Annotated in this window: 53 protein-coding genes and 1 pseudogene (1 of these 54 running past the window's edge); 33 read left to right on the forward strand and 21 right to left on the reverse strand. The window is 59.9% G+C overall.

Annotated features, from left to right (window positions below; genetic code table 11):
• Positions 1-117: 117 nt before the first annotated feature.
• On the forward strand, positions 118-1,959 hold the full coding sequence (locus KGB25_RS17915) for a sigma-54-dependent Fis family transcriptional regulator (protein ID WP_223436091.1): 1,842 nt from the start codon (positions 118-120) through the stop codon (positions 1,957-1,959).
• A gap of 191 nt (positions 1,960-2,150) precedes the next feature.
• Here the strand turns inward: KGB25_RS17915 and cysS are convergent, their stop codons facing one another.
• Entirely contained in the window at positions 2,151-3,533 is a 1,383-nt protein-coding gene (cysS, locus tag KGB25_RS17920) for a cysteine--tRNA ligase (RefSeq protein ID WP_008032770.1), read from the reverse strand.
• Between the two features lie 17 nt (positions 3,534-3,550).
• A complete protein-coding gene (locus tag KGB25_RS17925) occupies positions 3,551-5,251 on the reverse strand; it encodes a glutamine--tRNA ligase/YqeY domain fusion protein (protein ID WP_192227324.1) in 1,701 nt (566 codons plus the stop codon).
• 267 nt (positions 5,252-5,518) lie between these two features.
• Between KGB25_RS17925 and KGB25_RS17930 the strand changes: the two genes are divergently transcribed.
• Both KGB25_RS17930 and lpxH read left to right on the forward strand, forming a co-directional pair.
• Positions 5,519-6,022 (forward strand): peptidylprolyl isomerase, encoded by a 504-nt coding sequence (locus KGB25_RS17930; RefSeq protein ID WP_223436093.1) that lies wholly within the window; start codon positions 5,519-5,521, stop codon positions 6,020-6,022.
• Positions 6,019-6,771 (forward strand): UDP-2,3-diacylglucosamine diphosphatase, encoded by a 753-nt coding sequence (gene lpxH, locus KGB25_RS17935; protein ID WP_223436095.1) that lies wholly within the window; start codon positions 6,019-6,021, stop codon positions 6,769-6,771. Before KGB25_RS17930 ends, lpxH begins: the two co-directional genes overlap by 4 nt.
• A gap of 119 nt (positions 6,772-6,890) precedes the next feature.
• Here lpxH and KGB25_RS17940 read toward each other — a convergent pair whose 3' ends face one another.
• The 7 genes from KGB25_RS17940 to KGB25_RS17970 all read right to left on the reverse strand — a co-directional run bounded on the left by KGB25_RS17940 (position 6,891) and on the right by KGB25_RS17970 (position 18,094).
• Positions 6,891-8,420 carry a DHA2 family efflux MFS transporter permease subunit gene (locus tag KGB25_RS17940; RefSeq protein WP_008032779.1) on the reverse strand — a complete coding sequence of 510 codons (1,530 nt, stop codon included), beginning with the start codon at positions 8,418-8,420 and terminating at the stop codon, positions 6,891-6,893.
• Positions 8,421-8,579: 159 nt separating this feature from the next.
• Positions 8,580-9,782: an efflux RND transporter periplasmic adaptor subunit gene (locus KGB25_RS17945; protein WP_008045127.1), complete on the reverse strand. Its 1,203-nt coding sequence runs from the start codon at positions 9,780-9,782 to the stop codon at positions 8,580-8,582.
• Between the two features lie 15 nt (positions 9,783-9,797).
• Complete coding sequence (locus tag KGB25_RS17950) at positions 9,798-11,267, reverse strand: efflux transporter outer membrane subunit (protein WP_223436097.1); 1,470 nt, start codon at positions 11,265-11,267, stop codon at positions 9,798-9,800.
• Positions 11,264-11,737 carry a MarR family winged helix-turn-helix transcriptional regulator gene (locus KGB25_RS17955; protein ID WP_008032787.1) on the reverse strand — a complete coding sequence of 158 codons (474 nt, stop codon included), beginning with the start codon at positions 11,735-11,737 and terminating at the stop codon, positions 11,264-11,266. Before KGB25_RS17955 ends, KGB25_RS17950 begins: the two co-directional genes overlap by 4 nt.
• 246 nt (positions 11,738-11,983) lie before the next feature.
• A complete protein-coding gene (locus KGB25_RS17960) occupies positions 11,984-15,652 on the reverse strand; it encodes a translocation/assembly module TamB domain-containing protein (RefSeq protein WP_223436099.1) in 3,669 nt (1,222 codons plus the stop codon).
• Entirely contained in the window at positions 15,649-17,376 is a 1,728-nt protein-coding gene (locus tag KGB25_RS17965) for an autotransporter assembly complex protein TamA (protein WP_008032789.1), read from the reverse strand. The genes KGB25_RS17960 and KGB25_RS17965 overlap by 4 nt, the downstream gene beginning before the upstream one ends.
• Before the next feature lie 67 nt (positions 17,377-17,443).
• The gene (locus KGB25_RS17970; RefSeq protein ID WP_008032790.1) at positions 17,444-18,094 is read right to left on the reverse strand and encodes a GNAT family N-acetyltransferase; all 651 of its coding nucleotides are present in this window, start codon (positions 18,092-18,094) and stop codon (positions 17,444-17,446) included.
• A gap of 319 nt (positions 18,095-18,413) precedes the next feature.
• Here KGB25_RS17970 and xthA point away from each other — a divergent pair, with 319 nt between their 5' ends.
• Positions 18,414-19,226 carry an exodeoxyribonuclease III gene (xthA, locus tag KGB25_RS17975; protein ID WP_008032791.1) on the forward strand — a complete coding sequence of 271 codons (813 nt, stop codon included), beginning with the start codon at positions 18,414-18,416 and terminating at the stop codon, positions 19,224-19,226.
• Between the two features lie 202 nt (positions 19,227-19,428).
• Positions 19,429-20,769 carry a substrate-binding domain-containing protein gene (locus KGB25_RS17980; protein ID WP_223436102.1) on the forward strand — a complete coding sequence of 447 codons (1,341 nt, stop codon included), beginning with the start codon at positions 19,429-19,431 and terminating at the stop codon, positions 20,767-20,769.
• 1,146 nt (positions 20,770-21,915) lie between these two features.
• Here KGB25_RS17980 and KGB25_RS17985 read toward each other — a convergent pair.
• Both KGB25_RS17985 and KGB25_RS17990 read right to left on the reverse strand, forming a co-directional pair.
• Entirely contained in the window at positions 21,916-22,434 is a 519-nt protein-coding gene (locus KGB25_RS17985) for an ankyrin repeat domain-containing protein (protein ID WP_008031507.1), read from the reverse strand.
• A 96-nt stretch (positions 22,435-22,530) separates the two neighbouring features.
• Entirely contained in the window at positions 22,531-24,369 is a 1,839-nt protein-coding gene (locus KGB25_RS17990) for a long-chain-acyl-CoA synthetase (RefSeq protein ID WP_223436104.1), read from the reverse strand.
• Between the two features lie 331 nt (positions 24,370-24,700).
• On the opposite strand from KGB25_RS17990, the gene KGB25_RS17995 reads away from it, so the two are divergent.
• Positions 24,701-24,979 carry a DUF3509 domain-containing protein gene (locus tag KGB25_RS17995; RefSeq protein ID WP_008031503.1) on the forward strand — a complete coding sequence of 93 codons (279 nt, stop codon included), beginning with the start codon at positions 24,701-24,703 and terminating at the stop codon, positions 24,977-24,979.
• Positions 24,980-25,113: 134 nt separating this feature from the next.
• Here KGB25_RS17995 and mtnC read toward each other — a convergent pair whose 3' ends face one another.
• From mtnC to aroC, 5 genes are read right to left on the reverse strand one after another with little or no spacing between them, the layout of a single operon-like run.
• The gene (gene mtnC, locus KGB25_RS18000) at positions 25,114-25,797 is read right to left on the reverse strand and encodes an acireductone synthase (RefSeq protein WP_223436105.1); all 684 of its coding nucleotides are present in this window, start codon (positions 25,795-25,797) and stop codon (positions 25,114-25,116) included.
• A 4-nt stretch (positions 25,798-25,801) separates the two neighbouring features.
• Complete coding sequence (locus KGB25_RS18005) at positions 25,802-26,347, reverse strand: 1,2-dihydroxy-3-keto-5-methylthiopentene dioxygenase (RefSeq protein WP_008031498.1); 546 nt, start codon at positions 26,345-26,347, stop codon at positions 25,802-25,804.
• A gap of 12 nt (positions 26,348-26,359) precedes the next feature.
• Positions 26,360-26,980 carry a methylthioribulose 1-phosphate dehydratase gene (locus tag KGB25_RS18010; protein ID WP_223436108.1) on the reverse strand — a complete coding sequence of 207 codons (621 nt, stop codon included), beginning with the start codon at positions 26,978-26,980 and terminating at the stop codon, positions 26,360-26,362.
• Positions 26,977-28,128, reverse strand: coding sequence for an MFS transporter (locus tag KGB25_RS18015; RefSeq protein WP_008042787.1), 1,152 nt, complete (start codon positions 28,126-28,128; stop codon positions 26,977-26,979). The genes KGB25_RS18010 and KGB25_RS18015 overlap by 4 nt, the downstream gene beginning before the upstream one ends.
• Before the next feature lie 28 nt (positions 28,129-28,156).
• Positions 28,157-29,248 carry a chorismate synthase gene (gene aroC, locus KGB25_RS18020; protein WP_008031492.1) on the reverse strand — a complete coding sequence of 364 codons (1,092 nt, stop codon included), beginning with the start codon at positions 29,246-29,248 and terminating at the stop codon, positions 28,157-28,159.
• A gap of 83 nt (positions 29,249-29,331) precedes the next feature.
• Between aroC and KGB25_RS18025 the strand changes: the two genes are divergently transcribed.
• A complete protein-coding gene (locus KGB25_RS18025) occupies positions 29,332-30,330 on the forward strand; it encodes an alpha/beta hydrolase (RefSeq protein ID WP_008042789.1) in 999 nt (332 codons plus the stop codon).
• Positions 30,331-30,440: 110 nt separating this feature from the next.
• Complete coding sequence (locus tag KGB25_RS18030) at positions 30,441-31,232, forward strand: hypothetical protein (RefSeq protein WP_192419063.1); 792 nt, start codon at positions 30,441-30,443, stop codon at positions 31,230-31,232.
• A gap of 93 nt (positions 31,233-31,325) precedes the next feature.
• On the opposite strand, the gene prmB is transcribed toward KGB25_RS18030, so the two are convergent.
• Positions 31,326-32,234 (reverse strand): 50S ribosomal protein L3 N(5)-glutamine methyltransferase, encoded by a 909-nt coding sequence (prmB, locus tag KGB25_RS18035; protein ID WP_192227315.1) that lies wholly within the window; start codon positions 32,232-32,234, stop codon positions 31,326-31,328.
• Between the two features lie 238 nt (positions 32,235-32,472).
• Here prmB and KGB25_RS18040 point away from each other — a divergent pair, with 238 nt between their 5' ends.
• The 8 genes and pseudogenes from KGB25_RS18040 (at position 32,473) to KGB25_RS18075 (ending at position 37,392) form a co-directional block, all read left to right on the forward strand.
• Complete coding sequence (locus KGB25_RS18040; protein WP_008031485.1) at positions 32,473-33,063, forward strand: cysteine hydrolase family protein; 591 nt, start codon at positions 32,473-32,475, stop codon at positions 33,061-33,063.
• 131 nt (positions 33,064-33,194) lie between these two features.
• Positions 33,195-33,515 (forward strand): hypothetical protein, encoded by a 321-nt coding sequence (locus KGB25_RS18045; RefSeq protein ID WP_008031483.1) that lies wholly within the window; start codon positions 33,195-33,197, stop codon positions 33,513-33,515.
• A gap of 86 nt (positions 33,516-33,601) precedes the next feature.
• Positions 33,602-34,159, forward strand: a complete 558-nt coding sequence (locus KGB25_RS18050) for a Smr/MutS family protein (RefSeq protein WP_008031481.1) — start codon at positions 33,602-33,604, stop codon at positions 34,157-34,159.
• 117 nt (positions 34,160-34,276) lie between these two features.
• Positions 34,277-34,990, forward strand: a complete 714-nt coding sequence (locus KGB25_RS18055; RefSeq protein WP_008042796.1) for an XRE family transcriptional regulator — start codon at positions 34,277-34,279, stop codon at positions 34,988-34,990.
• A gap of 314 nt (positions 34,991-35,304) precedes the next feature.
• Positions 35,305-35,979, forward strand: a complete 675-nt coding sequence (locus KGB25_RS18060) for a polysaccharide lyase family 7 protein (protein ID WP_008042798.1) — start codon at positions 35,305-35,307, stop codon at positions 35,977-35,979.
• A gap of 143 nt (positions 35,980-36,122) precedes the next feature.
• Positions 36,123-36,351: pseudogene (locus tag KGB25_RS30620) on the forward strand (site-specific integrase); the annotation flags it as partial.
• Positions 36,352-36,373: 22 nt separating this feature from the next.
• Positions 36,374-36,919, forward strand: a complete 546-nt coding sequence (folE, locus tag KGB25_RS18070; protein ID WP_032832746.1) for a GTP cyclohydrolase I FolE — start codon at positions 36,374-36,376, stop codon at positions 36,917-36,919.
• 101 nt (positions 36,920-37,020) lie between these two features.
• Complete coding sequence (locus KGB25_RS18075) at positions 37,021-37,392, forward strand: glutathione S-transferase N-terminal domain-containing protein (RefSeq protein WP_008042800.1); 372 nt, start codon at positions 37,021-37,023, stop codon at positions 37,390-37,392.
• A gap of 177 nt (positions 37,393-37,569) precedes the next feature.
• Here KGB25_RS18075 and KGB25_RS18080 read toward each other — a convergent pair whose 3' ends face one another.
• Entirely contained in the window at positions 37,570-38,736 is a 1,167-nt protein-coding gene (locus KGB25_RS18080; protein ID WP_223436110.1) for a PLP-dependent aminotransferase family protein, read from the reverse strand.
• Positions 38,737-38,819: 83 nt separating this feature from the next.
• Here KGB25_RS18080 and KGB25_RS18085 point away from each other — a divergent pair, with 83 nt between their 5' ends.
• The 3 genes from KGB25_RS18085 to KGB25_RS18095 all read left to right on the forward strand — a co-directional run bounded on the left by KGB25_RS18085 (position 38,820) and on the right by KGB25_RS18095 (position 41,616).
• Positions 38,820-39,263: a MarR family winged helix-turn-helix transcriptional regulator gene (locus KGB25_RS18085; protein ID WP_223436112.1), complete on the forward strand. Its 444-nt coding sequence runs from the start codon at positions 38,820-38,822 to the stop codon at positions 39,261-39,263.
• 308 nt (positions 39,264-39,571) lie between these two features.
• Complete coding sequence (locus KGB25_RS18090; RefSeq protein WP_008031464.1) at positions 39,572-40,921, forward strand: NCS2 family permease; 1,350 nt, start codon at positions 39,572-39,574, stop codon at positions 40,919-40,921.
• A 68-nt stretch (positions 40,922-40,989) separates the two neighbouring features.
• Complete coding sequence (locus tag KGB25_RS18095; RefSeq protein WP_008031463.1) at positions 40,990-41,616, forward strand: LysE family translocator; 627 nt, start codon at positions 40,990-40,992, stop codon at positions 41,614-41,616.
• A 213-nt stretch (positions 41,617-41,829) separates the two neighbouring features.
• Here KGB25_RS18095 and uraH read toward each other — a convergent pair whose 3' ends face one another.
• A complete protein-coding gene (uraH, locus tag KGB25_RS18100; RefSeq protein ID WP_008031462.1) occupies positions 41,830-42,183 on the reverse strand; it encodes a hydroxyisourate hydrolase in 354 nt (117 codons plus the stop codon).
• Between the two features lie 419 nt (positions 42,184-42,602).
• On the opposite strand from uraH, the gene puuE reads away from it, so the two are divergent.
• From puuE to KGB25_RS18140, 8 genes are all read left to right on the forward strand, one after another.
• A complete protein-coding gene (gene puuE / locus KGB25_RS18105) occupies positions 42,603-43,529 on the forward strand; it encodes an allantoinase PuuE (protein ID WP_223436114.1) in 927 nt (308 codons plus the stop codon).
• Entirely contained in the window at positions 43,526-44,041 is a 516-nt protein-coding gene (gene uraD, locus KGB25_RS18110; protein ID WP_008042802.1) for a 2-oxo-4-hydroxy-4-carboxy-5-ureidoimidazoline decarboxylase, read from the forward strand. The genes puuE and uraD overlap by 4 nt, the downstream gene beginning before the upstream one ends.
• Before the next feature lie 88 nt (positions 44,042-44,129).
• The gene (alc, locus tag KGB25_RS18115; protein WP_008031459.1) at positions 44,130-45,125 is read left to right on the forward strand and encodes an allantoicase; all 996 of its coding nucleotides are present in this window, start codon (positions 44,130-44,132) and stop codon (positions 45,123-45,125) included.
• 116 nt (positions 45,126-45,241) lie between these two features.
• Positions 45,242-45,745: an ureidoglycolate lyase gene (locus KGB25_RS18120; RefSeq protein ID WP_007960046.1), complete on the forward strand. Its 504-nt coding sequence runs from the start codon at positions 45,242-45,244 to the stop codon at positions 45,743-45,745.
• Between the two features lie 50 nt (positions 45,746-45,795).
• Positions 45,796-47,088 (forward strand): urate hydroxylase PuuD, encoded by a 1,293-nt coding sequence (locus tag KGB25_RS18125; RefSeq protein WP_223436116.1) that lies wholly within the window; start codon positions 45,796-45,798, stop codon positions 47,086-47,088.
• 168 nt (positions 47,089-47,256) lie between these two features.
• The gene (locus KGB25_RS18130; protein WP_192227309.1) at positions 47,257-48,615 is read left to right on the forward strand and encodes a nucleobase:cation symporter-2 family protein; all 1,359 of its coding nucleotides are present in this window, start codon (positions 47,257-47,259) and stop codon (positions 48,613-48,615) included.
• 153 nt (positions 48,616-48,768) lie between these two features.
• Positions 48,769-49,554 carry an outer membrane protein OmpK gene (locus KGB25_RS18135; protein ID WP_223436118.1) on the forward strand — a complete coding sequence of 262 codons (786 nt, stop codon included), beginning with the start codon at positions 48,769-48,771 and terminating at the stop codon, positions 49,552-49,554.
• A 375-nt stretch (positions 49,555-49,929) separates the two neighbouring features.
• A complete protein-coding gene (locus KGB25_RS18140) occupies positions 49,930-50,715 on the forward strand; it encodes an outer membrane protein OmpK (protein WP_207286354.1) in 786 nt (261 codons plus the stop codon).
• A gap of 131 nt (positions 50,716-50,846) precedes the next feature.
• Here KGB25_RS18140 and KGB25_RS18145 read toward each other — a convergent pair whose 3' ends face one another.
• Together KGB25_RS18145 and KGB25_RS18155 are read right to left on the reverse strand one after the other, a co-directional pair.
• The gene (locus tag KGB25_RS18145) at positions 50,847-52,019 is read right to left on the reverse strand and encodes a patatin-like phospholipase family protein (protein WP_008040549.1); all 1,173 of its coding nucleotides are present in this window, start codon (positions 52,017-52,019) and stop codon (positions 50,847-50,849) included.
• A 158-nt stretch (positions 52,020-52,177) separates the two neighbouring features.
• Complete coding sequence (locus KGB25_RS18155; RefSeq protein ID WP_008031451.1) at positions 52,178-53,110, reverse strand: lipid A biosynthesis lauroyl acyltransferase; 933 nt, start codon at positions 53,108-53,110, stop codon at positions 52,178-52,180.
• Between the two features lie 118 nt (positions 53,111-53,228).
• Here KGB25_RS18155 and minC point away from each other — a divergent pair, with 118 nt between their 5' ends.
• The 6 genes from minC to KGB25_RS18185 all read left to right on the forward strand — a co-directional run.
• Positions 53,229-53,966, forward strand: coding sequence for a septum site-determining protein MinC (gene minC, locus KGB25_RS18160; RefSeq protein ID WP_032828916.1), 738 nt, complete (start codon positions 53,229-53,231; stop codon positions 53,964-53,966).
• A gap of 200 nt (positions 53,967-54,166) precedes the next feature.
• Positions 54,167-54,979, forward strand: coding sequence for a septum site-determining protein MinD (minD, locus tag KGB25_RS18165; protein ID WP_008040547.1), 813 nt, complete (start codon positions 54,167-54,169; stop codon positions 54,977-54,979).
• Positions 54,979-55,233: a cell division topological specificity factor MinE gene (gene minE / locus KGB25_RS18170; protein WP_007944431.1), complete on the forward strand. Its 255-nt coding sequence runs from the start codon at positions 54,979-54,981 to the stop codon at positions 55,231-55,233. The genes minD and minE overlap by 1 nt, the downstream gene beginning before the upstream one ends.
• 180 nt (positions 55,234-55,413) lie before the next feature.
• On the forward strand, positions 55,414-56,049 hold the full coding sequence (locus KGB25_RS18175) for an RluA family pseudouridine synthase (protein WP_008031443.1): 636 nt from the start codon (positions 55,414-55,416) through the stop codon (positions 56,047-56,049).
• Positions 56,050-56,201: 152 nt separating this feature from the next.
• Positions 56,202-57,044 carry a hypothetical protein gene (locus KGB25_RS18180; protein ID WP_223436121.1) on the forward strand — a complete coding sequence of 281 codons (843 nt, stop codon included), beginning with the start codon at positions 56,202-56,204 and terminating at the stop codon, positions 57,042-57,044.
• Positions 57,045-57,150: 106 nt separating this feature from the next.
• Positions 57,151-57,671 carry the start of a M18 family aminopeptidase gene (locus KGB25_RS18185; RefSeq protein WP_008040545.1) on the forward strand. 769 nt of this gene lie beyond the right edge of the window, so only the first 521 of its 1,290 coding nucleotides appear in the window; its start codon is at positions 57,151-57,153; the stop codon falls past the right edge of the window.

Here is a 57,671-nt window from a genome sequence, read left to right on the forward strand (position 1 = left end):
ATTACGGTGGGTCAGTCAATTTGATTTCGACTGACCCACCGTAATCGCGAGCAGGCTCGCTCCCACAGGGGGAATACCTATAACAACAATAAAAGCGTTATTCAGAGGCTGACTGTAATGGCCGCACCTGCCCCCGTTTTGTCCCACGACGCCATCATCCAGGACTCCTGGTCCCGTTGCCGCGCGTTCGGGCTCGATCATCAGAGTGCCCCGGCATTCGACCAGCTACCGGCGGCGGACATCGCGCAGTTGCTGGAAAGCCAGCATTCATTGGTGCAGACCACCCATCAGGAAGTCCTGCCCTACTACGAAAACATCCTCAGCAACTCCAATTGCCTGATCATGCTCGCCGACAATCAGGGCCAGGTCCTGACCTCCTGGGGCACCCAGCGCTTCATCGAGCCGAGCCTGACTCGCGGCTTCAGCGCCGGCGCCAGCTGGATGGAGCGTTGCAGCGGCACCAATGCCATCGGCACCGCCCTGGCCTGTGAGCAGGCGGTGCACATCGAGCACGATGAACACTTCCTCAAGGCCAACCGCTTCATGACCGGTTCCGCCGCGCCGATTTTCGATGCCGAACGCAAGGTCATCGCGGTGCTGGATGTGTCCAGTGACAGTTACCTGCCGCCGTCCCACACCCTCGGCATGGTCAAGATGATGAGCCAGACCGTGGAAAACCGGCTGATCCTCAACCTGTTCCACGGCCAGCACTTTCAACTGACGTTCAACACCGGGTTGAACAATCTCGACAGCCAATGGGCGGGATTGTTGATTTTCGATGAGACCGGCCAGGTGCTCTCAGCCAATCGCCGCGCCGACAATCTGCTGGGCATCAGCCTGTCGCGGGTCAGTGTCGAAAGCCTGTTCAAGGTCTCGTTGCTGGAACTGCTGAATCAGCCGGACGGCCTGCCCTTCTCCCTCCAGGCGTCCGGGCGCAACCGCTTCCAGTGCCTGTTGAAGCGGCCGAAACAGGCGCCGATCCAGGCAAGAATGTTCGCCGAGCCCGCCGTGGCGACACCCGCACCCGCCGCCATCAGCCTCAATACCCTGCATTTCGGCGACAGCCGAGTGGAAAAAGCCGTGCGCCAGGCCGAGCGCCTGCTGGAGAAAGACATTCCGCTGTTGATCCACGGCGAAACCGGGGTCGGCAAGGAAGTGTTCGTCAAAGCGCTGCATCAGGCCAGTTCTCGCAGCAAACAACCATTCATTGCCGTCAACTGTGCAGCGATCCCCGCCGAACTGGTGGAGTCCGAGCTGTTTGGCTACGAGAAAGGCGCGTTTACGGGTGCCAATCAGAAAGGCAGCATCGGGCTGATTCGCAAGGCCGACAAAGGCACGCTGTTTCTCGATGAAATCGGTGACATGCCATTGCCAACCCAAGCCCGGCTATTAAGGGTGTTGCAGGAGCGCTGCGTGCAGCCGGTGGGCAGCAGCGAGCTGTTCCCGGTGGACATCCGCATTATCTCGGCGACTAACCGCTCGTTGCGCGAGCAGGTTCAGTTGGGACGGTTTCGCGAAGACCTGTATTACCGGATCGGCGGCTTGACCCTGGAATTGCCGCCGCTCAGGGAACGCAGCGACAAGCAGGCGCTGTTCAAACGCTTGTGGGAACAACACCGTGAACCGTCGCAGTGGGCCGGGCTGAGCCGTGAGGTGATGGAATTGTTCGGCCGTCATCCGTGGCCGGGGAATTTAAGGCAGGTCAGCAGCGTGATGCAGGTGGCGCTGGCCATGGCGGAAGAGCAACCGGTGCGGCCGGAGCATTTGCCGGATGATTTTTTTGTCGATCTGGAGATGGAGCCGGTCGAGGTGGATGAACCGCTGGCGGTTGATTTGAATGATGTGGAGGATTTGAATCGGCAGTTGCAGGCGGCTGGGGGGAATATTTCCCATCTGGCGCGGCGGCTGGGGGTCAGTCGCAACACCCTCTATAAAAGGTTGCGTCAATCAGACAGCTGACCGCTGCGCGGTCAATCGCCGGCAAGCCGGCTCCTACAGGGGTCGAGTCGTTCGCGAATGTTGTGTACGACTCGCCCCCTGTAGGAGCCAGCTTGCTGGCGATGACGTCAGCCGCAACTCCACATCCCTGATGCCCATACGAAAAACAAAAACCCGCACAAGGCGGGTTTTGTTTGTAACGAACGCAGCAATCAGTCAGCCAGACGCCAGGTCGTACCACCCTTGCCGTCTTCCAGCACCACACCCATCGCGGTCAGTTGATCGCGAATACGGTCGGATTCCGCCCAGTCCTTACCGGCGCGAGCCGCCAGACGCGCAGCAATCAGCGCATCAACCTCAGCCGCATCAACCCGCCCTTCGGCACCGGCCTGCAGGAAGTCATCGGCCTCAAGCTGCAACACACCCAGCACGCTCGCCAGTTCTTTCAGACGCGCCGCCAGACCCGCCGCCGCATCCAGATCGCTCTCGCGCAGACGGTTGATCTCGCGAACCATCTCGAACAGCACCGCGCAGGCTTCCGGCGTGCCGAAGTCGTCGTTCATCACCTGGGTGAAGCGCTCGACGAACGCTTCGCCACCAGCAGGCGCGACAGTCGGCAGGCCTTTCAACGCATGGTAGAAACGCTCGAGTGCGCCTTTGGCGTCCTTGAGGTTGTCTTCCGAATAGTTGATCGCGCTGCGGTAGTGGCTCGACACCAGCAGGTAACGCACGACTTCCGGATGGTACTTTTCCAGCACGTCGCGAATGGTGAAGAAGTTGTTCAAGGACTTGGACATCTTCTCGCCATTGATGCGAATCATGCCGCAATGCATCCACGCGTTGGCGTAGGTCTTGCCGGTGGCCGCTTCGCTCTGGGCGATTTCGTTTTCATGGTGCGGGAACTCAAGGTCGCTGCCGCCGCCATGAATGTCGAAGGTCTCGCCCAGGCAGCAGGTCGACATCACGGAGCACTCGATGTGCCAGCCCGGACGACCGTCGCCCCACGGCGATGGCCAGCTCGGTTCACCCGGCTTGGCGCCTTTCCACAGCACGAAGTCCAGCGGGTCCTGCTTGGACTCGTCGACTTCGATCCGCGCGCCGATGCGCAGGTCTTCGATCTTCTTGCGCGACAGCTTGCCGTAGCCCATGAACTTGGCGACGCGGTAGTACACGTCGCCATTGCCCGGTGCGTAGGCGTAACCCTTGTCGATCAGGGTCTGGATCATGGTCTGCATACCAGCGATGTGATCGGTGGCCCGCGGTTCCATGTCCGGCTTGAGGATGTTGAGGCGCGCCTCGTCCTCGTGCATCGCGGTGATCATGCGCTCGGTCAGCACGTCGAACGGCTCACCGTTCTCCTTGGCCCGATTGATGATCTTGTCTTCAATGTCGGTGATATTGCGCACATACGTCAGGTTATAACCGCTGAACCGCAACCAGCGGGTCACCAGGTCAAACGCGACCATGCTGCGGCCGTGGCCAATGTGGCAGTAGTCGTACACGGTCATCCCGCAGACGTACATGCGCACATTGTTGCCATCCAGCGGTTTGAATACTTCTTTGCTCTTGGTGAGCGTGTTGTAGATCGAAAGCACGTTAGAGGTTCCTTGAATCACTGGCCCCACGAATCACGCAAGGTCACGGTACGGTTGAATACCGGAGCACCTGGTTTCGAGTCCTTGATATCCGCGCAGAAGTAACCTTCGCGCTCGAACTGGAAACGGTCTTCCGGCTGTGCATTGCCCAGCGAGGGTTCAGCACGACAACCAGTGAGTACTTGCAGCGAATCAGGGTTGATGTTGTCCAGGAAACTGGCGCTGTCTTCGGCCTTTTCAGGGTTCGGCGAGCGGAACAGGCGATCGTACAGACGCACTTCGCACTCGACGCTGGCCGCGGCCGGCACCCAGTGAATCACGCCTTTGACCTTGCGGCCTTCAGGGTTCTTGCCCAAGGTTTCCGGGTCGTACGAGCAACGCAGTTCGACGATGTTGCCATCGGCGTCCTTGATCGCTTCGTCGGCACGGATCACATAGCTGCCACGCAGACGCACTTCGCCGGCCGGTTCCAGGCGCTTGTAGCCTTTTGGCGGCTCTTCCATGAAGTCATCGCGGTCGATGTAGATTTCACGGGCGAACGGCAGCTTGCGCACGCCGAGTTCTTCTTTCTGCGGGTGACGAGGCAGTTCGAGGTGGTCGACCTTGTCTTCCGGGTAATTGGTGATCACGACCTTCAGCGGACGTAGGACGCACATGGCGCGCGGGGCGTTCGCGTCGAGGTCCTGACGGATGCTGAACTCAAGCATGCCGAAGTCAACCACGCCGTCGGAACGGTTGGTGCCGATCATGTCGCAGAAATTGCGGATCGACGCCGGGGTGTAGCCGCGGCGGCGGAAGCCGGACAGCGTGGACATGCGCGGATCGTCCCAGCCATTGACGTGCTTCTCGTCCACAAGCTGCTTGAGCTTGCGCTTGCTGGTGATGGTGTAGTTCAGGTTCAGGCGGCTGAACTCGTACTGGCGCGGGTTCGCCGGCACCGGCAGGTTCTCGAGGAACCACTCGTACAGCGGACGGTGGCTTTCGAATTCCAGGGTGCAGATCGAGTGAGTGATGCCTTCGATGGCGTCCGACTGACCGTGGGTGAAGTCGTAGTTCGGGTAGATGCACCACTTGTCACCGGTCTGGTGGTGATGCGCATGGCGGATGCGATACATGATCGGATCGCGCAGGTTCATGTTCGGCGAAGCCATGTCGATCTTGGCCCGCAGCACACGTGCGCCGTCCGGGAACTCGCCGGCGCGCATGCGAGCGAACCAGTCGAGGTTTTCTTCGACGCTGCGATCACGGAACGGGCTGTTGCGGCCCGGCTCGGTCAGAGTGCCACGGTATTCCTTGGCCTGTTCAGGGCTCAGGTCGTCAACATAGGCCTTGCCGGCCTTGATCAGTTCAACGGCCCAGTCGTGCAACTGGTCGAAATACTGCGAGGCATAGCGCACTTCGCCGGACCATTCGAAACCCAGCCATTTGACGTCGCTTTCGATGGCGTCGATGTATTCCTGGTCTTCCTTGGCCGGGTTGGTGTCGTCGAAACGCAGGTGGGTGACGCCGCCAAACTCCTGGGCCAGACCGAAGTTCACACAGATCGACTTGGCGTGACCGATGTGCAGGTAGCCGTTGGGCTCAGGCGGGAAACGGGTGACGATCTGCGTGTGCTTACCCGAGTCCAGGTCCGCCTGGATGATCGGGCGCAGGAAATTGACCGGCACGGCAGGGCCGGTCTTGGAATTCGAGGTAGGGTCGACAGTGGGCTTGCTCATAGGATCCTTGAACGTACAAGTGCGCGGCCGGAACACGGGCCTGATAAAACAAAGCCGCTATCATAGCCGAAGCCGTCAAGTCGCTGACAGTACAGGCCCGAAAACGGCTGCATTTAATCGGATGCAAATGAAAAACAGCCTCGAAATTGGCGTCTGTCGCGCTAAACTGCGCACCTTGGCCGACATCGGCCGGACCGGTTGAGGGCTCGACAGCCCTGAAACCCACGAATTCCCAGAAAACGCATTTCCAAAAAAGAGTCTCTGATCATGACCCAAGTCAAACTGACCACCAACCACGGCGACATCGTCCTGGAACTGAACGCCGAGAAAGCCCCGATCACCGTGGCCAACTTCATCGAGTACGTTAAAGCCGGTCACTACGAAAACACTGTTTTCCACCGCGTCATCGGTAACTTCATGATCCAGGGCGGCGGTTTCGAGCCAGGCATGAAAGAAAAGAAAGACAAGCGCCCAAGCATCCAGAACGAAGCCGACAACGGTCTTTCCAACGACAAGTACACCGTCGCCATGGCCCGCACCATGGAGCCGCATTCGGCTTCCGCCCAGTTCTTCATCAACGTCGCTGACAACAGCTTCCTGAACCACAGCGGCAAGAACGTTCAGGGCTGGGGCTACGCAGTGTTCGGCAAAGTGACCGCCGGTACCGAAGTTGTCGACAAGATCAAAGGCGTGTCCACCACCTCCAAGGCCGGCCACCAGGACGTACCAGCAGACGACGTGATCATCGAGAAAGCCGAGATCATTGAGTGATATTGCTGATTTCAGACTTGCATCTGGAAGAGGAGCGCCCGGACATCACCCGGGCGTTTCTGGATTTGCTCGCCGGACGCGCCCGCTCGGCGAGTGCGTTGTACATCCTCGGCGACTTTTTCGAAGCGTGGATTGGCGACGATGCCATGACGCCCTTCCAGCGTTCCATCTGCCAGGCCCTGCGCGACCTCAGCGACAGCGGCACGGCGATTTTTCTGATGCACGGCAATCGTGACTTCATGCTCGGCCAGGCCTTTTGCAAACAGGCCGGTTGTACGCTGTTGAAGGACCCGAGTGTCGTGCAGTTCAACGGTGAGCCGGTGCTCTTGATGCACGGCGACAGCCTCTGCACCCGCGACGAGGCATATATGAAGCTGCGTCGTTACCTGCGCAACCCGATCACCCTGTTCATCCTGCGCCACTTGCCGTTGCGCACCCGCCATAAACTGGCGCGCAAACTGCGCAGCGAAAGCCGTGCGCAGACGCGGATGAAGGCCAATGACATTGTCGATGTCACGCCGGACGAAGTGCCACGGGTGATGCAGGCCTATGGCGTGAAAACCCTGATCCACGGGCACACCCATCGCCCGGCCATCCACAAGTTGCAGATTGGCGAGCAAGCGGCCAAGCGCATTGTGCTGGGGGATTGGGATCGCCAAGGGTGGGCGTTGCAGGTGGATGAGAGCGGGTTTGCGTTGGCGCCGTTTGACTTCACCCCGCCGCCACAACTCGCATCCCCCACGAGCTAACGCCAAACACTGGAACCTTGTAGGAGCGAGGCTTGCCCGCGAAGGCATCGTGTCAGTCAACATCAATGCTGAATGATCCGACGCCTTCGCGGGCAAGCCTCGCTCCTACAGGGATTCGCTCAATGGCCGGAGGCCGCGGGCCCGGCCTTTGCCGCAAACGGCGGTTTCGCCAGCCACACCAGCACGATCAACCCCATGAACGCCCACCCCAACAACGTAAAGTAATCCACGGTGGAGAGCATGTACGCCTGACTGGTCAGCACATGATCGAGCTGCGCATACGCCGGGTTGTTCGCGCCGCCCAGCGCATTCAGGGCCTCGCGGGTCGCCGGTTCGTAGGTGCTGATGCTCTCGCTCATGTACGCATGATGCTGATCCGCCCGGCGAATCCAGATCCACGTGGTCAACGACGCCGCAAAACTGCCGCCCAGGGTCCGCAGGAACGTCGCGAGGCCGGCGCCATCGGCGATCTGGCTCGGTGGCAGGTCCGACATCAAAATGCTCAGGGTTGGCATGAAGAACAGCGCCACGCCAATGCCCATGAACAACTGCACCAGGGCGATGTGCTGGAAGTCCACTTCGTTGGTGAACCCGGCGCGCATGAAGCAGCTGAGGCCAATCGCCAGGAACGCCAGGCCCGCCAATAACCGCAGGTCGAACTTGTGCGCGTACTTGCCGACAAACGGCGACAGGATCACCGGCAGAATCCCGATTGGCGCAACCGCCAGCCCGGCCCACGTTGCCGTGTAGCCCATCTGCGTTTGCAGCCATTGCGGCAGAATCAGGTTGATGCCGAAGAACCCGGCGTAACCCAACACCAGCACAATCGTGCCGATGCGGAAGTTGCGATACGCGAACAAGCGCAGGTTGACCACCGGGTGTTTGTCGGTCATTTCCCAGATCACGAACACCGCCAGCGCAATCGCGGAAATGGCCGCGCCGATGAGGATGAAATTCGATTCGAACCAGTCGAGGTCGTTGCCCTTGTCGAGGATCACCTGCAATGCGCCGACACCGATGATCAACGTGATCAGGCCGACGTAATCCATCGGCTGATAACTGGTCACCACCGGCCGCGCCTTGAGCTGCGAACGCACCACCATCACCGCGAAAACCCCGATTGGCACGTTGATGAAGAAAATCCACGGCCAGCTATAACTGTCGGTAATCCAGCCACCCAGAATCGGCCCGGCAATCGGCGCCACCACCGTGACCATCGCCAGCAACGCCAGGGCCATGCCGCGCCTGGCGGGGGGATAGACCGCGATCAGCAGCGTCTGGGTCATCGGGTACAACGGCCCGGCCACCAGACCTTGCAACACCCGAAAGCCAATCAGCTCCGGCATCGAGGTAGAGATACCGCAGAGAAACGAAGCCAGCACAAACAGGATCGTCGCCCACAGAAACAGTTTCACTTCGCCAAATCGCCGACTGAGCCAGCCAGTCAGCGGCAGCGCAATCGCATTGCTCACCGCAAACGAGGTGATCACCCAAGTGCCCTGCTCCGAACTCACGCCCAGGTTGCCGGAAATCGTCGGCAACGCCACGTTGGCGATGGTGGTGTCGAGCACTTGCATGAAAGTCGCCAGCGACAGGCCGATGGTGCTGAGCAGCAGGCTGGGCGGGGTGAAAGACGCGTTATTGCTCATCGCGGATCCTTTGAAACCTGATGGGCGCTGCGCCCATTAAAGACGCAGCTGACCTTGTAGGAGTGAGCCTGCTCGCGATAACGGTGGCTCATTCAACAATGATGTTGAATGTTAATCCGCCATCGCCGGCAAGCCGGTCTCGCTCCCACAGGGTCGGTGTCAGCGTTGCGCGGTTTTGCTGACCGCTGCGCTGTTGTCGTGAATCAACTGCGTGATCATCGCGTCGGCCTCGGCCAACTGACGGTCGTAGACGCTGGTGCTGAACGACGCCTTTTGCGGCGGCTGTTGCGCCAGCACCGGGCCGCTCTGGTCGCGCAGGTTCACATCGACCTGAGTCGACAGGCCCACGCGCAACGGGTGCTTGGCCAGTTCTTCGGCGTTGATGTGAATCCGCACCGGCACACGTTGCACGATCTTGATCCAGTTCCCGGTGGCGTTCTGCGCCGGCAGCAGGGCAAACGCGCTGCCGGTGCCAGCGCCGAGGCTGTCGATGGTGCCGCTGAATTTCACGTCGCTGCCGTACAGGTCAGCCTGGATATCCACCGGTTGGCCAATGCGCATGTCGCGCAGTTGGGTTTCCTTGAAGTTGGCGTCGATCCACAACTGATCCAGCGGAATCACCGCCATCAGCGCGGTGCCCGGCTGAACCCGCTGACCGAGTTGTACCGAGCGCTTGGCGACGTAACCGGTCACCGGTGCAATCAGAGTGCTGCGGGAATGGTTCAGGTACGCCTGGCGCAATTGCGCGGCGGCCGACATCACGTCCGGGTGCGACGACACCACGGTGTCATCCACCAGGGCGCTGGTGGTTTTCAGTTGCTGTTTGGCGTTGGCCAGGGCGTTTTGCGCCGAGGTCAGGTCATCGCGAGCGTGGGACAGTTCTTCCTGGGAAATCGCCCCGCCCGCCGCGAGATTTTTCCGGCGATTGAAGTTGTCCTGGGCCTTCTGCACTTCCGCCTGCTGGGCATTGACCTGGGCTTTCATGCCGTCGACATTGCTGTACAAGCCGCGCACCTGACGCACGGTGCGAGCGAGGTTGGCCTGGGCACTTTGCAGACCGACTTCGGCGTCGTTCGGGTCGAAATTCACCAGCACCTGGCCTTCATGAACCAGGTCGCCGTCATCTGCGCCGATGCTGACCACGGTGCCGGTGACCAGCGGCGTGATTTCCACCACGTTGCCGTTCACATAGGCGTCGTCGGTGCTTTCGTTCCAGCGCCCGAAGAATTCGTGATAACCCCAGACGCCGACACCGGCAAGGACCACCACGATGGCCAGGACCACCAGCATGACTTTGCGTTTGCGCGGGTTGCTGGTGTCCTGCGGGTTGCCGGAGGTTTGTGTGTTTTGTGCAGTGGCCATGACCATTACCTTGAATTAGTTGTGCTGCGTGGCTGGGGTTGCGTTGGCCGCGGTCAGGGTTTCGCCCTGAAAACCGCCGCCCAGCGCCTGCATCAGTTGGATCGACAGGTCGATCTGCTCGGCATTCAGGTTGGCCAGCTGACGCTGGGCCTGGAGCAATTGCTGCTCGATGCTGAGCACGTCCAGGTAGTTGCCGATGCCGGAACCGTACCGCTGGACCACGGTGTTGTAAGAATCCTGGGCAATGTCGGTGGCGTGCTGCTGAGCGCCGATCTGCCGGCCGATGTCACGCAACTGGTTGATGGTGTCGCTGACATCACCGAGGGCTTTCACCAGGCTTTTGTTGTACTGCGCAACGGCGAGGTCGTAATCGGCGTCGCGGGCATCGAGGTCGGCGCGCAGGCGGCCGCCGTCGAAAATCGGCAGGGAAATGGTCGGTGCGATGTTGAAGAAACGACTGGCCGAACCGAACATCGCGTCACCCAGCAACGATTCGGCACCGGCCGCCGCGCTGAGGTTCAGGTTGGGATAGAACCGGGTCTTGCCGGCGTCGATGTTCTTGCTGGCCGCCTCGACCCGCCAGCGCGCGGCCACCAGGTCGGGACGACGACCGAGCAACTCGGCGGGCAGGACCGACGGCAAAGCCACGGCGCTGGCCTGAAGAATCTTCGGCCGGGCGATTTCGTTGCCGCGATCCGGTCCTTTGCCGAGCAAGACTGCCAAGGCGATTTTCGCGCTTTGCAGGCGTTTCTCGGCGTCGATCAGGCTGGCTTCAGACGTGGCTTCCAGGCTTTCGGTTTGCTGGAACTGGTACTGGCTGTCGATCCCGGAGCTCAGGCGACGCTGGCTCAGTTCGAGCATTTGCCGGGTGCGCTTGAGGTCTTCGTTGGCCAGGTCATAAACGATGTGCGCCTGCCCCAGATCGCTGTAGGCGCGGGCGACGTCGGCAGACAGCGTCAACTGCGCGGCCTGCTGATCGACTTCGGCAGCGCGGGCCTGGCCCAACGCGGCTTCCCAGGCGTCGCGCTGACCGCCCCAGAGGTCGAAGTTGTAATTGAAACTGGCGCCGATGTTGCGCACGGTGGAGTAGGCATCGCCCTCGCCCCTCGGGTCTTGATCCCGGGCCAGACGCGAACGGCTGACGCCGGCGCTGGCATCGAGGGTCGGCATCCGCGCGGCGTCGGCGGCATACGCGGCGGCGCTGGCCTGATGGGCGCGGGCGTCGGCGATCTGCATGTCGGGGCTGTCGTGCAGGGCTTCGCGGATCAGACCGTCGAGCTGCGGGTCGCCGAGGCTTTTCCACCAGTCGCTTTTCGGCCAGGCCGCAGGCGACAGGGTCACGCCGCTGAGTGATTGCCCGGCCTTGAGGTCTTTCGCATCGAGGCTTTTGCCTTCGGTGGTCAGGCCGCTGTAGCTGGCGCAACCGGCCAGGGTCATGGCCGCGAGCACCAGGCTCAGGCCGGCGCGCAAGGTTTTGCTGCTCATTTGTCACCTACCCGCAGCAGCGTGATCGAGTCACCGGCTGCCACCAAAATTTTCTTCAGGATCTGTTCCAGGGTTTTCAGCTCATCCGGAGTGATCGCACCGGCCAGTTCGTTCATCGCGTCGGCGCCGATCACCGGCAAGCGGTCAGCCAACTGCTGGCCTTGCTCAGTCAACACAAGCTGCACCTGACGGCGGTCCGCTTCGGAGCGTTGGCGGGCGAGGAAACCTTTCTGTTCCAGACGATCGAGCATGCGGGTCATCGAGCCACTGTCGAGCGACAGGTGCCGGCACAGTTCGGCCGGGGTATCGACGCCGTATTGGGCGATGATGATCAGCACTTTGAACTGCGCGGCGGTGATGCCGTGGGGTTCCATGTGCGTGTCGATGATCCGGTCCTTGAGCAGCGCGGCGCGCCCGAGCAGGAGACCGAGATGGCAGTTCTTGAATTCGTCCGGGGTGAAATGTTTCATCTGACCACCAATTAGCTGCCTAGGCAGAGAATGTATGTCGAGATGTTACTGCCTAGGCAGCCAATGTCAACGTAATAGTTAGGTTGCTTTGTATTTGATGGATAAATGGTGCGGATTTTTGTGGTGAACACACTGACGCCATCGCGAGCAGGCTCGCTCCCACATTGGTTCTGCGGTGTACACAAATCCACTGTGGGAGCGAGCCTGCTCGCGATGGCAGCAACTCGGTTTCGGAAAGGACGGGACCTAGAAATCCCGCTTGTAGAAGATATCCAGCGAACTGGCCACGCCACCCGCCGCTTCGAGGTACACCTTCTTGCTCAGCTTGTAGCGCAGGGCAATGGTGTTGGCCGGTTCAAACACGCCAACGCCATAACGCAGGCTGAGCTTCTCGGAGATATTGCCGCTGGCGACCACACTCGTCGTATTGCCGCTGCCCTCGGTATCGAGCTGGAAATCCTGAATCCCCAGATCGCTGGCCAGTTTGCCGGTCACCCCGGCACTGCCCATCAGGCCCAACCCCAGCGCGGCCTGCGCCAGCATGTTGTTGTCTTCACCGGTGGTGCTCAGCGGACGCCCGAGCACCAGATAGGACAAGGCCTGTTCCTGGCTCATCGCCGGTTCGGAGAAGATCTGCGTGGTCGGCTGCTCGGCGCTGCCGCTCAGGCGAATACCGGCGATGACGTCGTCGGTCTGGCGAATCGCCTCGATGTCCAGGTACGGCTGATCGATCGGGCCGGCAAACAGCAAACGCGCCCGACGCACTGTCAGCCGCTGGCCGTAGGCCCGGTAACGCCCGTCGTTGAGCCACAGCTCGCCGCGGGTGTCCATGTTGTCGCCGATGTGCACGTGCCCTTGCAGGTTGGCGGTCAGGCCAAACCCGGCGAAGCTGAGTTTGTCTTCGCCGACCGCCACGTCGATGTCCATTTTCATCGCCAGCGGCGGTTTGCCCTCTTCGGTCTGCGTGCCAATGATCACCGTGTCATCGGAGACCTTGACCGTCGACGGCGGCAACTCGCGAACGGTGATTTCGCCTTTTGGCACCAGCACTTTGCCAGCGATGGCCAGCTCGTCGCCCTTCATCGAAATCTTCAAGTCCGGCGCCACTTCGAGCTTGGCGTACGGTTCGACAGTGACCGGCAACTGCGTGCCTTTGAGCGCCAGGTCCACCACCAGCGCCTGACCCCAAGCGATGTTGCCGGTCAAGCTGCCCTGCCCGCTCTTGCCGCTTTTCCAGCCACCGTTCAACTGCACGGTTTCGCCGGCGATCAGCGCTTGAAGCTGCAATGCTTCAAGGTCCATCGGCAATTCAGGACCGGAAATCTCGCCGTCGCTGAGCAACAGGTTGCCGTTGACCAAAGGCGCCAGCAGCCCACCAGAAATCGTGCCGCTGCCATTCAGGCGTCCGGTGAGCTTCTCGACCATCGGCACAAACGGTCGCGCCACGGACAGGTCGAGGCCATTGAGGCGGAACGCGCCGGTCAGCGGTTTGTTCTTCGGCAATGGATTGATCTGCGCCTGCACACTCAATTCGCCGAGCTTGCCGCCGACGAAGTTGAGGTCGGTGTCGATGCGCTTGGGCGTGAGTTTGCTGGTGAGTTTCAGGGCCTGGTAGGGGAAGTCCAGCCACTGATCCTTTTCCTTGATGCGCAGGGTGCCGCCGCTGGCATCAAGGCTGATCTGGCCGTTCGGGCCGCTGGCCGGAAGGTCCAGTTGCAGATCGGCGTTGAGCCGGCCCTTCCAGGCGAAATCCTTCGGCAGCCATTGCGCAAGGCTTTCAATCGGGAATTGCTTGAGGTGATAACGCAACTTCGGTTCCGGCATCAGGCGCTGGTCTTCACCGCACAAACTGGCCGGGCCGGACATCCAGCAATGGGCGCCGAAGTTGATTTTGCCGTCCGCCAGCCGTTCGAGTTTCGCCGGGTTTTGCAGCTTCCAGTCCTGGCCACCGGCCTGAATGTCTCCGCTGGCCAAACGTCCGCGCCAGTTGCCTTTGTCCAGATTGCCGTCGAGGCCCAGGGCCAGTTTCAGTTGCGGGCCTTGCAGGTCGAGCGTCAGTTTCTGGTTTTTGATATCGCCCTGACCGCTGGCCGTCAGCGTGCCCAGCGACGTGTCGCCGGCCTGGATGCCCGAGCCCTTGAAATCGATTTTCGCCCGTTGCGCGCTGTCGAGCGTGGCGTCGAGATTCAGGCTTTGCAGGCGATTATCTTCGAACACCAGTTGCGTGCCTTGCAGCCCGAGCTTGCCTTGCGGTGCCTTGAGCGTGCCGGCGACATCGACGCGACCATTGAGCTGGCCGCGCAGTTGCGGCCACAGCTGCGCCAGGCGCGACAGCTTGATGTCGATCTGGCCGGCGAGTTTCTGTTGCAGGCTGCCTTTGCCGGTGATGCTGTTGTCACCGAGGCGGATTTGCAGCGCGCTGAGGTTCCATTGCTCGCCGCTACCATCGGCCTTGGCTTGCAGGATGGCCGGCTGGCCACGCAGTTTGCCCTTCAGATCGAGGTCCGCGTTCAGGCTGAGTTGTTCATTCTTCATCTCGCCTTTGCTGCGCAGCGGTCCGGCCAGGGTGCCCGGCAATTCCGCGACCCAATACGCCGGGTTGATCGCCGACAGGTCCAGCGCGGTGTCCCAGGCAATGCCATCGGCAAATTGCAGGTTCAGGTGGCCTTCGGCCTTGCCCTGCCCGGCTTCGAGCTGGATTTGTTGCAGGTAGATTTTCGTCAGGTCGCCGGCGAACGGGCTGCTCAGGCTGAACGCCCCGGCCGGGCCATCCAGTGCAGCCTTGAAGTTGCCGAGGTATTTGCCGTCGGTGTAAGAGACTTCGCCGTTGAAGCTACGCAACGCCACTTCAGGTTCGTCGATCAGCGGATAGAGCCGGTGCCAGGGGAAATCCAGCCAGTCGATTTTCGCCGTGGCGTTCAGGCCTTTACTCCAGTCCAGAACACCCGTGAGTTTGAGACTTTGCTTGTCGTTGGCGGTCAGGTCCAGCGCGGCGATCTGTGCGCCGTTGGCGTCGACTTTGCCTTGCAGCATCAGTGCAACCGGGCCTTGCTCAGCGGGCAGCGTGGCGTTGCCGCGCAACTGGTAGCCGTTTTTCAGGTCGCCGTCGCCGGTCAGTTCAAGCTGATTGAGTTGCAGGGTGTCCGGCAGGTCCGCACTGGGTTTGAAGCCGTCGGCGACGATCCGCACCTTGGCCGGCAGGTTGTCCACCAGCGGCTGCAACTCGCCGGTCAGTTGGCCGTTCAGGTAACCGCTGCTGTCGGCGGTGAGCTTCAGGGTTTTCAGCAGGTCGCCGTTGATTTTCAGCGTCAGCGCCCAGGGCTCGGGCGCCGGCAGGGTCAGTTTGCCTTCAGCCTTGAGCGGCCAGTTGCCGTTGGGTTGCAGGAGGCCGGACAGATTCAGGCTGAGGTCGTCGCGTTGCAGTTGCACCGAGTCGATCTGCATCCCCTGCTCGGTCCAGTGCGCCGCCAGTTGCAGGCCTTTGAGTTCTTCGCTGCCGTTGAACAGCAAGCTGCCGACCTGCACGTCGCCCAGCTCGATGGCCAGTGGCAATTTCAGGTCCGGCAAGGTGATCGGTCCGCTGCTCTGCTCTTCAGGACCCGGTGGAAATTGCAGGCTGACCTGATCGGTTTTCAGTTGCTCGATGCACAGGGCCATGCGCGTCAGGCACAACGGCGACCAGGCGAAAATCACTTTGCTCAGTTCAACCCGGCTGGTGTCCTGCTGCCAGACCAGATGATCGGCGCTCCACTGGCCGCCCAGACGGCCCTGGAAATTCTCGACCGTCAAACCCGGCACAAAACCGAGCGCCCAGCGGCTGCCCGTCGCGGTGCCCAGCACCGTGGTCACGGCCAGCAGCACCAGCATCAGCAGCGCCAGAATCGTCAGCAGCGTTACTTTCAAACCACGCTTCACAGCTCAGGCCCCATGGAAAAGTGCAGTCGTATGCCGCCGTCGTCGTCCATCGCGTGGGCCAGGTCGAGGCGAATCGGCCCCACCGGCGACACCCAGCGCACGCCGATACCGACGCCGGTCTTGAGGTCGGGCAGTTCGAGTTTGTTGAAGGAATTGCCCTGGTCGACGAACGTTGCGACCCGCCATTTTTCGGCGATGGAATATTGATACTCGACGCTGCCGGCAATCATGTAGCGGCCACCGATGCGGTCGCCGTCGGAGTTTTCCGGGGACAGGCTCTGGTAGTCGTAACCGCGAACGCTCTGATCGCCACCGGCGAAGAAGCGCAGCGACGGCGGCACCGATTTGTAGCCATTGGTGGCACTGCCACCCACCTGCACCCGACCGAGGAAACGGTGTTTATCGAACACCGTGGTCAGGCCTTTGACCAGCGCGGTGCCGTAAAGCAGGTTGTTGTCGGAACCCAAGCCTTCCTTGGCCACTTTGCTTTCGAACTGCAGGCGATAGCCGTTGTGCGGGTCGATGCGGTTGTCGCTTTTCAGGTAGGAATAGCTGACGCCGGGCATCAGCAGATTGCTCAGCCCCGAGTCATCGCCGAGTCGATATTCTTCGCGCTGCCATTTCAGCGACACCACCCGCTGCCAGCCGCTGGGCAACTTGCTGTGCCATTCGGGGCCGAGGGTCAGCAGTTTGCTCAGGCTGTCCTTGTCGGCGATTTCTTCGCTCTGATAACCACCGGCGAAACGCAGTTTGTCGGTCAGCGGCGGGTCCAGCGGAATGTCGTAGAACAGCCCGACGTTTTGCCGTGGTGCCGAGACTTCGGTTTCCCAGCCATAGCTGTGGCCTTGAGGGTTGACCCAGTGCCGGGTCCAGTTGGCCTTGACCCGAGGGCCAACGTCTGTGGAATAGCCCAGGCCGAGGCCCATGGTTCGCGGCTTGCGGGTGTCGAGCTTGACGTCCACCGGGATCACATCGTTCTTGGACGCCGTCGGCGCGGCGTCGACGCGCACGCCTTCGAAGTACCCGCTTGCCTGCAGGTTCTGATTCAGTTCGGCGATCAGTTCGGAGTCATAGGGCTCACCCGCCTTGAACGGCACCATGCGTTGCAGCAACTCTTCGTCGAACGGCGTATCGCCTTCGAAACTGACTTTACCCAAGGTGTAACGCGGGCCGCTTTCGTAGATCAGTTCGATGTCGGCAACGCCGGCTCGCGGGTCGACCGCCAGTTTCTGCCGGGTGAAATAACCGCTGAAGAAACCGTAACGCGAAGCCTGGTTCTGGATCAGCCGCTTGGCGTCTTCGTAGCGGCCATGATTGAGCACCGCGCCGGTTTTCAGCGCATTGCTTTTCGGCACACGAAAGGTTTTGAGGGAGGCCGCAGGGCCGTCGATGCGAATAGTGACATTGCGCAAATGCACAGGCTCGCCGGGATCGATGTTCATGACCAGGCGCGGTGTCTTGCCGCCCTTCACGTCCGTGTCGATCTGTGGCTGGTAATAACCCAAGGCCTGGGCGGCCTTGCGCGCCTGTTCTTCGGCGCCACGACTGAAGCGCAACAAGGCCTCCTCGTCACGATCGCCGAGGCTGCCGATATAGCCCTCTATATTGGCCTTCAGTTCATCGTTGGACGGTTTGATCCGCACATCCAATTCACTTTGCGCCAGCGCCGCGCAGCTGGTGATCAGCATCAGCACGCCGCTGGTAATTCTTCCTGGAAACTTCATAGGCGCGGATGCTATCACGAGCGTGGGAGCGTGATAGAGCCTCGCGCCCCGCGAAAGTTCTACCGTTTTATGCCGTGGCGGTTTGCAGCACCTGTGGGTTGGCGTGGAAAAACACGTGCTCGCGGATCGGTCCTACCGCCACTTCACCGATTTCCTCGTAGCCCTGACGTTTATAGAACTCCAGATAACGCGGGTTCCCGGTATCGAGGACTACACCCTGGGAATGCTCATCGACCGCGCACCAGTTATGGACCGCCTGCAGCAGTTGTTCGCCGAAGTGCTTGCCCTGAAATTGCGGGTGAACCCCCAGCAAGGGCAGCAGGTGCACCGAATCGGACGGCACGCAGGCCATCACCGCGTCGTGGTATTCGAGGTAGCGGCGGGTGCAGCGAAACCCGGTGCTGAGCACCATCCGCAGGCGCCACGCCCAGCTTTCGGTGATGCCCAGGCGTCGTTGCGGCGGCGCGATCAGCGCGATACCGATCAAGCGGTCGTTGACCAGCAGGCCGATGGCCGGCAAATCCTGCAAAAAATGTTGTTTGACCAGTTCCCGCACGGTGGCGCGCACCCGCTGTTCATAACCGGGACGTTCGGCTTCGAAGAGGTAGCCGAAGGTCGGCTCGTGGCGGTAGGCCTGGTACAACAGGGAACGGGCTTCGCGGGAATAGCCGCTGTCGAGCATGTGGATATCGGCGATGACGGTCGAGGTTTCGGGCATAACGGTCATTCTCCCCGGCGCGGCTCGGGTGGCTGCGCTCTTATTGGTACGAGCGTTTGGGTGGCTTTACAGTTCCCCAGACAGGTATAGACCAAAGTCAGGATCTTCATCGACTGAACTGGCCTCTTCGCGGGCAAGCCTCGCTCCTACAGGACCGGTGCGCTACACAAAATATGTGAACCCGTAGGAGCGAGGCTTGCCCGCGAAGAGGCCGGTACTGCCAATGAAGATCTGACAGAACACAGCGAATCCCCTCACCCCACACTGGCCCCAATCCCACAGGTCAGCTAGCATCGCCCTTTTGCCAGGACTGCCGACCATGAAGATCGTCTCCTTCAACATCAACGGGCTGCGCGCTCGTCCTCATCAGCTGGCGGCGCTGATCGAAAAGCATCAGCCGGACGTGATCGGCCTGCAGGAAACCAAGGTCCACGACGATCAATTCCCGCTGGCCGAGATCCAGGCGCTGGGCTATCACGTGTATTTCCATGGGCAAAAAGGTCACTACGGCGTTGCCCTGCTCTCGCGCAAGGAACCGCTGGAACTGCACAAAGGTTTCGTCACCGATGAAGAAGACGCCCAGCGCCGCTTCATCTGGGGCACCTTCGCCGACGCCAATGGCGTGCCGGTGACCATCATGAACGGCTATTTCCCACAAGGTGAAAGCCGCGACCATCCGACCAAATTCCCGGCCAAGGAACGTTTCTACAACGATCTGCAGCACCTGCTGGAAAGCCAGTTCAACAACGAACAGCCGCTGGTGGTGATGGGCGATGTGAACATTTCCCCGGAAGACTGCGACATCGGCATCGGCCCGGACAACATGAAGCGCTGGCTGAAAACCGGCAAATGCAGCTTCCTGCCGGAAGAACGCGAGTGGATGGCCCGCCTGAAGAACTGGGGCCTGGTGGACAGCTTCCGCCACCTGAACCCGGACGTGGCCGACCGATTCAGCTGGTTCGACTACCGCAGCCGTGGCTTTGAGGATGAACCGAAGCGCGGGCTGCGGATTGACGTGATCATGGCGTCCCACGGCTTGTTGCCGCGAGTGAAGGATGCCGGCGTGGATTACGAACTGCGCGGGATGGAAAAACCGTCGGACCACGCGCCGATCTGGCTTGAGTTGAGCTGATCCCCCGGCTCAACGCAGCTCAACTGTAGGAGCAAGCTTGCTCGCGATAGCGGTTTGTCAGTCAACTTAAATGTTGAATGTCAAACCCACATCGCTGGCAATCGAGCGTCGACCGGCCGCTCCTACAAGGTTAACTGTCATCTTTCAGAAACCTTACTGACTTAATCTCCCGACACTTTCTTTGTTCTTTAAAGGTGCCGGCATGACGCTGCGCGTTTTCTTCCTGTTAATGCTGTGCGCCGGGTTGCCCATCACCGCGTCGGCCGCTGACTTGCCGACGCCCAAACAGGGACCGGCGCTGCGCATCCAGGGTTCCAACACCATTGGCGCGGCATTGGGCCCGGCGCTGGTCGAGGGCTTGATGCGCGAGCAAGGCTTGCTCAAGGTCCACAGCGAAACCCCGGACAAAGCCAACGAATTGCGCGTGGTCGGCGAAACCGCCCAGGGCCGCCGGGTTATAGTGGACATCGCGGCCCACGGTTCCAGCACCGGTTTCACCGCCCTGAAAAACGCCACGGCGGACCTCGCCGCCTCTTCGCGCCCGATCAAGGACAGCGAACTGCTGGCCCTGCAATCCCTCGGCGACCTGAAGAGCCCCGGCGCCGAGCAGGTGATCGCCATCGACGGCCTGGCAATCATCCTTCATCCGCAAAACCCGCTTAATCAACTGAACACCGAACAACTGGCGCAAATCTTCAGCGGCGAAGTGAAAACCTGGGAAGAACTCGGCGGCAGCGGCGGAGCCATTCACCTGTATGCGCGGGATGACCAATCGGGCACGTACGACACGTTTAAGGAAGTGGTGCTCAGTCGTCGTGGGAAAACGCTGAACAGCGCAGCGAAACGTTTCGAATCCAGCGAGCAGTTGTCCGACGCGGTCAGCCTCGATCCGCAAGGCATCGGTTTTATCGGCCTGCCCTACGTGCGTCAGGCCAAAGCCGTGGCGATCGTCGATGGCCAGTCCCAGGCGATGCCGCCGCTTAACAGCCTGATCGCCACGGAAGACTATCCATTGTCGCGGCGGTTGTTCTTTTACCTGCCGCCCAACGGCAAAAATCCCTGGGCTGAAGCGTTGGTGGCGTTTGCACAAAGCAGCAACGGCCAGGCCATCGTCGCGGCCAACGGGTTTATTGCCCAGACCGTCCAGGCGATGGCCGTTACGCCCAATGCATTGATGCCCGAGGGTTATCAGGCGCTCAGCCGCCACGCCCAGCGCTTGACTGTGAATTTCCGTTTCGAGGAAGGCAGCGCAACGCTGGACAACAAGGCCCGACAGGATCTGACGCGGGTGCTTGATTACCTTCAGCAGAACCAGAAAACCAACCGGCAGGTGACGTTGGTGGGGTTTGGCGATGCCAAGAGCGATCCGGCGCGGGCTGACCTGCTGTCGAAATTGCGGGCCATGGCGGTGCGGCGGGAGTTGGTGAAAAGCGGCGTGGTGTTTCGCGAGATTCGCGGTTTTGGCGCCGAGATGCCGGTGGCGGCCAATAGTGCGGATGAGGGGCGGATCAAGAATCGGCGGGTTGAGGTTTGGGTGTATTGATTGGGTTTTGTGTGTATATCCGTTGCTGCGGTAACGGCTTCTATTGGTTTCGCCCTTACGGCGAGTCACTTGGAGAAGCGCCAAGTAACCAAGCGCTCTTGCCCCTTTCGTTCGGTGGCTCGCTAATGCTCGCCATGCCCTCGCTCCGGTCCTGCTCCGTGGGCCCGCCGCCATCGGCCATCCATGGCCGGGGGCGGCTAACCCGGCATCCATGCCGGGTTGCCCACTGCGCAGAACCTGCGCTCGGCCTCTCGAGGGGGCGCTCAGATCAAAAGCTGAAGGCGAGCTAACGCTCGGCCTGATGAGTGGTGGGAATCAAAAGCAAACGCGATTCCCTGTAGGAGCCGGCTTGCTGGCGAAAATCGTCTGGGCAACGCGTTCATTCAGACAGCCCGCGTTATCGTTGACGTCCATCGCCAGCAAGCTGGCTCCTACAGGGGAAATGCATATGCATTTGGATAAATACGATCAACTGTAGGAGCCGGCTTGCTGCGGGCGGCGCTCCGACGATGGCGGTGGGTCAGTCACCCTCCTTTTCGACTGGACGGACGCCATCGCCAGCAAGCTGGCTCCTACGGGGAAATGCATATGTGTTCGGAATGTACACGATCAACTGTAGGAGCCGGCTTGCCGGCGATGGCGGTGGATCAGTCGACGCATTTATTGACTGGACGGACGCCATCGCCAGCAAGCCGGCTCCTACAGGGGAGCGGTGTACATGTAGGGAATGAGTGAACACATCAAAGAAGGACAACGCGTACAACTGAAGAGCCAGGTCGGCTTTCAGGCCGCCTCGGCGGCCGTGGCGGTAGTCGCCCCCTCGAGAGGCCGAGCGCAGGTTCTGCGCAGTGGGCAACCCGGCATGGATGCCGGGTTAGCCGCGCACGGCCAAGGATGGCCGATCGCGGCGGGCCCACGGAGCAGGACCGGAGCGAGGGCATGCCGAGCCTAAGCGAGGCACCGAACGAAAGGGGCAAAAGCGCTTGGTTACTTGGCGCTTTTCCAAGTGACCCGCTGTAAGAGCGGAACCAATAGCCGCCGCTACCGCAGAAATGGATATGTACTCCGACAAAAAAAATGATCGACTATCAGGCCGCCATCGCCAGCAAGCCGGCTCCTACAGGGGTTCCGGGGCCAGATGCTCAATCAGCCCAGCAGTTTCTCCAATTGCGCAACGGTATCCACCGCACCCAGCGTTTTCGCAGCATCCAACGCCGAAACCCCATTGGCATCCTTGGCCTTCGGATCCGCCCCTTTGCTGATCAGGTAATCAACGATTTCCACGCGATTGAACATCGCCGCCATCATCAACGCCGTGCGACCGTCAAACGATGCACCTTCCACCAGCGCACCGCCCTCGACCAACGCCTTGACCACCGCCAGGTCCCCTTTGAACGCCGCGCCAGCAATCGGGCTCTGGCCATTGTCGTTGCGGATTTCCGGATCAGCCTTGTGCTCAAGCAGCACTTTCACCGTGTCCACATGGCCGTGGTAAGCGGCCAGCATCAGCAACGTGTCACCCTTGTGGTTGCGCAGGTTCGGCGGCAGGCCTTTGGTCAGCAGCGCAGCCATCATCGCCGCATCACCCTCGCGCGCCTTGTTGAAAACCTGTTCGGCAAATTCGGCGGCTTCTTCGGGGGTCATCTGGCGGCTTTGATCGGACATTGGAAACTCCACTTACAGTTATTCGCAAAGCCGACAGTTTCCCGAGCGCCCCCGACACTGTCACTTGTTTTTTCTCAAGGCACGCCATAGCCACAATCAATAGCGGTACTTGCCGCCGTGAATATCCGCCAGCAATTGTTCGTCGACCTGCACGTAAGTGTCGGTTCCCGGCAACCAGGCATAGATCGGATCGTCGCCGGTTTTGCCAGGGTCGAAGGCTTCGTCCTTGAGCCGGGTCTTCTGGTATTTGAAGGTGCCGGTAGTCTCCATCTTCACTTTCACCCGCAGGAACAGCGGCACCGCATACGCTGGCATTTGCTCACGGGCGAAGGCCAGCAGCTCGCTGAAATCCAGGGTCGCCAGGGACTCGGCGGGCGTGATCGCCGCCATCCCGGCGCGCCCGTTGGTGTTGCGGACCTCCACGCCATAAGCCACGGCTTCGGAAATGTTCGGGTGTTGCAGCAGGATGTTTTCGACCTCGGTGGTCGAGACGTTTTCACCCTTCCAGCGATAAGTGTCCCCCAGGCGGTCGACGAACTGCGCGTGACCAAAACCGATGTTGCGCAGCAGGTCACCGGTGTTGAAGTAACGGTCACCCTTCTCGAACACGTCGTGCAGCACGACTTTTTCAGTCTTCTGCGGATCGGTGTAGCCATCCAGCGGCGCCTTGTCGTCGATCTTCGCCAGCAACAGCCCCTGCTCACCCTTGGCCACCTTGCGCATGAAGCCGTTGGCGTCACGCGTCGGCGCCCCGCTGTCATGGTCGTAGGCCGCAAGCTCCCAAGACATCAGGGAAAACCCGACGGTGTTGTCGAAGTTGAGGATGTTGGTGAAACCGATATTGCCGTCGCTGGCCGCGTACAACTCGCAGATGTGGTTCACGCCAAAGCGCGTCTTGAATTCGTGCCATGCGCCGGGGCGCAGGCCGTTGCCGATCATCTTCGTCACGCCGTGCTGGTTGTCCTCGGCGCTGGGCGGTTGATCCACGAGGTAGCGGCACAATTCGCCGACGTAACCGAGGGTGGTCGCGCGGTAATTGCGCACGTCGCTCCAGAACTGGCTGGCGCTAAACTTGCGGCGGATGGCAAACCCCGAGGCGCCGCTGATGGCCGAGCCCCAGCACACGCATAACCCGGTGGCGTGATACAGCGGCAAGGTGCAATAGACGATGTCCTCGGGGCGCATGTCCAGCGCGATCAAGCCGAAACTGGCCGAGCTGCGCATCCAGCGGCCATGCTTGAACACCCCGGCCTTGGGCAGCCCGGTGGTGCCCGAGGTGTAGATGTAGAAACACGGGTCGTCGAAAAAAACCTGCTGGCTGCTGGCAGGGTTGTCACTGGGGCTGTCGGCAATCGCGGTCATCAGGTTGATGAAACCGTCGGGCGCAACGCCCGGTTGGCGATAGGTGTCCTGGTCGGCGACGAACCAGGTGCGCGCCGCGTCGATCGAGACCCGTTCGCGCACTGCCGCAAACGCCGGCACCAGCTCCTCACCGATAATGATCGCTGCCGGCGCCACCAGGTTCAGGCTGTGGGCCAGGGTATCGCGGGTTTGAGACGTGTTGAGCAAGGCACTGATCGCCCCGACCTTGGCCACCGCCAATATGTTCACCAACAGTTCCGGACGGTTTTCGATGAACACCGCGACCACGTCGCCCTTGCCGATGCCTTGGGCAATCAGGTGATGGGCGATGCGATTGGCCCATTGATTGACTTGCGAGTACGTGAGCACCACCGCGCCCTGCAGCAAGGCCGGGCCGGCGGGATTGCGCAATGTCGCTTGTTCGAAGCTCCAGCCCAGGCCACACGGTTGGGTCGGGTCCTTGACGTTGGCGGCCTTCATGCCTTTCACCACCCGGGGGATGGCTTTGGCAATGGACGGCAGCTTGCGGAGCATCATGCCCCAGGTAATCGTGTCGTTCGTCGTGCGGCTCATGGGTGCTCCCGTTCGATCTTTTTATTGTCGGGCGACGGTGATTGAGCCCGAAAATACGTCAACGGTTCTTGAGCTGTACACGCGGTTTTTGAAATGTTTTGTATCCGCGAAAAACGCGAACCCGGAGGATGTGAATGGTTCCATCGAACCGACATCGACCCCGCAAAATGCAGGATGCACGATGGCCATTCATGCAGATTGCACGAAAGCAAAAAATTGGCTTGAAATTAACTTATTGATTTATAACGATTTTTAAAAAATCAGGTGCTGGCACAATCACTGCAACTAACTCTGCATGCTTGCCATTCAAGCGCTTACGGAGCTGATAGACATGAACCTGATCCAGGAAAAATTTTCGTCCCTGTTCTCCAACTTCGAAGTCACCACCCAGCCACGTCCCGACGGTGGCATTCTGCTGACCTTGCGCAGCAGTGAAGGCAGAGTCTTCAAGCGCTCGGTTTCCTACCAGCAGTTGCATGCCGGTGATCAGCTGTCGTGGGTGATCAGTGCGATCCGCCGTGACCTGGCCGAACAGGCCAGCGAATTGCCGCAGATCTCCATGCTGCAAAGCCAACAGCGCTTTGCGCTGCCGACGTATCACTCGGCATAAACCGTTTCAACGCCGCAAACCAGCCCTTGTAGGAGCGAAGCTTGCTCGCGAAGGCAGCGTATCAGTCAACATTAATATCGCCTGATACGCCGCCTTCGCGAGCAAGCTTCGCTCCTACAGGTTAGCGTCGTGAATTAGTACGCGGAAGGGTTGATCCGGGCGAAGCTGTCCACGGTCACATGCCCTGCCAACTCCCCGCCTTCACGCGCCAGTCCGCAGGTTGCCATACCCGCCGTGCGCGCCGCGTCCAGCTCTTCGACGATGTCCGACAGGAACAGAATCTGCGCCGCTTCAAGGCCGATGGCCTGGGTGATGCGCTGGTACGACTGCGCTTCACGCTTGGGTCCCGATGTGGTGTCGAAATAGCCGCTGAACAACGGCGACAAATCCCCCGCCTCGGAGCAGCCGAAGATCAGTTTTTGCGCCTGAATCGAACCCGAGGAATAAACAAACAGTTTGAAACCTTGCTGATGCCAGCGCTTGAGCGCTTCAACGGCGTCCGGGTACACGTGACCTTTCAACTGCCCGGCCTGATAGCCCTGCTCCCAGACCATGCCTTGCAACGCCTTCAGCGGCGTGGCTTTGCGGTCTTCGGCGATCCAGCCCAGGAGAGTCTCGATGACGCGCTCGACATCGGCGTCCGGCTCATGGCTATCCCGGCGCACGGCGTCCAGTTGCTCCGCCACATCGGCGCGCGCGGCGTGCTGGCGAACGAAGTCCGGCAGGTGTTTGGCGGCGTAGGGAAACAGCACGTCGAACACAAAACTCACCGCGCTGGTGGTGCCTTCGATGTCGGTGAGAATCGCTTTGATCGGCATCGACTCAGTCCTCAAGACGCGGGAAGCGGCTGGCGATGTCTTCGCCGGTGAAATTGGCCACCCAGCCTTCCGGGTTGTTGAACAGTCGGATCGCGACGAAATGCGGATGCTCGCCCATGTCGAACCAGTGCGGCGTGCCGGCCGGTACCGAGATCAGGTCGTTTTTCTCGCAGAGCACGGCGTAGACATAATCGTCGATGTGCAGGGTAAACAAGCCACGGCCGGCGACGAAAAATCGTACTTCATCTTCGCCATGGCGGTGCTCGTCGAGGAACTTGGCGCGCAATTCGGCTTTTTGCGGATGATCGCTGTTCAGGCTGACCACATCGACGGTGATGTAACCGCGTTCGGTCATCAGCTTGTCGATTTGCTCCTGGTACGCGGCAATCACTTCTTCCTGACTGGCGCCGGGCTGGATTTTCGCCGCCGCTTGCCAGCGGTCGAAGCGCACACCTTGCTCGGCCAGGGTCGAAGCGATGTCTTCGAAATGGGTCAGCACCTTGTTCGGAATGTCAGGGCTTGAGACATGGTAGACGGACAGGCTGCTCATCAGGGCAACTCCTTAACGGTTTAGGATCGAACGCGTCTTCAACTCGCACTCGAACAAAAATTCAAAGGCCTCGATCTGCCGCAACGCATCACTCATGCGGGCGCCCCAGGTGTAGAGGCCGTGACCGCGAATCAGATAGCCGACGCAATCGGGATGGGCTTCCAGCCAAGGCTGCACCTTGGCGGCCAAGCGCGCAATGTCCTGATCGTTGTCGAAAATCGGCACGCGCACCCGGGATTCGTGGGTCGAGATGCCGCTGAACGCCTTTTGCAGCTCGTAGTCTTCGAACTCGATGAAATCTTCCGGCGTCAGGCGCGACAGCACCGTGGCGTTCACCGAATGAGTGTGCAGCACCGCGCCGATTTCCGGCCGCCAGCTGTAGAGCTGTGTGTGCAGCAGGGTTTCGGCGGACGGTTTCTTGCCCGGTTCCAGACTGTTGCCCGACAGATCAGTGGCCAGCACATCGTCGATGCCCAACTGGCCTTTGTGCTTGCCGGACACGGTCAGCAAGGCTTCGTTCGCCGACAGTCGGGTCGAATAGTTGCTGCTGGTGGCCGGCGACCAGCCGCGGCCATACAAAAAACGCCCGGCGTCAATGATTTCCTGGGCGAGGTGTTCACGGGTCAGGCTCATGGCCGGTCCTCTTGCATACGTGTGGCAATGATAACGGCAGCCGCGAAGGCTGCCAGACTGGCAATACTAAAGGTGAACGAGGCCCCGAGGGCATTCCAGCTGTAGCCGGAGTACAACGCGCCCAGTGCGCCGCCGGTGCCGGCCAATGCCGCGTACAACGCCTGGCCCTGCCCTTGCTGGCGCGCACCGAAGCTACGTTGCACGAACTGGATGGCAGCGGCGTGAAAGCTGCCGAACGTCGCCGCGTGCAATACCTGGGCAAACAGCAGTACCGATAAAAATTCAGCGAGCGACCCGAGCAGCAACCAGCGCAGCGCCGCCAGCAGAAAACTCGCCAGCAGCACCCGGCGCACGGAGAAGCGCGCAAGGATCTTGCTCATGGCCAGAAACATCAACACTTCGGCCACCACGCCAACTGCCCAGAGCAGGCCGATCAAGCCACGGCTGTAACCCAATCGCTCAAGGTGCAACGTCAGAAAGGTGTAATACGGGCCGTGGCTCATCTGCATCAGCGCCACGCACGCGTAAAACGCCAGCACACCGGGGCTGCGCAACTGCTTGAGAAACCCGTCAGCCGCCAGTTTTTCACTCTGGACCGGTTGCGCGTTCGGCACCCACAGGCTGCTGACGACGATCCCGGCCATGATCAGCACCAACGCCACCGGGTAGATGTCGAGGCTGAGCCATTCGAACAAGCGACCGAGCGCGACCACGGTGATGATGAAACCGATGGAACCCCACAAGCGGATCTGGCTGTAACGGGACGTCTGCCCTTTCAGATGCGCCAGGGTGATGACTTCGAACTGCGGCAACACCGCGTGCCAGAAGAACGCATGCAACGCCATGACCATCGCCAGCCAGGCGTAGGTTTTGCTGACGAAAATCAACGAGAACGTCAGCAGCGTGCAGACCGCGCCAAAGCGCACGATGGCCAGGCGCTGGCCGGTGTAGTCCCCGAGCCAGCCCCAGATGTTCGGCGCGACGCAACGCATCAGCATCGGGATAGCCACCAGCTCGCCAATGCGCGCGGCAGAAAAACCCAGGTGATCGAAGTACAGCGCCAGGAACGGCGCTGTCGAACCGAGCAAGGCGAAATAGAACAGATAGAAACTGGAGAGCCGCCAGTACGGGAGCGCCGCCACGGTCATCAGACCGCAGCGACTGAGAGGTCAGCCATTAAAGCTGACCCAGCACCGGCGTGCTCACGCGCACATCGGCGTTCTGCCCGCGGTGACGCAACAGGTGATCCATCAGCACGATGGCCATCATCGCTTCGGCAATCGGCGTGGCGCGGATGCCGACGCACGGGTCGTGACGGCCCTTGGTGATGACCTCCACCGGGTTGCCATTGATGTCGATGGAACGGCCCGGCGTGGTGATGCTCGATGTTGGCTTCAACGCCAAATGCGCAACGATTGGCTGGCCGGAGGAGATGCCGCCGAGGATGCCGCCAGCGTTGTTGCTGAGGAATCCTTCCGGGGTCATTTCATCGCGATGCTCGGTGCCGCGCTGGGAAACACTGGCGAAACCGGCGCCGATTTCCACGCCTTTGACCGCGTTGATGCTCATCAGCGCGTGGGCCAGTTCGGCGTCGAGACGGTCGAAGATCGGCTCGCCGAGGCCTGGCATCACGCCTTCAGCGACGACGGTGATCTTCGCGCCAACCGAATCCTGGTCGCGGCGCAACTGGTCCATATAGGCTTCCAGTTCTGGCACCTTGTCCGGATCAGGGCTGAAAAACGCGTTTTCTTCCACCGAATCCCAGGTCTTGAACGGGATTTCGATCGGGCCGAGCTGGCTCATGTAACCGCGAATGACGATGCCCTGGGTGGCCAGGTATTTCTTGGCAATCGCGCCAGCCGCCACACGCATGGCGGTTTCCCGCGCCGAGCTGCGGCCGCCACCGCGGTAATCGCGTTCGCCGTACTTGTGGTGATAGGTGTAGTCGGCGTGGGCCGGGCGGAACAGGTCCTTGATCGCCGAGTAGTCCTTGGACTTCTGGTCGGTGTTGCGGATCAACAGGCCGATAGAGCAGCCCGTGGTGCGGCCTTCGAAAATGCCGGAGAGGATTTCGACTTCATCGGCTTCCTGGCGTTGGGTGGTGTGGCGGCTGGTGCCGGGTTTGCGGCGATCGAGGTCGCGCTGCAAATCTTCCAGGGAAATTTCCAGCCCCGGCGGGCAGCCGTCGACAATGGCGACCAACGCCGGACCATGGCTTTCGCCCGCGGTGGTGACAGTGAACAGCTTGCCGTAGGTATTGCCGGACATGCAGGACGCTCCGTGAAATGAACCTGAATACGTAATGCGCGCCAGTATACGCAGGCTACCCAACTAGTTCATCCTCGAACCTTATGGGTGCCTGCGAGTCCAACCGGCATCTTGTTCATGATGGCGTGATGATGCTGCGAGTTTTAGCCTTGAGCCTTACCTTGTTTACCGGCTTTGTACAGGCCACCGTCCTGCAACGGCCGATCACATTGGATACCGGCACCGGGGAGCTTTTCGGCTCGTTGTTGCTGCCAAAATCCGACAAACCCGTACCGGTTGTCCTGATCATTTCCGGCTCTGGTCCTACGGACCGTGACGGCAATAACCCCGACGGCGGACGCAACGACAGCCTCAAGCGCCTCGCCTGGGTGCTGGCCAAACACAACATCGCCAGCGTGCGTTACGACAAACGCGGCGTGGCGGCGAGCCTCGCGGCGACCCCCGACGAACGCAATCTGACGGTGGAAGCCTACGTGGCCGACGCCGAGGCCTGGGGCCACAAGCTCAAAAGCGATCCGCGCTTTGGCCAGTTGATTCTGCTGGGCCACAGCGAAGGCGCGTTGATCGCCAGCCTCGCGGCGCCGAGCGTCGATGCCGCCGGGGTGATTTCCCTGTCCGGCAGCGCACGGCCGATCGATCAAGTGCTGCGTCAGCAACTGAGCAATCGCTTGCCTCCTCCGCTGATGCTGCGCAGCAATGAACTGCTCGACAGCCTCAAGGCCGGCCGCACCGATGACAACGTACCGCCGCAACTTCAGGTGATATTCCGCCCGAGCGTGCAGCCGTACCTGATCTCACTGTTCCGCCAGGACCCCGCCGCCGCATTCGCCAAATTGAAAATGCCGGCGCTGATCATTCAGGGCAGCAACGACATCCAGGTCGGTGTCGGCGACGCCAGGTTGTTGCAGGCCGCCAAACCGGACGCCGAACTGGCGTTGATCGAGGGCATGAACCACGTCATGCGCATCGTGCCCAACGACGTCAAACGGCAATTGGCCTCCTACAAAGATCCGCAATTGCCGCTGGCAGCCGAACTGGGCACACGGATCCTTGGGTTTATTGACGGACTTCGCTCCAGTTGAGCGCTTTTTTAAGCGCTTTTTCCCTCCAGTCCTGAAAAAAACGGCCGATAAGCCTTTGTCGCCAGCGTTATGACTGGCGACAAGCTGAGCTTGGACAGGATCTCGCCGTTATGACTGATACCCCGACTTCACCCGACACCACCGCTGAAAAAGACGCACCGCCAGCGGTCGAGCTGCCGTGGGCGGACGTCCACGTCGAGCACCACAAGATGCTCCGCCTGGCGCCGTTGCAGACCGACCGCAACACCGGCGGGCGGCCACTGCGCTTTGTCGAATTCGGTTATGCCGAACGCAACGACAAGAAACACAGTCTGTTGCGCATGACCATTTCCCTGCCCGGCCAGCGCGTGCGCAAGGAACAGAACCACCTCGACGTGTGGGTCGACCACACCACAAAACGTGTGCATTTCGGACCGGAAAGCGGTTTGCAGATCGAACCGATGAACCGTGGCATCGGCCGCTACATGGCAGCCCAGGGCATTACCTGGGCGAAAAAGCGCTGGCCCGGCTACACCGTCGACGGCACCGACCTGAACAACAAGGACGCGCTGAACGAAGACACGCGCCTGCGCCGTGACCGCTTTCTGAAGGCGCATGGTTTTGAGGTGGCGTATGCCGACGCCCAGCATTTGAAGGGCAGCGTCAAAGAGGTGCAGGTCGGCGACCTGTTGGCCGACTGGAACACCGAGAAGTTGCAGCAGGTGGAAATTCTCGAAGCGGCGCAGATGCTGCAGCAGGCCGAGCAGAACCTGGCCGAGCAGGAAGTGAAGCTGAAGAAACACGAAGAAAAGGTCAGCAAGTACAAACGCGAAGACGCGGGGCTGCGTTTCACCATTACGTGCCTGGTGGCGTTTGCGGTGTTTCAGGCGGGGTTGTTGATCTGGATTGCCACGCACCGTTAATCGGAGGTGCGGCCATTCGCGGGCAAGCCTCGCTCCTACAGGTCATGCGCTAATCCTGTAGGAGCGAGGCTTGCCCGCGAAGGCGTCCTCAGGTCAGACGCGTGAAGCGAACAACGCCTGATGCTCCCGGCACTGCTGCGCCGTCAACATGAACACGCCATGCCCGCCGCGCTCGAAATCGAGCCAGGCAAAGTCGACTTCCGGGTACAACGCGTCAACGTGAACCTGGCTGTTGCCCACTTCGACAATCAGCAAACCCTTCTCGGTCAGATGATCCGCCGCTTCGGCGAGCATCCGTCGTACCAGGTTCAAGCCATCATCGCCACAGGCCAGGCCCAGCTCGGGTTCATGCTGATATTCCTGCGGCATGTCGGCGAAATCTTCCGCATCGACGTAAGGCGGGTTCGACACGATCAGATCGAAACGCTGACCCGGCAAGCCATCGAAACCATCGCCCTGCACGGTGTAAACCCGCTCATCGACACCATGGCGCTCGATATTCTGGTTGGCCACTTCCAGCGCTTCGAACGACAGATCCGCCAGAACGACTTCGGCGTTCTGGAATTCATAGGCGCAGGCGATACCGATGCAACCGGAACCGGTGCACAGGTCAAGAATCCGCGCAGGCGCGGCGCCCAGCCACGGTGCGAACCCCTTTTCAATCAGCTCACCGATCGGCGAACGCGGAATCAATACACGCTCATCGACGATGAACGACATGCCGCAGAACCACGCCTCACCCAACAGATAAGCGGTCGGAATGCGTTCTTCGATGCGCCGCTTGAGCAAACGCTGCAGTTTGACCAGCTCATCGTCTTCCAGATTGCAGTCGAGGTAGCTGTCAGCAATTTCCCACGGCAAGTGCAAGGCACCCAACACCAGTTGACGGGCTTCGTCCCAGGCGTTGTCGGTCCCATGGCCGAAAAACAGATCCTCCCCATGGAAGCGGCTGACGGCCCAACGGATATGGTCACGCAGGGTACGAAGTCGGGAAGTGATCACGGGGTAAACTCCAGAAAAAACGACTGGCGATTCTAACAGCCAAAACGCGTTACGACGACGCAGGAAAAACACCGGCTCAGATGTAGGACATATCCATTTTTATTGCTGGCTATTGAACAAAACGAGGATATTGACAAGGCTGCAGGCCAGTAACGACGGCGCCTACGATGGTAGCGATTCACAGAAGCGCTCAGCCAGAGGACAATGTCGCAAAAGCCCCACTCCAAGGAGCCCCAGAATGTCCGTTCCAAAAACGATGTTTCAACTCAGCGGTCGCGGTTATGCCGCCGCCAATCTGAGCCATGCGACCCTTGTCATCATCGATGCCCAGAAAGAATACCTCAGCGGCCCCCTGGCTCTGGTCGGCATGGATGCTGCCGTCGCGAACATCAAGCAACTGGTGAGCGCTGCCCGCGCAGCCGGCCGTCCTATCGTGCATGTGCGCCACCTCGGCACCGTCGGCGGGCTGTTCGATCCGCAAGGCGAGCGCGGTGAATTCATCCCGGGCCTCGAACCACAGAGCGACGAAACCATCATCGGCAAGTTGTTGCCGAGTGCGTTTCACGGCACCGAACTGCTGGACCGCCTGCAAAATCTCGGTTCCCTGGACCTGATCGTGTGCGGTTTCATGAGTCACTCCAGCGTCAGCACCACCGTGCGCGCCGCGAAAAACCTGGGCTTTCGCTGCACCCTCGTTGAAGACGCCTGTGCAACGCGCGATTTGCCCTACAAGGGTGGCGTGTTGAGCGCTGACCACGTTCAACAGACCGAAATGGCGATCATGGCGGACAACTTCGCCACCCTCGCCCTGACCCACGATCTGATCTGATCGACGCTTGATGAGCGGTTCATGCCGCCGCTCATCCGCAAAAGCCTCTCGTTCGCTGTAAATGTCATAGCCTCAGGAACATCCCGGTCAACTCCCGGTCGAAGGGCCGATACCCATTGAGGAAGGTCGGAATGAAGTTATCCGATGGTTTTGACGCACGCCGCTTGCGGCCCAAAGGCCAAAGCAACTGGCGTTTTCGATTCGGCGCAGCCTTTGCTGCCTTGCTGGCAACGTGCGGTGTGTTGCTGGCGATGGCCGGCGCCGCCAGCCTGCTGGGCCACCCGCCGGCACTCGGCGAGTTGAATGCCAGCCCGCTGGGCTCGGCAATCATTCTGGCGGTCGGTCTGTTCCTGCTCTACCTGGGCGTTTGGCTGTGGCGGCGTTGCCGTCGCCGTGCGCGCCAGTCGCAAGAGCTGAACATGTCCCCGCATCTGATGAAAAAACACGACTGAATTGACGGCCTGACATTTAGCGGGCCCCAATTGTTATCGGTCGTGTCTCGACTTGGGTAAACTGGCCGCCCTTCGCGGAGGCTGATATGCAAGACAACGATTTTTCCCTGTTCAAAAGCGCGATCCAAGGCGTCAAGCCGATCAAGCACGATCGCGCCGAAACCGGCAAACCCAAGGCTGACCGCGCGCAGATCGCCAAGCTGCGTCAAGCCGCCACCGTGCGCACCGATGCCACCACCGTTGACGGTCTGTCCGATCAGTTCGTGATCGACGTCGGCCCGGAAGACGAGCTGATGTGGGCGCGCGACGGCGTGCAGGAAAGCCAGATGCGCAAGCTCAAGATCGGGCAAATCCCCTTCGAAGGCAGCCTCGACCTGCACGGCATGAGTGTGGAAAAGGCCCGGGAAACCCTCTGGGCGTTCCTGGCGGAAGCGACCAAATTCGAAATCCGCTGCGTGCGCGTCACCCACGGCAAAGCCGTGCGCCTGGACGGCAAGCGGCCGATGATCAAAAGCCACGTCAACACCTGGCTGCGCCAGCATTCACAGGTACTTGGCTTCACCTCGTGCCAGGCGAAACATGGTGGTGCCGGAGCAGTTTATGTGATGCTCAAACGCACCATGATGGAAGGTCGCGACGAGTAAAGTCGTTGCGCCACGCTTGCAGCGTCGTATCCGCCACACCGATCTGGCTACTGGCTGACCACTCAGTGCAGGTATACCGACTTGCAATGATATGGGAGCTCCCGTAATACTTCGCAGATGGAATTTAAAGAAAGACTCAAAACAGCCCGCCAACACGCCAAGCTCAATCAGACCGAGCTTGCCGAGCGCGCGGGGCTGACTCAAACCTCAATCTCCGACCTCGAGCGCGGGAAATCGAAAGCAACAGCCTTTGTTGCCCAGATCGCTTCAGTGTGTGGCGTTTCACCGATGTGGCTGGCTGAAGGTGTCGGTGACATGCTTAAAGGGGTCTCCCCCCCTCCAGACATTTCAATGTCAGACATCCAGCCTTGGGACGACAGCACCCCCCTGGATGACGATGAGGTTTATGTCCCCTTCCTGCGTGAAGTTGAGCTGGCGGCGGGTTCAGGCCGTTTCGTGATCGCAGAAAACGACAGCGCCAGGCTGCGTTTCTTCAAGAAAGACCTGCGTCACAATAACGTGCAGTTCAACAACGCCAGGTGCGTGCGGGTGAGCGGGAACAGCATGTTCCCGGTACTGCGCGACGGCGCCACCGTTGGCATGAACATTGGCAAGAATTCGCTGGGCGACATTGTCGACGGCGACATGTACGCGATCAACCACAACGGCCAGCTCCGCGTGAAACAAGTCTACCGACTGCCCAGCGGGATCCGTCTACGCAGCTTCAACCGTGACGAGCATCCGGACGAGGACTACACCTTCGCCGAGGTCCAGGAGCAGCAGATTGCGATCCTGGGTCACGTCTTTTGGTGGGCGATGTATTCGCGGTGAACCGAGTTGCGGTGATTCGTGAGCGTCCAGTGCCATAACGTGCAATACAGCAAATCGACGCACATCCAAGTGGAGCCCGCCAAGCGCGGGCTTTTTTTTGCACCTGAAATACAGGCACAGAATAAAATATGGGAATACCCGTTTACAAAAAATATGGGAACGCCTATATTCGTATTCAAGCCAACGGGAAATCGATCGGAAGCTGCCAACTATCACTTCTGCCCATTCATTGAGTGGGCAGTGGGATGTAGGCCTGCATCAAACGCAAGGCTCACCAGAGCAAAAAGCGACATCAATGGACTGAGGTAAAAACCATGACTGTAGACATCAGCAACTTCACCATCGCTACCCCGCTTCCAATCTCCGACACCAACCCGATTGCGCTTGAGCTCATCGGCTGGCGCGCACTGCTCGAATGCCCCGACGTCATCTCAATGCTTGAAGATGGTTCGCTGCAGATGACGGCGCCGACGCTTGGAGCGTCCAGCAAGAGCACGCTACGAACTCGCTGTGAGTGGAAGGAGCCAGGTTACTGGCTGTTCTCCAGCGCAGCGGACCACTGGAACCGCCAGGAAATGCGACTGACCAAAGTCAACTCGCTGCAGAAAGTCGTGATTGGCCAAATTCATGTGAAGGGTTCAGAACGACCTCCGGTGAAGGTGTTCTGGAACAAAGGAAAAATCACCATGGGGTTCCGGTCAAGCTACCTCCAGGACGATCCGGTCAACTCGACGGTGTTGGAGAACGTACCACTCGGTGCACTTTTCAAAATCAACATTCACGCCAACTCGAGCGGCGCCGTTTCTGTATCGGCCAGCTGTAACGGCGTCAAATCCACTTCCGCGATCATGCGCCTCGACAACACTTGGGACACGAAGACGCTTGCCTTTCACGGCGGCGTGTACAACCAGATCGATTACTCCGACACCACCGACCCGCTAGACGGTTCTGTCTGCATCATCAGCGATCTGTCGATCACTCACGCCTGATAGACCTGCTCGGCCTGATGAGCAAAACAGGTTTCAGGGGAACATCACTGCTGCAGCCTGGCGACAGGCTGTAGCGGGATGCGGATAAAATCCGGCAGGCCTGCGCGACCGACGAACACTTGCAGGCCGCAACGACCGATTTTGGGCTTCGCGCCCGCTGGCAATACAACTGCCGTCACACATACGCTACCATGTGCCTCATGTCGGGGATGAACCCTGCGTTTTATTGCCAATCAGCTCGGTCGTAGCGTTCAGATGTTGCTATCGACCACGCCCGACGAATCAACTCCGGCATCGACCAGAGTGAACGGGCCGTTTGAAACGAGTTCGATTGGTACAACATTGGTACAGACAGAAACAGTACCCCTCTGAAACCCTTATGGAATCAGCCCCTGTGACACTGGAACAGAATTACACCGCGATTCTCGGCCAATTGGGCGAGGACGTCTCCCGCGAGGGCCTGCTCGACACGCCAAAACGTGCCGCCAAAGCCATGCAGTACCTCTGCCGCGGTTATGAACAGACACTGGAAGAAGTCACCAACGGTGCCTTGTTCAGCTCCGACAACAGCGAAATGGTGCTGGTGAAAGACATCGAGCTCTACTCGTTGTGCGAACACCACCTGCTGCCGTTCATCGGCAAAGCCCACGTCGCTTATATCCCGAGCGGCAAAGTGCTGGGCCTGTCGAAAGTCGCGCGGATCGTCGATATGTACGCCCGCCGCCTGCAGATCCAGGAAAACCTCAGCCGCCAGATCGCCGATGCGGTCCAGCAAGTCACCGGCGCCCTGGGCGTTGCGGTGGTGATCGAGGCCAAGCACATGTGCATGATGATGCGCGGTGTGGAGAAGCAGAATTCGACGATGATCACCTCGGTGATGCTCGGTGAGTTCCGCGAAAACGCTGCGACCCGCAGCGAGTTTCTCAGCCTGATCAAGTAATTCGCAGCAACGAAGAAAACCGGCATTCATCACCGGTTTTTTTTCGTCTGCGAAAAATCAGGTAAGCTGCGCGCCTTCTTTCGCCCCGTGAGGCTTGTACCGTGTTCGTTAAAGCGCTTCGTGTCGGCCTCGGCCAACTGATCATTTTCATCGACTTCATCACCCGTCCCGGCAAAAAGCAGCGCCCTGCCGCCGCCCAGGCTCAGGTTGAAGCGGCTGCCAAGGACCTGACGCTGTATCAGTTCCACGCCTGCCCGTTCTGCGTGAAAACCCGCCGCACCCTGCGCCGCCTGAACGTGCCGGTGGCGTTGCGTGATGCGAAGAACAACGAGCAGGATCGTCAGGTTCTGCTGGAGCAAGGCGGCAAGATCAAGGTCCCGTGCCTGCGCATTGAAGAGAATGGCCAGACCACCTGGATGTATGAGTCCAAGGTGATCATTGATTATCTGGACAAGCGATTCGCGGCGGCGTGAGGTTTGTGGTGTGGCTGACGGCCTCTTCGCGGGCAAGCCTCGCTCCTACAGGTTATGCATCTTCTGTAGGAGCGAGCGGTGCGGCGATCCGACTTGCCCGCGAAGGCGTCGGATCAACCACCACAAATCTCAAACAAAAAAAAACCGGCCCATGAGCCGGTTTTTTTATCTCTGCGATCAGGCCGCTTCCGCTGCCTGCGCCTGTCGCACCACCGCCGCCAATCGCTTCAACCCTTCATCCAGCCGCGCCGGATCGATGTGGCTGAAGTTCAGCCGTAAATGCCCCGGGTGATTGTCCGGCTCCGGAAAAAACGGCTCACCCGGCATGAACGCCACATCCGCCGCCAGTGCAGGCTTGAGCAACGTGCGCGTGTCCAGCGGTTGTTTCAGCGTCAACCAGAAAAACAGCCCGCCCTGCGGCACGTTCCACTCTGCCAAATCAGAAAAATGCGTTTCCAGCGCCGACTGAAACGCATCCCGGCGCACCCGGTAAAAATCCCGCAGTTCACTCAGGTGCTGCTGGAATTTCTCGGTACCGATCCATTGCAGCGCTTGCCACTGGCCGACGCGGTTGGTGTGCAGATCGGCGGACTGCTTGAGCTTCAGCAAATGCGGAAACAGGTCCGGACTGGCAATCAGGTAGCCGACTCGCAGCCCCGGCAACAGGGTTTTCGACACGGTGCCGGTGTAGATCCAGCTGGTCTTTTTCAAGCGACTGACGATTGGCCTGGCACTGCCGCCATCAAACGTCAGCTCGCGATACGGCTCGTCTTCGATCAGGGTGACGCCGAACTCATCCAGCAACGCGGCGACCGCATCGCGCTTGGCCTCGCTGTAGCGCACCGCCGACGGGTTCTGGAAAGTCGGGATCAGGTAGATGAAAGCAGGCTGGTGCTTTTCCAGACGCGTGCGCAGCTCAAGCAGATTAGGGCCATCGGCCTCCAGCGGCACGGTGATGCAGTCGGCGCCAAACAGTTGAAAGATCTGCAACGCCGCCAAATACGTCGGCGCTTCGAGCAGGATCTCGGTGCCTTTGTCGATGTAGAGCTTGGCCGCCAGATCGAGGGTTTGCTGCGAGCCGCTGACCACCAATACCTGACTCGCCTCACAGGGCACGCCCAGTGCTCGCGCCTCGGCGGCCAAGGCCTCGCGCAATTCCGGTTCGCCTTCGCTCATGCCGTATTGGCCGATGGACAGCGGCATGTCGGCCCATTCGACGGTCGGCAGCATGACTTCGGCCGGCAAGCCACCGGCGAACGACATCACTTGCGGGCGCTGGGCGGCGGCGAGAATTTCACGAATCAAAGAACTTTTAAGGCGCGAGACACGTTCGGAAAAAGCCATGGGGGGTCACCGGTAGCGAGGCCTGAGGAAAATGAGTCAAACTGGTTGACCGAAATTACGACAACCCGAACGGATACGTCAACATGCTTGACCTTAAAAATCCCGCCTCCCAGCAACAGGCCATGGAAGCGTTTTTCTTCGGCTACCAGGCGTTCACCGCCAAGGCCGACGAAATGCTCGAACGTCGCGGCTTGAGCCGGGTGCATCAACGCATTGTGTTTTTCATCGCCCGATACCCGAATCTCAGCGTCAAGGAGTTGCTGGCATTGCTCGGCGTGAGCAAGCAGGCACTGAACATTCCACTGCGCCAGTTGGTGGAAATGCACCTGGTGGACAGCGTTGCGTCCGAGACCGACAAGCGTAAACGGCTGCTGGAACTGACCGTGGAAGGGGCGCGGTTTGAGCAGTCGTTGCGGCGAGAGCAGGTGAAACTGCTGGAGCGGGTGTTTGCCGAGGCTGGGGAGACGGCGGTGAATGGGTGGTTGGCGGTGAATCTGGCGTTGGGGGAGAACCAACAAAAAAACTGAATCCTGGAAACCGCCTTCGCGGGCAAGTCGGATCGCCGCACCGCTCGCTCCTACAGGATATGCGCCGCTTTTGTAGGAGCGAGGCTTGCCCGCGATGGCGTCCTTACTGGCGATATATCCCGATCGCCAAACTTTTCGTCTACAAAATCAAAAACATTATTTGCATTATTTGTATACAAAAGCATAATCCACTGCGTGCGAGTTCCTGACCAAGCGGTCAACAAATTCGCGAATGCCTCAAAGGGCCGCTGCCACCCTCATGGGTCCGGCCCTGGAAATAACAATAAAACTCTTGAGGAGTACTCGCTGTGGAAAGCCGCAAATCCGAAGCCCCGTCGCTGGAACTCTCGCCGCCATTACGCAATGGCTGGCTGGAACGCATCTTCAAACTCAGCTTGCATGGCACCACGGTGAAGACCGAGTTGATTGCCGGTCTGACAACCTTCATCACCATGGCTTACATCATCTTCGTCAACCCCAACATCATGGCCGACGCCGGGATCGATCACGGCGCGGCATTCGTTGCAACGTGCATCGCGGCTGCGCTGGGTTGCCTGTTGATGGGCCTGTACGCCAACTGGCCAGTCGGCCTCGCGCCGGGCATGGGCCTCAACGCCTTCTTCACCTACACCGTGGTCGGCACCATGGGCTACAACTGGGAAACCGCACTCGGTGCAGTGTTCGTGTCCGGTGTGTTGTTCATGATCCTGACCTTCTCCAAGATCCGCGAATGGCTGCTCAACAGCATTCCGGTGAGCCTGCGCTTTGCGATGGGCGCCGGCGTAGGTCTGTTCCTCGGCCTGATCGGCTTGAAAACCGCCGGCATCGTCGTCGATAGCCCGGCGACGCTGATCAAGCTCGGCTCCCTGCGTGAACCCGGCCCGCTGCTCGCCGCCATCTGCTTCCTGATGATCGCCGTGCTCAGCTACCACAAGGTGTTCGGTGCGATTCTCATCAGCATCATCACCGTAACGCTGGCCGGCTGGGGTCTGGGCCTGGTGCATTACGAAGGGATCATGTCGGCACCGCCGAGCCTGGCACCGACCTGGATGGCCATGAACGTTGCCGGCGTATTCAACGTCAGCATGATCAGCGTGGTGCTGGCCTTCCTCTTCGTGCACATGTTCGACACCGCCGGCACTTTGATGGGCGTCGCCCAGCGCGCCAACCTGGTGAACGCGGATGGCCGCATCGAAAACCTTTCCCGCGCCATGAAAGCTGACAGCGCCTCCAGCGTATTCGGTGCCGTGGTGGGTGTTCCTCCGGTAACAAGTTACGTGGAAAGTGCCGCGGGTGTAGCCGCTGGTGGTCGGACTGGTCTTACCGCAGTGACCGTAGGTGTGTTATTTATTGCAGCCATGTTTTTCGCACCGCTGGCTGGCATGATCCCCGCTTATGCAACAGCCGGCGCGCTGATTTACGTGGCGATGCTGATGATGGGCGGCATGGCGCACATCGAATGGGACGAAGCGACCGACAGCATTCCGGCGATCGTCACCGCGATCATGATGCCGCTGACCTTCTCGGTCGCCGACGGTATTGCGCTGGGCTTCATCACCTATGTGGCGTTGAAAGCCGGAACCGGTAAATACAAGGAAATTTCCGTGAGCCTGTGGGTGCTCTGCGCGATCTTCATCGCCAAGTTCATCTTCTTGTAAACACAGGTACTCGCTTGAAAACAGCCTCACCCCGTCGGGTGAGGCTTTTGTGCAAATGGAGGAAAGTGATGAGTCTGGAAACCTGGCTGCTGTTCAGCGGCGCTGCGCTGGTGGTGATCCTGATCCCGGGGCCACTGTCGTTGCTGATGATCAGCAACAGTCTGAATTACGGTTTGCGTCGTTCTTACCCGGCGTTTTTGGGTGGCGTGATTGCGTCGATCTGCTTGCTCAGCGCTTCCGCGTTGGGATTGGGGGCGTTGTTGCTGGCCTCGGAACAGCTGTTCAGTGCATTGAAAATCGTCGGAGCGCTGTACCTGTTCTACCTCGCCTGGCAGAGCTGGCAGCAATCGCGCCAGCCATCGGTCGGCGCCGAAGTGCCCCAGGCTGCGCCGGTGCCACGTTTCCGTGCCCTGTTCGGGCGCGCATTTGTGCTGGGTGCGAGCAATCCGAAAGACATCCTGTTCTTTGCCGCGTTCCTGCCACAGTTCTTGAGCGCCGGGCAACCGTTCCTGCCGCAGTTGCTGGTGATGATTGCTACGTGGACGGTGTTGGATCTGCTGTGCAAATTGGCTTACGGGTTAGGTGCCCATGGTGCGGCGCGGTATCTGCGCAGTGGCAAGGGGCAGAGCTGGTTTAACCGGGTGAGTGCCGGACTGTTTAGCGGTGCCGGCGCAGCGTCGCTGTTGAGCCGTTAAGAGCTTCGCGGGCAAGCCTCGCTCCTACGGGTTTTATGTCGATCACATTTATCGGGAACGACACAAAACCTGTAGGAGCGAGGCTTGCCCGCGAAGGCGTCGGCACATTCACCACATTCCTCGGGACGAAAAAAAGCCCGCAGTGTGAGCGGGCGAAAGACCAAAGAAGCTATATGCGCAGTCGCTTCTCGGAGGCGACAGCTGCTTGGGGGATCAGCTGCCGCGGTACGTGGAATAGCTATAAGGCGAAATCAGCAGCGGCACATGGTAGTGATCCTGTTCCGCAGAGATGCCAAACCGCAGCACCACCACATCCAGGAACGCAGGCTCCGGCAGCTGAACGCCACGGGCGCGGTAGTAATCGCCCGCATGAAACTGCACCTGATAGACCCCGGTGCGGTAGTCATCGCCCTGCAGCAGCGGGGCATCGACGCGGCCGTCGCTGTTGGTGATTGCGCTGGCGACCAATTCCAGCTGCGAGCCTTCAACGCGGTACAACTCGACCTTGATCGAGCTGCCCGGGCAACCGTGTGCAGCGTCCAAAACGTGTGTAGTCAAACGTCCCATTGATTCTGCGCGCCTGCCTGCTTGGAGCAGTCAGACCTCGCGCCTCCCGAAGTCAGTTGAAAAGGAGACCGCACCGATTCGGAGCACGAAAAGCTGCGGCGAGCGACTGATTAAGACACTTTTCATAAAAATTGTACACAATAAAAACGACATTTTTGCAGCCAGCACCGCCATTCAAGGATTCGCAGTCAATCTGACGCCAAACCATGCGAGCAGCGGACCTTCTATCCATTAGCTGACCAACTGGGCAGGTTTCTTGCAGTAGCACTCCAAGATGACAGCAGATGAAAAATGCGAAAATTCAGGCTTACAAAGTGGATATAAAGTTGTATACAATCAGCCCATCGCTGTGACGCCAGCCTGTCATCCCATCGCCAGGCCGCCACACAACCTGTCAACGAATAAGAAGGAAGACTGCAGTGAGCGCTGACTACCCACGCGACCTGATCGGTTACGGCAGTAACCCTCCTCACCCACACTGGCCGGGCAATGCGCGCATCGCCCTGTCTTTCGTGCTCAATTACGAAGAAGGCGGCGAGCGCAACATCCTGCACGGCGATAAAGAGTCCGAAGCCTTCCTTTCGGAAATGGTCTCGGCGCAGCCGCTGCAAGGCGCGCGCAACATGAGCATGGAATCCCTTTACGAGTATGGCAGCCGCGCCGGCGTCTGGCGGATTCTGAAACTGTTCAAGGAATCCGACATTCCGCTGACCATCTTCGCCGTGGCCATGGCCGCCCAGCGCCACCCGGACGTGATCCGCGCGATGGTCGATGCCGGTCACGAGATCTGCAGCCACGGCTATCGCTGGATCGACTACCAGTACATGGACGAAGCACAGGAACGTGAGCACATGCTCGAAGCGATCCGCGTCCTCACCGAAATCACCGGCGAACGCCCACTGGGCTGGTACACCGGCCGCACCGGCCCGAACACCCGTCGGCTGGTGATGGAAGAAGGCGGCTTTCTCTACGACTGCGACACCTACGACGACGACCTGCCCTACTGGGAACCGAACAACCCGACCGGCAAGCCGCACCTGGTGATCCCGTACACCCTGGACACCAACGACATGCGCTTCACCCAGGTCCAGGGCTTCAACAAGGGCGACGACTTTTTTGAATACCTGAAAGACGCTTTCGATGTGCTGTACGCCGAAGGTGCCGAAGCGCCAAAAATGCTCTCGATCGGTCTGCACTGCCGGCTGATCGGCCGTCCGGCGCGTCTCGCCTCGCTCAAGCGCTTTATCGAATACGCTAAAAGTCATGAACAGGTGTGGTTCAGCCGCCGCGTCGACATCGCTCGCCACTGGCACGAAACCCACCCGTACCAAGGGGCTGCCAAATGAGCACCTTTCAAACCCTGAAACCCTCGACCCTGAGCCGCGACGCGTTCGTCACCGCTTTCGCCGACATCTACGAACATTCGCCATGGGTGGCCGAGAAGGCCTTCGACCTGGGCCAGGACGCTTCGATCGACGAGATCGAAACCCTGCACCAGCGCATGAGCGACATCCTGTTGAGCGCTGATCACGAAAGCCAGTTGGCCCTGATCAACGCTCACCCGGACCTGGCCGGCAAAGCCGCCGTCCAGGGCCAGTTGACCGAAGCCAGCACCAATGAACAGGCTGGCGCCGGTATTCACCAATGCACGGCCGAAGAGTTTTCTCGCTTCACCGAGCTGAACGACGCCTACAAAGCCAAGTTCAAGTTTCCCTTCATCATGGCGGTAAAAGGCAGCAACCGGCATCAGATCCTCGCGGCGTTCGAAACGCGCATTCACAACCCGGCAGAAACCGAGTTCAAGTGCGCGCTGGCGGAGATCAACAAGATCGCCCTGTTCCGATTACTGACCCTATAGCGAGCCTTGCCCGAGCGACATTGGACGCAAACATCGCCCAGGGCACTGCAAGCATCCCAAGCCAACTTATTAAAGGCAGACAAGAAGAATGAAAGCTTACGCCGTACCTTTCGAGAAGTTCGTCAACCTGGCCGACGCCCGCCTGGGCACCAAAATCATTTCGGTCACCGATGACTGGTTCGCAGACGCCAACCGTCTGTTCCAACCGACCCCGGCCGTGTGGAAGGAGGGCGTGTTCGATGACAACGGCAAGTGGATGGACGGCTGGGAATCGCGTCGCAAACGCTTCGAAGGCTACGACAGCGCGGTAATCCGCCTGGGCGTGCCGGGTTCGATCAAAGGCGTAGACATCGACACTTCATTCTTCACCGGCAACTTCCCGCCGTCGGCTTCGCTGGAAGCCTGCTTCCTCGCGTCTGGCGAACCGGACGACAACACCCAGTGGACTGAAGTGCTGTCGGCCGTCGAGCTGCAAGGCAACAGCCATCACTACCACGAAATCAGCAACGACCAGGCCTTCAGCCACCTGCGCTTCAACATCTACCCGGATGGCGGCGTGGCCCGTCTGCGTGTCTACGGCATTCCGTTCCGCGACTGGTCCGCTGTCGGCGACAACGAACAAGTGGACCTGGCCGCCGCCCTGAACGGTGGCCGCGCCCTCGCCTGCTCCGACGAACACTTCGGCCGCATGAGCAACATCCTCAACCCGGGCCGTGGCATCAACATGGGCGACGGCTGGGAAACCGCACGTCGTCGCACGCCGGGCAATGACTGGGTCATCGTCGCACTGGGCCATGCCGGCGAGATCGAAAAAGTCGTCGTCGACACCCTGCACTTCAAGGGCAACTACCCGGACACCTGCTCGATCCAGGGCGCCTTTGTGAAGGGCGGCACCGACAGCCAGATCGAAACCCAATCGCTGTTCTGGCGCGAACTGTTGCCGGCGCAGAAACTGGAAATGCACGCCGAACACACCTTCGCCGAGCAGATCAAGGCACTGGGCCCAATCACCCACATCCGCCTGAACGTGTTCCCGGATGGCGGTGTGAGCCGCCTGCGTGTCCTGGGCAAGGTCGCTAAATAAGCGGCGCGCCATTCGCGGGCAAGCCTCGCTCCTACAGGTATCACCGACCGTAGGAGCGAGGCTTGCCCGCGAAGACGCCAGATCAAACAACACAAATTTTGGATAAGAAGACCAGCATGCGCACACTGACGATTGAACCGCTGACCAAAGAAGCCTTCGCCCCTTTCGGTGACGTGATCGAAACCGACGGCAGCGATCACTTCATGATCAACAACGGTTCGACCATGCGCTTTCATAAACTGGCGACGGTGGAAACCGCCACGCCAGAAGACAACGCGATCATCAGCATTTTCCGCGCCGACGCGCAGGACATGCCGCTGACCGTCAGCATGCTGGAGCGTCACCCGCTGGGCAGCCAGGCTTTCATTCCGCTGCTCGGCAACCCCTTTCTGATCGTGGTCGCGCCACTTGGCGATGAACCTGTATCAGGCTTGGTCCGCGCCTTCGTCACCAACGGCAGGCAGGGCATTAATTACCATCGCGGCGTCTGGCACCACCCGGTGCTGACGATCGAAAAGCGGGATGACTTCCTGGTGGTTGATCGCAGTGGCACAGGCAATAACTGCGATGAGCATTTTTTCAAAGAGGATGAGCGTTTGATCCTCGCCCCCCACCAATAAGAGAAGGTCTGATCACTCGACAACAGAGTGACAGGCGAGAGGTAAAGACTGTGGAAGCACATCTGTTGGAATGGCTGAACCTGAGCGTGCGCTGGGTTCACATGATTACTGGCGTGGCCTGGATCGGTGCGTCGTTCTATTTCGTCTGGCTGGAAAACAACCTCAATCGGGTCAACCCGAAAAGTGGTCTGGCCGGCGATTTGTGGGCGATCCACGGCGGCGGTATCTATCACCTGGAAAAATACAAACTGGCTCCACCGACCATGCCGGACAACCTGCACTGGTTCAAATGGGAAGCCTACTTCACCTGGATGTCGGGGATCGCGCTGCTGTGCGTGGTGTTCTACTCCAACCCGACGCTGTACCTGCTGGCACCGGGCAGCAGCCTGACCGGCCCTGAAGGTGTTGCCCTGGGCATCGCTTCTTTGTTCGTTGGCTGGTTCGTCTACTCCTTCCTCTGCGACTCGGCCCTGGGCAAACGCCCTGCCCTGCTCGGCTTCATCCTGTTCGTGCTGATCATTGGCGCCGCTTACGGCTTCAGCAAAGTGTTCAGCGGTCGTGGTGCGTACCTGCACGTCGGCGCGATCATCGGCACCATCATGGTCGGCAACGTGTTCCGCATCATCATGCCGGCGCAGCGCGCACTGGTAGCGGCGATTGCCGAGAACCGCACGCCCGATCCGGCACTGCCGGCCAAAGGCCTGCTGCGTTCGCGTCACAACAACTACTTCACCTTGCCGGTGCTGTTCATCATGATCAGCAACCACTTCCCGAGCACTTATGGCAGCCAGTACAACTGGCTGATCCTGGCCGGGATCGCGGTGCTGGCGGTGTTGGTGCGTCACTACTTCAACACCCGTCATGACAGCCACAAGTTTGCCTGGACCCTGCCCGTCGCAGCCGTGGGCATGATCTGCCTGGCTTACGTGACTGGCCCGGCGCAGATGCCAAGCGCACCTGAAGTGGCCAAGGCACCTGGCACCATCGAGTACCAGCCGCTGCCGGAAACCGCCCTCGGCGGTGGCGCCAAACCTGCCACACCGAAACCTGCTGAAGCACCGGTCCAGGCGGCAAACGCCGGCCCGGGTTTCGACAAGGTACACAGCGTGATCCAGGAACGTTGCGCGGTATGCCACTCGGCCAAGCCGACCAGCCCGTTGTTCAGCGCAGCACCGGCCGGCGTGATGTTCGATACCCCCGAGCAGATCCGCCAGAACGCGGCGCGCATCCAGGCTCAAGCCGTCACCAGCCAGATCATGCCACTGGGCAACATCACCCAGATGACCCAGCAGGAACGTGACCTGATCGGCGCGTGGATTGTTCAGGGAGCTCCGACCAATTAACCGTTGAAAAGCTTCGCGGGCAAGCCTCGCTCCTACAGGTTTTGCGTCGTTCACAAATGATGCAAATCGCCCCAGAACCTGTAGGAGCGAGGCTTGCCCGCGAATGGCCGCGCCGCGGTCTCCCCTGATGCACAAAATCACAAGAATAAAAAAGATCCGAGGTGTTGCATGTCCGAGCTATCCCAAGCGCGCATCCCCGACGCACCCGCCATTCAGCGTTTGCCCCTTTTGCAACTGATCCTGGTCGGTCTGCAACATGTTTTGCTGATGTACGGCGGAGCCATCGCGGTGCCGCTGATCATCGGACAGGCCGCTGGCCTGAGTCGTGAAGAAATCGCCTTCCTGATCAACGCCGACCTGCTGGTGGCCGGCATCGCCACCATCGTCCAGTCGCTGGGCATCGGCCCGATGGGCATTCGCATGCCAGTGATGATGGGCGCCAGCTTCGCCGCCGTCGGCAGCATGGTCGCCATGGCCGGCATGCCCGGTATCGGCCTGCAAGGGATCTTCGGCGCGACCATTGCCGCCGGGTTCTTCGGCATGCTCATCGCACCGTTCATGTCCAAAGTCGTTCGGTTCTTCCCACCGCTGGTGACCGGCACGGTCATCACCTCGATCGGTTTGTCGTTGTTCCCCGTCGCCGTCAATTGGGCGGGCGGTGGTGCCGGCGCCGCTCAATTCGGTTCACCGATTTACCTGGCCATCGCCGCGCTGGTGCTGGCAACCATTCTGTTGGTCCATCGTTTCATGCGCGGTTTCTGGGTCAACATTTCCGTGCTGATCGGCATGTGCCTCGGTTACGTGATCTGCGGGTTGATCGGCATGGTCGACCTCAGCGGCATGGCCCAGGCGCCTTGGCTGCAATTCGTCACCCCGCTGCACTTCGGCATGCCGAAGTTTGAACTCGCGCCGATTCTGTCGATGTGCCTGGTGGTGGTGATCATCTTCGTCGAGTCCACCGGGATGTTCCTCGCGCTGGGCAAAATCACCGGCCAGGAAGTCTGCCCACGGATGCTGCGTCGCGGCTTGCTGTGCGATGCCGGTGCGTCGTTCTTCGCCGGTTTCTTCAACACCTTCACCCATTCCTCTTTCGCGCAGAACATCGGCCTGGTGCAGATGACCGGCGTGCGCTGCCGTTCGGTGACCATCGTTGCCGGCGGGTTGCTGATCGTATTGAGCCTGCTGCCGAAAGCCGCGTTCCTGGTCGCCTCGATTCCACCCGCCGTGCTCGGCGGTGCGGCGATTGCGATGTTCGGCATGGTCGCCGCCACCGGGATCAAGATTCTCCAGGAAGCCGACATCGGTGACCGTCGCAACCAATTGCTGGTGGCGGTGAGCATCGGCATGGGCCTGATTCCGGTGGTACGTCCGGAGTTCTTCGCCCACCTGCCGTTGTGGATGAGCCCGATCACCCACAGCGGCATCGCCATGGCAACGTTGAGTGCCTTGGCGCTGAACCTGCTGTTCAACATCCTCGGCGGCAAGGAACGCGCCGCGATCAACGACTGCCACGCCCACTCGCACTAAGACAGAACGCAAACCCTGTAGGAGCCGGCTTGCTGGCGAAGCGGTGGGTCAGACGACATCAATGTTGGATGTTCTGACCTCATCGCCAGCAAGCCGACTCCTACAGGGGTGGGACACCTGCGCCTTGAAAATAAAAACAAGAGGGAGCAACAGATGATTCGGACACAGACAAACCTGCTGTTAGGCAGCGGTCTTCTGGCTGCCAGCCAAGCCATGGCCGGCGATTTACTGCTGTGGCAGACCAACAGCCTGAGCTATCTGTACGGCAAGGATTTCGCGATCAACCCGTCGATTCAGCAGACGATCACCTTCGAACACGCCGACCGCTGGAAGTACGGCGACAACTTCCTGTTCGTCGACAGCACCTACTACAACGGCGAGAAAGACCGGAACAAAGGCGTTCACGCCTATTACGGCGAATTCAGCCCACGCCTCTCCTTCGGCAAAATTCTCGACCGCCACTTCGAATTCGGCCCGATCAAGGACGTGTTGCTGGCCATGACCTACGAGAATGGCGAAGACGACACCGAAGCCTACCTGATCGGCCCCGGCTTCGACCTTGCAGTACCGGGCTTCAACTTTTTCACCTTGAATTTCTACTATCGCCAGACCGAAGGCTCGCGCCCCGGCGATGATGTCTGGCAGATCACACCGGCCTGGTCCTACACCGTCCCGCTGGGCAATTCGAACCTGTTGATCGACGGCTACCTCGACTGGGTCGTGGACAACGACCAGAACTCGCGCGGCACCTATCACGCCAACCTGCATTTCAACCCGCAGATCAAATACGACCTGGGCAAGGCCCTGGGCTGGCGGGAGAAACAAGTGTATGTCGGCGTCGAGTACAGCTACTGGAAAGACAAGTACGGCGTGGAAAACAACGCCCGCCTCGACACCAATGAAAACACCACCAGCCTGCTGGTGAAGGTGCACTTTTAAGATGACCCGCAACAATGCCCCAAACCTGTCGTCGGTGCGCTGTTGCGGGGCACTTGAGACCCGGCCCTGGAGTCAGTATTCTCCGCGGCCGCCTGAATCCGCTTTAAAAAAAAGCCCGGATTTAATTCCTGACCAGAAAGCCAACTTATCCCGGCCCTGGACGGTATCAAGGCATTCCAACCCCCCTCTCAATCGACGGCTCTTGAGCCGCCGAACGGGAGTTTTTTTGCTTTTCGAAAGCCTTGGCGCAGCTCTTGCTAACACCACTGAAGCTGACCGATTGGATGATTTTTTACCGCTACGGAAAAAGGCGCCACACCAGAGCGCCGACCTTAAAAAAACAACGTGAAACACCTACTTTTTGGGAGCAACCGAATGAAACGTACGTGCACTAGCCTGATGCTGGCGGGATCCTTGCTGGCCGGGGGCCAGGCCATGGCCGGCGACTTGCTGCAATGGCAGAACAACAGCCTGACCTACCTGTATGGCAAGGACTTCCAGGTCAACCCGCGCATTCAGCAGACCGTGACCTTCGAACACGCCGATGGCTGGAAATATGGGGATAACTTCTTCTTCGTCGACAAGATCTTCTACAACGGCGAAAAGGATTTCAACGTCGGCCCGAACACCTATTACGGTGAGTTCAGCCCACGCATTTCCCTGGGCAAAGTCCTCGACCAGAAAATCGGATTCGGCCCGGTCAAAGACGTGTTGCTGGCCATGACGTACGAGTTTGGTGAAGGCGATACCGAGTCCTACCTGATCGGCCCGGGTTTCGACCTGGCGATTCCAGGCTTCGACTACTTCCAGCTGAACTTCTACCAGCGTCATACCGAAGGCAGCCGTGCGGGCGACAACGTCTGGCAGATCACCCCGGTTTGGTCCTACACCATCCCGGTCGGCGATTCGAGCATCCTGATCGATGGTTTCATGGACTGGGTAGTCGACAACGACTCCAACTCCAAAGGCGACTACCACGCCAACCTGCACTTCAACCCGCAGGTTAAATATGACCTGGGTAAAGCGCTGAATTTTGGCGAGAAACAGTTGTATGTGGGTGTGGAGTATGACTATTGGTCGGACAAGTACGGGATTAAGGATAGCCAGTACTTCAAGACTGATCAGAGCACGACGAGCTTCCTGGTGAAGTTCCACTTCTGATCCAGCGGCGTCTGTGAGGACGCCTTCGCGGGCAAGCCATGCTCCTACAGGTTTTGTGTCGTTCGCCCATTATGTGAACGACACAAAACCTGTGGGAGCGTGGCTTGCCCGCGAAGGCCGCACCGCCGATCTCAAGCTGCTACCACCGGCTGCACCAACCCAAGAAACCGACACAACTCATCCTTCTTGGCCAACGCATCCCGCCGCCCCAGATCTATCAACTCGCTGCAATACCCCGCCTCGAACAGCAGATAACTCAACACCCCCGCCCCACTGGTCTTGGTCGCACCCGGCCCGCGCAAAAACAGACGCAGCGCTGCCGGCAACTCCTGGCGATGTCGCGCAGCGATCTCATCAATCGGCTGGCTCGGCGAAATCACCAGCACCTCCACCGGCGCTACGCCGAGCGTGCGGGTCGGCGTGCCGGCGGGCATCAGATGGCTGAACTGATTCAAGCGCTGCAGCAGTTCGATGTCACTTTCCAGGCTGTCAATGAACGTACTGTTGAGCATGTGCCCACCGATCTGCGCGAGCGTCGGCTGCTGTCCGGTGTAGGCCCGTTGCAGCGGTCGTTCCGGGTCGACACCGCGCGGGTTGCCGCTGACGCCCACCACCAGCACGCGGCTGGCACCCAGGTGCAGGGCCGGGCTGATCGGTGCCGATTGGCGCACCGCGCCGTCACCGAAATATTCCTCGCCGATTTTTACCGGGGCGAACAGCAGCGGGATGGCGGAGCTGGCGAGCAGGTGCTCGACGGTCAACTGCGCAGGAACGCCGATGCGTCGATGGCGTAACCAGGCGTCGATGGTGCCGCCACCCTGATAGAAGGTGACTGCCTGACCCGATTCGTAACCGAACGCGGTGACCGCCACGGCCTTCAACTGCTTCTGCGCGATGGCTTCGGCGATGCCGGTCATGTGCAATTTGTCGTTGAGCAACCGGCGCAGCGGCGAGCTGTTGAGCAGGGCCACCGGCACCTGAGCGCCGATGCCGAGCAGACTGTGGCTGACAAACCGGCTGGCCTGACGGATCACGCCCGGCCAGTCGCTGCGCAAAACCAGATGGCTACGGAACCCTTGCCAGAAAGCAGTCAGGCGTTCGATGGCATTGCGAAAGTCCATCGCCCCACTGGCGAGGCTGACCGCATTGATCGCCCCGGCCGAGGTGCCGACGATCACCGGGAACGGATTGTTTGCCCCCACCGGCAGCAATTCGGCAATCGCTGCCAGCACGCCGACCTGATAGGCCGCCCGAGCCCCGCCGCCGGAAAGAATCAACCCTGTAACCGGTTCGCCTGGACTCATGCACAACTCTCCATGGTGCTAGTTGGAATTTTCCATTCCCCTGTAGGAGCGAGACCGGCTTGCCGGCAATGGTCGTCAACGATGACGTTGGCTGCCTGACACTCCGCGACGCTCTCGGGTTTTTCGCGAGCAGGCTCGCTCCTACAGGGATTGGGGGTTCAACCGCGTTTTGCGTACAACTTGGGTTCGCCCGGCGGACGACTCTTGAAGCGGCGATGGGCCCAGAGGTATTGCTCCGGGCAGTCGCGCAAGACGCCTTCGATCCATTGGTTGATCCGCAGGCAATCGGCCTCTTCGGTCTCGCCGGGGAAACCTTCGAGCGGCGCATGGATCACCAAGCGATAACCGCTGCCGTCCGCCAGACGCTCTTGCGTGAACGGCACCACCAGCGCCTTGCCCAGCCGCGCAAACTTGCTGGTGGCAGTGACGGTCGCGGCCTGAATCCCGAACAACGGCACGAAGATGCTTTGCTTGGCGCCGTAGTCCTGATCCGGTGCGTACCAGATCGCCCGGCCGGCCCGCAGCAGTTTGAGCATGCCGCGCACGTCTTCACGCTCCACGGCCAGCGAGTCGAGGTTGTGTCGCTCACGGCCATTGCGCTGGATGTAATCGAACAGCGGGTTCTTGTGCTCGCGGTACATGCCGTCGATGGTGTGTTGCTGGCCGAGCAGCGCCGCGCCGATTTCCAGCGTGGTGAAATGCACGGCCATCAGAATCACGCCCTTGCCTTCGCGCTGGGCCTTTTTCAGGTGCTCCAGCCCTTCGACATGCGCCAACCTGGCCAGGCGCTCCCGCGACCACCACCAGCTCATGGCCATTTCAAAGAATGCGATGCCGGTGGAGGCAAAGTTTTCCTTGAGCAGGCGCTTGCGCTCGGCAGCGGATTTTTCCGGGAAGCACAGCTCCAGGTTGCGCTTGGCAATGCGCCGTCGGTCGCCCGCCGCGCGATACATCAATGCACCGAGGGCACGACCAATAAACAGCAGCGCCGGGTATGGCAACTGAACGATCAGCCACAACAGCCCCAAGCCGCACCACAGCGGCCAGAAACGCGGCATCAGAAATGTTTTTTGAAAACGCGGGCGATCCATTAAAGGTTCCGGAAAGACAATGGCCGCGCATTCTACATCGTTCGACCCGGCTTGCGGCTCGCGAGCGTTCTCGTTATAAGTCTCGGCACTTTTAGTGACAAGCCGTTGTATGCCGACCATGAGCCAAATCGAACCGCAAGACCAGGATCCCGTGTTCCAGTTGAAGGGCAGCATGCTCGCCATTACCGTGCTGGAGCTGGCCCGCAACGACCTCGAAAGCCTTGATCGGCAATTGGCCGCCAAGGTCGCCCAGGCGCCCGGCTTCTTCAGCAACGCGCCGCTGGTACTGGCGCTGGACAAGCTTCCGGCCAGCGAAGGTGCGGTCGATCTGCCAGGCTTGATGCGCGTCTGCCGCCAGCACGGCCTGCGCACCCTGGCGATCCGTGCCAGTCGCATCGAAGACATCGCCGCCGCCATCGCGGTCGACCTGCCGGTGCTGCCGCCGTCCGGCGCCCGCGAGCGTCCGCTGGACCCGCTTGAAGGCACCGTGGCGAAGAAACCGGAAAAACCCGCTGAACCGACGATCAAACCGACGAAAATCATCACCTCGCCGGTACGCGGCGGCCAGCAGATTTATGCCCAGGGTTGCGACCTCGTCGTGATCTCTTCGGTCAGCCCGGGGGCGGAACTTCTCGCCGACGGCAACATCCATGTATACGGACCGATGCGTGGTCGTGTATTGGCCGGGGTCAAAGGCGACACGAAAGCCAGGATTTTCTGTCAGCAAATGAGCGCTGAACTGGTCTCCATCGCAGGCCACTACAAGGTTTCGGAAGATCTGCGTCGCGACCCTTTGTGGGGCGCGGGTGTACAGGTCAGCCTGTCGGGCGATGTGTTGAACATCATTCGGCTTTAACGGATACTGCCGCATTTTCCAAGCATCTCTAAAACGTAGCGAAAACGGCTCAAACGAAGTAGGAAAAAGGCCTAAAGCAGTGTTTACCGGGGGTAAGCGCGGTTCATGACCGGATTCCAGCCAAGCTGTCCGACTGCAGTCGTTTTTCCAGAGATGTTTTTCAGGGGCTAAATGTCCTTTTTCCTTAGGGGTGAAACACCTTGGCCAAGATTCTCGTGGTTACATCCGGCAAGGGTGGTGTGGGTAAGACCACCACCAGTGCTGCTATCGGTACCGGCCTCGCACTGCGCGGTCACAAAACAGTTATCGTCGACTTCGACGTCGGCTTGCGTAACCTCGACCTGATCATGGGTTGCGAGCGTCGCGTCGTGTATGACTTCGTCAACGTGGTTAACGGCGAAGCCAACCTGCAACAGGCCCTGATCAAAGACAAACGCCTGGAAAACCTCTACGTACTGGCCGCCAGTCAGACCCGCGACAAAGACGCGCTGACTGTCGAAGGCGTGGAAAAAGTCCTGATGGCGTTGAAGGAAGACTTCGAATTCGTGGTCTGCGACTCCCCGGCCGGCATCGAGAAAGGTGCTCACCTGGCCATGTACTTCGCCGATGAAGCGATCGTCGTGACCAACCCGGAAGTCTCCTCGGTTCGTGACTCGGACCGCATGCTGGGCCTGCTGGCCAGCAAATCGCGTCGCGCCGAAAACGGCGAAGACCCGATCAAGGAACACTTGCTGTTGACCCGTTACAACCCGCAACGCGTCAGCGATGGCGAGATGCTCGGCGTTGAAGACGTCAAGGAAATTCTCGCTGTGACCCTGCTGGGTGTGATCCCTGAGTCCCAAGCGGTACTCAAGGCGTCCAACTCCGGCGTGCCGGTGATTCTCGACGATCAAAGCGACGCCGGTCAGGCGTACAGCGATGCGGTCGAACGCCTGCTGGGCAAAACCGTGGAGCATCGGTTTCTCGATGTGACGAAGAAAGGATTCTTTGAGCGTCTGTTTGGAGGCCGGTAATGAACATTTTTGACTTCTTTCGTGCTAACAAGAAGCCAAGTACCGCCTCGGTAGCGAAAGAGCGTCTACAGATCATCGTGGCGCATGAACGCGGCCAACGCAGTACGCCGGATTACTTGCCAGCCTTGCAGAAAGAGCTGGTCGAAGTCATCCGCAAGTACGTCAATATCGGGTCCGATGACGTGCATGTCGCCCTGGAAAACCAGGGTAGCTGCTCGATTCTGGAACTCAATATCACCCTGCCGGATCGCTGAGTCGACCCGTCGGGAGCCACGGCGGCTCAGGCTTTTGCAGCTCCTTGTAGGAGCGAAGCTTGCTCGCGAAGGTGTGTCAGTCGACATTAACGTTGCTGACACACCTTCGCGAGCAAGCTTCGATCCTACAAGAGCCTTGAAAGCCTGAGTCGCCGTTGGCGTTTGTTACGAGGCTGTTTAATGCCGCTGTCCAACGTCCACATCATTCATCAGGACGCCGCCGTACTGGTGGTGAATAAACCGACCCTGTTGCTTTCCGTCCCTGGCCGGGCCGATGACAACAAGGATTGCCTGATCACCCGCCTGCAAGAAAACGGCTACCCCGAAGCCCGCATCGTCCATCGCCTGGACTGGGAAACCTCCGGCATCATTCTGCTGGCCCGTGACCCGGACACCCATCGCGAATTGTCTCGGCAATTTCACGACCGTGAAACCGAAAAGGCCTACACCGCACTTTGCTGGGGTCAGCCGGAACTGGACAGCGGCAGCATCGACCTGCCCCTGCGCTACGACCCGCCGACCAAGCCGCGCCATGTGGTGGATTTCGAGTTCGGCAAAAACGCCCTGACATTCTGGCGCGTGCTGGAACGATGCGGCGACTGGTGCCGGGTTGAACTGACGCCAATCACCGGCCGCTCCCATCAGTTGCGCGTGCACATGCTCTCCATCGGCCACCCGCTGCTGGGTGACGGGCTCTATGCCCACGAGCAGGCGCTGGCCGCCTGGCCACGGCTGTGCCTGCACGCGAGCATGCTCAGCTTCACTCATCCGCAGACCGGTGAACGCCTGCGTTTCGAGTGCCCCGCTCCGTTTTGAGCAGACTCGCCGAAATGAAAAACGCCCTTCAACTGAAGGGCGTTTTCATTTACTGAAACAAATTACCCGTCGTAAAAATGGCGTTAAAATATTGTCATAAATTTGTAAAGAAACGTAAAATGATGGCACTACGATAGCAGGCAGGATGCCCCGTGCTCAGTTGCAAGACACTTCAGAACGACTACCCAATCACCTTCAACTTTTCCAACACCACGCTGCACCTCAGTGAACAGCCTTGCATCGAAGCACGGCAAGCGCTGGAGCAACTGATTGAAAAGCGCAGCGCTCGCAAGCTCACCCGTGCGAGTGCACCGCTCGCCAGTGGTGACACCCCTCTATTTGCCAAGGTTCAGCCGCTGGATACGTTAAAGGCGAAAGTGCGGGTAACCTTTGGCAAACCACAGCGTAACGGTCGCTTCGACTGGCCGCTGGAAGAACTGATCAATACCCATGAAGCGCAGCGCCGTGGCGTCCGGATGCCACCACTGCAAGGGTTTGGCTACACCAAGGATCTGCTGGGACTGACCCAGGAATATTTCATTATCACGCGCCTGCTTGACGACCATCTTGACGGCGTACAGTGGCTTAAACGCAACCCCGGCAACGTGGAAGCATTTATCCTGGATGCTTTCGACCTGCTCCACTCCCTTGCCCAGAAGAACATCACTCACATGGATTTCTGGGCCGGCAACATCATGATCCCCGAATCGTCGCTGTCACCGCTCAAAGCCATCGATTTTGAAAACTGCTTCTCCGGCCAGACACCCCATCAAAGCGAAACCCTGGGTTTCCAGCTGGGATTTTTCTATCGCCGGGAAATCTACAAACACATCACTGAAGCCGACTATGATCGGCTGGTTGAAACGTACACAGGACAACTCCCTGGCATCTCGAAGAAAAAGTTCAACCCGGTGTATGTCGCGAGCAAGCATGAATACGTGGGTCGCAAGCAACGCCGTGAAGTGTTCCTCAGCGGACTTCTGATCACAGGCTGACGCGCAAATCAGACCCACCGACAAACGTCGCGCGACGGACGGCATTGTGTCTGCAATGCCGTGAGCCAATACGGTAAACTTGCGCCATTGCTGTCTGGAGCTACTTATGCGCGAAGAGTTGAACCAAGGCCTGATCGATTTCCTCAAGGCCTCCCCTACCCCGTTTCATGCCACCGCCAGCCTTGTTCAGCGCCTGGAAGCGGCGGGTTATCAGCGTCTCGACGAACGCGAGCCCTGGACCACCGAAGCCAACGGCCGCTACTACGTCACCCGTAACGACTCTTCGATTGTCGCCGTCAAAATGGGCCGTCACTCCCCCCTGCATGGCGGTATCCGCTTGGTCGGCGCCCATACCGACAGCCCGTGCCTGCGAGTCAAACCCCAGCCGGAACTGCAACGCCAGGGTTTCTGGCAGCTGGGTGTCGAAGTGTATGGCGGCGCGCTGCTGGCTCCGTGGTTCGACCGCGACCTGTCCCTGGCGGGCCGCGTGACCTTCCGCCGCGACGGCAAGGTCGAGAGCCAGTTGATCGACTTCAAGACACCGATCGCGATCATTCCAAACCTGGCCATTCACCTCAATCGTGAAGCCAACATGGGTTGGGCGATCAACGCCCAGACCGAATTGCC

The organism is Pseudomonas sp. BF-RE-21 (assembly GCF_019947305.1).
Classification (GTDB): Bacteria; Pseudomonadota; Gammaproteobacteria; order Pseudomonadales; family Pseudomonadaceae; genus Aquipseudomonas; species Aquipseudomonas migulae.

Bases quoted from the DNA above. Each gene is read 5' to 3' on its own strand.
- KGB25_RS17915 (WP_223436091.1), top strand. From the start codon at position 118: ATGGCCGCACCTGCCCCCGTTTTGTCCCACGACGCCATCATCCAGGAC.
- KGB25_RS17925 (WP_192227324.1), bottom strand. From the start codon at position 5,251: ATGAGCAAGCCCACTGTCGACCCTACCTCGAATTCCAAGACCGGCCCT.
- KGB25_RS17930 (WP_223436093.1), top strand. From the start codon at position 5,519: ATGACCCAAGTCAAACTGACCACCAACCACGGCGACATCGTCCTGGAA.
- KGB25_RS17940 (WP_008032779.1), bottom strand. From the start codon at position 8,420: ATGAGCAATAACGCGTCTTTCACCCCGCCCAGCCTGCTGCTCAGCACC.
- KGB25_RS17945 (WP_008045127.1), bottom strand. From the start codon at position 9,782: ATGGCCACTGCACAAAACACACAAACCTCCGGCAACCCGCAGGACACC.
- KGB25_RS17950 (WP_223436097.1), bottom strand. From the start codon at position 11,267: ATGAGCAGCAAAACCTTGCGCGCCGGCCTGAGCCTGGTGCTCGCGGCC.
- KGB25_RS17955 (WP_008032787.1), bottom strand. From the start codon at position 11,737: ATGAAACATTTCACCCCGGACGAATTCAAGAACTGCCATCTCGGTCTC.
- KGB25_RS17965 (WP_008032789.1), bottom strand. From the start codon at position 17,376: ATGAAGTTTCCAGGAAGAATTACCAGCGGCGTGCTGATGCTGATCACC.
- KGB25_RS17970 (WP_008032790.1), bottom strand. From the start codon at position 18,094: ATGCCCGAAACCTCGACCGTCATCGCCGATATCCACATGCTCGACAGC.
- xthA (WP_008032791.1), top strand. From the start codon at position 18,414: ATGAAGATCGTCTCCTTCAACATCAACGGGCTGCGCGCTCGTCCTCAT.
- KGB25_RS17980 (WP_223436102.1), top strand. From the start codon at position 19,429: ATGACGCTGCGCGTTTTCTTCCTGTTAATGCTGTGCGCCGGGTTGCCC.
- KGB25_RS17985 (WP_008031507.1), bottom strand. From the start codon at position 22,434: ATGTCCGATCAAAGCCGCCAGATGACCCCCGAAGAAGCCGCCGAATTT.
- KGB25_RS17990 (WP_223436104.1), bottom strand. From the start codon at position 24,369: ATGAGCCGCACGACGAACGACACGATTACCTGGGGCATGATGCTCCGC.
- KGB25_RS17995 (WP_008031503.1), top strand. From the start codon at position 24,701: ATGAACCTGATCCAGGAAAAATTTTCGTCCCTGTTCTCCAACTTCGAA.
- mtnC (WP_223436105.1), bottom strand. From the start codon at position 25,797: ATGCCGATCAAAGCGATTCTCACCGACATCGAAGGCACCACCAGCGCG.
- KGB25_RS18005 (WP_008031498.1), bottom strand. From the start codon at position 26,347: ATGAGCAGCCTGTCCGTCTACCATGTCTCAAGCCCTGACATTCCGAAC.
- KGB25_RS18010 (WP_223436108.1), bottom strand. From the start codon at position 26,980: ATGAGCCTGACCCGTGAACACCTCGCCCAGGAAATCATTGACGCCGGG.
- KGB25_RS18015 (WP_008042787.1), bottom strand. From the start codon at position 28,128: ATGACCGTGGCGGCGCTCCCGTACTGGCGGCTCTCCAGTTTCTATCTG.
- aroC (WP_008031492.1), bottom strand. From the start codon at position 29,248: ATGTCCGGCAATACCTACGGCAAGCTGTTCACTGTCACCACCGCGGGC.
- KGB25_RS18025 (WP_008042789.1), top strand. From the start codon at position 29,332: ATGGGTGCCTGCGAGTCCAACCGGCATCTTGTTCATGATGGCGTGATG.
- KGB25_RS18030 (WP_192419063.1), top strand. From the start codon at position 30,441: ATGACTGATACCCCGACTTCACCCGACACCACCGCTGAAAAAGACGCA.
- KGB25_RS18040 (WP_008031485.1), top strand. From the start codon at position 32,473: ATGTCCGTTCCAAAAACGATGTTTCAACTCAGCGGTCGCGGTTATGCC.
- KGB25_RS18045 (WP_008031483.1), top strand. From the start codon at position 33,195: ATGAAGTTATCCGATGGTTTTGACGCACGCCGCTTGCGGCCCAAAGGC.
- KGB25_RS18050 (WP_008031481.1), top strand. From the start codon at position 33,602: ATGCAAGACAACGATTTTTCCCTGTTCAAAAGCGCGATCCAAGGCGTC.
- KGB25_RS18055 (WP_008042796.1), top strand. From the start codon at position 34,277: ATGGAATTTAAAGAAAGACTCAAAACAGCCCGCCAACACGCCAAGCTC.
- KGB25_RS18060 (WP_008042798.1), top strand. From the start codon at position 35,305: ATGACTGTAGACATCAGCAACTTCACCATCGCTACCCCGCTTCCAATC.
- KGB25_RS18080 (WP_223436110.1), bottom strand. From the start codon at position 38,736: ATGGCTTTTTCCGAACGTGTCTCGCGCCTTAAAAGTTCTTTGATTCGT.
- KGB25_RS18085 (WP_223436112.1), top strand. From the start codon at position 38,820: ATGCTTGACCTTAAAAATCCCGCCTCCCAGCAACAGGCCATGGAAGCG.
- KGB25_RS18095 (WP_008031463.1), top strand. From the start codon at position 40,990: ATGAGTCTGGAAACCTGGCTGCTGTTCAGCGGCGCTGCGCTGGTGGTG.
- uraH (WP_008031462.1), bottom strand. From the start codon at position 42,183: ATGGGACGTTTGACTACACACGTTTTGGACGCTGCACACGGTTGCCCG.
- uraD (WP_008042802.1), top strand. From the start codon at position 43,526: ATGAGCACCTTTCAAACCCTGAAACCCTCGACCCTGAGCCGCGACGCG.
- alc (WP_008031459.1), top strand. From the start codon at position 44,130: ATGAAAGCTTACGCCGTACCTTTCGAGAAGTTCGTCAACCTGGCCGAC.
- KGB25_RS18120 (WP_007960046.1), top strand. From the start codon at position 45,242: ATGCGCACACTGACGATTGAACCGCTGACCAAAGAAGCCTTCGCCCCT.
- KGB25_RS18130 (WP_192227309.1), top strand. From the start codon at position 47,257: ATGTCCGAGCTATCCCAAGCGCGCATCCCCGACGCACCCGCCATTCAG.
- KGB25_RS18135 (WP_223436118.1), top strand. From the start codon at position 48,769: ATGATTCGGACACAGACAAACCTGCTGTTAGGCAGCGGTCTTCTGGCT.
- KGB25_RS18140 (WP_207286354.1), top strand. From the start codon at position 49,930: ATGAAACGTACGTGCACTAGCCTGATGCTGGCGGGATCCTTGCTGGCC.
- KGB25_RS18145 (WP_008040549.1), bottom strand. From the start codon at position 52,019: ATGAGTCCAGGCGAACCGGTTACAGGGTTGATTCTTTCCGGCGGCGGG.
- KGB25_RS18155 (WP_008031451.1), bottom strand. From the start codon at position 53,110: ATGGATCGCCCGCGTTTTCAAAAAACATTTCTGATGCCGCGTTTCTGG.
- minC (WP_032828916.1), top strand. From the start codon at position 53,229: ATGAGCCAAATCGAACCGCAAGACCAGGATCCCGTGTTCCAGTTGAAG.
- minE (WP_007944431.1), top strand. From the start codon at position 54,979: ATGAACATTTTTGACTTCTTTCGTGCTAACAAGAAGCCAAGTACCGCC.
- KGB25_RS18175 (WP_008031443.1), top strand. From the start codon at position 55,414: ATGCCGCTGTCCAACGTCCACATCATTCATCAGGACGCCGCCGTACTG.